The following is a 57594-nucleotide window of genomic DNA, read 5'->3' as shown; positions in this document are numbered from 1 at the left end:
GTGTGGAATGCTGAATGTTCATGGGAAAACCCTCTGTCAACCGAGGCAAAATCACCTCGATCAACAGCAAACTCTCAACTTCACAATCCGCGAAACAAATCCCGACTACGCGCAACCCACGCCACAAGCGCCCATATCGCGAAGCGATTTAGTGCATCAGCTCTTTCATGCCCTCGCCCGCAATGACCCGCCGCGACCGGTTCCGGGTGAACCTCACCAAGGTTGCGGGTCTCTGACAAGGATCAGTTGTCATCACCTTTGAGCGCCGTCCGAGCTGCAACATGGCGAAAAAGATCGCTGCGAGAATGCACGAAATCAACAATGATCACCTGGTCCGGCCGATCCAGAAACACCAGGAAGTGCTCCCCTGCCCTGAGAAATCTCAGCCCTTTGACCACATCCACGAGGATGGCACAGCTGCGGCTTTGCACCTGGCCATTTACGATCGCGTCACAACGGGAAAGAAGTACGGCCTCATAGATGTCCGCCTGATGGGCGCCAAATGTCTCTCCGGTCCAGCGGGCGATCGCGACCAGACTGTCTTCCGCACGGCGCGTCAGCCGGAAAGATCGCTTCATGAAGTTGACCGTGCCCTCGCGAAGGCCCGCCGGACAGCATTTTCACCACCGCCCTCGGCCAGGTCACCTTTATTAGCCTGCTGAAGCCCTTCGAGGAGACCGTCCTGAAGGCTTGCAAACTGCGCCTCTTGCTGTTCGAGCAGCCGCAAACCGGCCCGCATGGCTTCGCTCGCATTTTGGAACCTACCGGACGCGACCAGTCCCTGAATCAGCTGGTCCTGGGCGTCAGTCAGAACAACGTTTCGTGTCACCATGATGCAAATCTCCCTATTGGCAATATATGCCAACGTCCGTCTTCGATCAATACCCCTTACGCAGCCTGTGCGCTCATCCGGCCATAGAAGCTGCGCCCGAGATGCAGCCCCCCTGCCCCGGCCTTCTCGGCCATACCGCGCAGATAGCCGCCCGGAGACGCCACTTCACCCGCAGCGTTTGTCGAACATCAGCACAAGGGCGGCTGTTGCGATCTGGGCCCGAGCCTGTCCTACGCAAAACCCCAGGCGTACTCGGAAATGCCGATCAACGGTCTGAGTTGACCCGCAATCCGGTGCAAATTGCTCCAATCCTTCAGATTGCCACCCATGTTGCGCGCGCGGGATGCGACTTGAGGACAAGCCTGCATAACTGTCGACAAATCGAGCGCTGCTCCGCGTTTCTTGCGTATTTCAGCTACCCAGTGTTCCAACTCCTTGTCCACCTGCTCTTCCGACGCCGCATTTCGCACCACGCTTGCCGTTTGCTTATATTCTGAGCGACTACAGGTTACAGGATCAAGTTGATATGGTGTTATATATGAAGGTCGGGAATGCCCCCAAGGGTTCATTTCCAGACTCTGTTCAGAGACTTGATCACGGATTTCGGGTGGGCTTTCCACAACCTCGATCGCGCGCGTCGCCTTGAGAACGATCGCTTCAACGCGTTCCTGAAGCTCACCAATCCACGTCAAAAAACGTACCAACTTTTCTGAAGCCGCGCCAGGAGTCTTCCAATAGGCTGGTGAACTGGTCCCACGGGCCTCTCAGCGCCCGGCAGAGCGCCTCTTTGATCCGGAGGGGATCATCCGACGTGCCACCGTGATCGGGCGCTTGGGGTCGTCATCGCTCGTGCGAATGAGCGCATCCAACAGCGAAGGGCGTAGAGTGTTGGCTGTAGACAGAACCAATCATCCAAAGCTGCTGCTATTGCGTTTTGGATTGCATAGGGTGGGATATCCGATACGTGAGCGTCTTCGATTTATCGGCCATATACCCGGCGGCCTCGAAGATGTGCATGGAGTTTCGCTCATTCCATGTCAATCGCGTTCGTGTGGGACAGCAAGAGGCGTATCCAGTTGCCCTGCGTATTCAATCGGACATGGGCCTTTGCCGACCTGTGAGATGACAGGTTGACGGCGATCACGACGGGACCGAGTTGAGAGGTTTCGAGCTCGATGGATGTGCCTATTCTATTGGCTCATGTGTGGCTGAGGAGGCCCGTGCGCTGGACCCACGATTGAGACATTTGGCCACCGTCGCCCGTTCGATTCCGCTATGCGTCAATTCAAACTCATCCTGGCCATCGTCGTATTCTTCCATCTCCCGATTCAGCTCGGGCAGTCGTGGTATCCGGTGGGGATAGTTTGGCCGTCACGAAAAAGGTTGAGGCAACTTCGTGGTCGGCCTGGGTGTAATCTTGCAAAGCCTCAAAAGCGTCGAAATGATCGGGCTGGTGGCACTGCATCAGCTTTTCTCCATTGTTGACCACCGAAAGTGCCTTTTCTTGCCTGACATTTCTCTTGGTCTCGTTCGAAGCACTCTCTGTTACTAACGATGTCCACCGCGGTGGACGCTAGACAATTGCGCTGCCGGATCGTGACAATCTCTGAAGCAACGTGGTCGGATCAAAATGTGGCTCTCTTCGTCCGAGTGTGATGCTGTGGAAATATGCTCCAAAGTTCCGGATTTTGCTGCCAAGTTGAAGCATGATAAAGATCGCACACGAAACCTTCTCAGTGCCTACTGCGTTTCTTGCGTTTTCAAACGTACTAGAATGGATGCCCATCATCGGGGCAAGAGTGCGCGCGTGGTTTTCGACGTCATGCCAGCTTTCAAGCGAGTCTGAGGCAAATGAAGTTGCCTGGTTACATACCGAAGTTAGCGTTTGGAGTTCGGGTATTTTAATACTCCGCCTGCTTTCTAGATCTTTTTGTTCTTTTATTGACTTAGAATGATGCCGGACAGTTTGCCCGTCATTGGCGGGCAATTCGATTGATTCCGGCGCGTCCACCGCGGTGGACAATAGCAGATGTTCCGCGTCGGCTTGGGCAAGCAAAACGCGGTATTCTGCAAGGGTCAACTTTCTCCGGAGGGTTCTTCGTACGTCAGATGGAAACGCGCTGTCGGGATCAAACTCTTCCAATTGCGCGAGTCGTGTTAGAATTTGCTTTCGGACGAAGATGCGATCCCGCCGCGTGTTTTCGAGCTCCTGAGCGACAGCGAGGAGTTCACTTGCGCGTTCAAACAACGGCGCGAGCGAAAGTCCATAGCTGATGCAATGGCCTTTGGATGACCGTACACGGTAGCGTTTCCCGTTTGGGCTGTCGTGTCGTCTTAGGAAGCCCGCTCCAACGAAGCGATCGATGTGCCTGCGGAGGGTTCGTTCATCGATTCCTCCGACACGCCGGCAAATCTCGTGATTGGAGGCGAACACAATCTCGCCGTGACCTGGCTTGAGAAAACTGAGCATCGCCTGAAGTGTTTGGACATGGCCGGGGCGTAGTCCAAACAGGGTTCGGGAGTCTCGGAGCGCTCTGAAGACGGCCCAGATGTCGGTTTCAGGGGGTGGTGTCGTACCAGTTGCCAGAGACGTGCCGGTACTCTTGATTGAAAGCTTTGTGAATGCCATGTTTGATGAGCGAAGACCATTTGGCCCACAACTCTCCCGTCTCTTCCCGCGATTTCTCGCGTGAAAAGGCAACAAAAAGACGTCCACCGAATCGATGGCTCTTGACCGCTTTGTCGGAGATTGCTACATCACAGGTGCTAATCACATGATGAGGGCTCTCCAGGGGAAACCTTGGGGGGCTCTTTTCTTTTTTGGCCTTCGCCTTTCTCCTCTGCTCTTGTTTTCGTTGCGGCTGGGTTAGGACCCTGAGCCTCTCTCATCCTGCCATTGATCAAAAAGCCGCCGAAGTGTAGCTTCTGCACGCTGTTCGATCCACTGGCCGAATTCCGGGTTGTCCTTTCGGATTATCTTGATGGCGATTGATTTGCCATCAATGGCAACTGTTGCGACGGGCCTGCCATTTTCAGCTTTGACCACAGTCTTTCGACCGCGTGTAGCTTGCTTTACCGCTCCACGCGCCTTGTTCGTGCCAGCAATGTATACCGCTTGAAATCTCTCGGAACTCGGTGTGTCATCGGGCAGGGAAGCAAGGGCCTCCTTTGCGATGTCCACCAGTTGTACCTTTTGCGCTAGAGCCGCCAAGTCTCCCCACTGTCGCCGGCCGACACCATGTGCGGGCCCGATAAGTAGAACGAGTTCTTCAGGCAGTTGTTCGACGACCACACGATGGTTCGATACGCCTTGCCGCGTCAGGCCCAAAGCGTCCTGGATCACATTCGGTTTGTAGCCTGATTCCTGCATCTCTTTGATAAACATAGATTTTTCTATGAAGGATGGGTCGAGACGCAGGTTGTTTTCCTGACCTTGAGCAATCAACGAGGCATTATCGTCGAGCGTGCGGACAATTGCCTTGACCGTTCCGCCCACCTTTCGGATGGCCGCGAGTCTGCGCCGGCCATAAATGATGCGGTAGCGGTCCGGCTGGTCCGACGGACGGACCATGATCGGTACCTGCTGACCATGTTTTCGTATGCTTTCCGCGAGATCGTCAATGCTGCTGTCTTCGAGCACCAAGCGATCCCGCAAGCCATCCACGTCGATCCGGTCGGTGTCGATGTCGCGGATTGAATTGGCCGTGATCTCGCGTAACGAGTCACGTAATCCACCGACAGAACCGGGCAGCTTTGGAGACTTTGGTGGGGCAGGGGAGGGCGCTGCCGTCTCCATGTCGTCTTTCGGAGGTTGGTTGAATATGTTGCGGGCCATCAGCGACGTCCCCACGCCATCTGGATCGTCTGTTCGAGCTCATCGGAAACGCTGTTCACGCTCGTCAGTGCACGTTCAATGGTTTTTCGAACGAACTGGCTCGGATCGACTTCATAGATCGTCTGCTGGGTCATGCCGGCGTCCGAGATTGCCGTAGACTTCAGCATCGGTTCGGTCATGACCTGGCCCGCGAGAATCGACCGCAAGTATCCAGCCATTTGGGTCTGCGGACCGTCAGATGGCTCATACCGCGTGATGAGAAACTTGACGAAATCCCAGTTTACGCGCCTTCCGATGGCTTCTTCGACAGCCTTGATCGTTTCGGATGCGAGTTTGAGAAACTGGCTCATGGATGCAATGTCGAGCATGCCCGGTACAACGGTGACCAGGAGGCCGGTCGATGCTGCCAGAGCCGTCAAAGTGAGAAAGCCCAACTGCGGAGGACAGTCGATCAACACTATATCGTAGTCGGAATCGACCTCTTCCAGAGCCAGGGTGAGGCGTTCCGCGAATATCGGCTGCACCCGATTTGCGAGTGCGTTTGCTGTTTCGGTCTCGTATTCAGACAGCATCAAGCCTGCCGGAACCATGTCGAGATTGTGAAAGTACGTTTTCTGAATGACATCCGAAAGGGGAACCTGGTTCTCATACCGCAAGCTGTCGTAGATGGTGCCACCATCGGCGAATTCGAGCTCGGGCCGAAAGCCGAAGAATGTGGTTAGACTGGCTTGCGGATCAAGATCAAGCACAAGCACGCGGTATCCGCGCAGGGCATAGCGCTGCGCCAGGTGAATCGTAGTGGTTGTCTTGGAGGAACCACCTTTGAAATTGACGATTGAGATAACCTGGAGGCGGTCGCCATCATGACGTCCGGGCCGATAGGCGTCGGCATTCTTCCCAGTGCGACTCAAAATGTTGCGCAGATCGTCGACTTCTTCAGCCGTATAGAATCTATGCCCACGGGTATCGGTATGAACTTCGGGAAAACTCCCGTCTTTGTGGCGGTTGCGAAGATTGGACGTGCTAACACGAAGTAAGCCGGCAACTTCGGTAGAACTGAAACTTCTGAGGGATTTGCGTTCTTCGGGCTCAAAGGCAATCTTCATCTGCCGATCCAGCGACTCGGCAAGATGGTCCGCAAACGCCCCGATGTCGGATGAGCCTATCCCTTGCGCGAACCCAACGTTTCGATCATCCATGTACTGCCGCCTCTCATGGCCTTTGTTAAGGCTCTTGATCATTCTGACGGTCGAAAGCACGCCTGACGCTTTTCGCCGTCAGAATGGAAATGCCATGAACATCCGAGTCCAGCAAGAAGAATCTAAATGTGGTGGAAAAGTTATCCACAGCAACAATTTTGATTTTTCCAGATGGAGCGGGGTAACCAACTGAAAAACATATATAAAATGAGCATCCTGAACTGTTATTCGTGACGTAAGAAATTTTTGACCTGGCGATGTAAACCCACGCCGCAGTTAGACTTTTTGTCAATTCGGCGGCCGCGTTTCAGTTGATTCTACGCGTTTGCGATCGTGCGAGGCGAGCAGAAATTCCGTCGAAAGAGGCTTGCAAGGGGTCGAATTGCTCCGCCCGTGGGTGGTTTCGCGCTACGCTAGAACCGTTTTGGATTTCGTCACTGCACTCGGCTTTAAGCGACACGACCAATTCGATCTGCGATGGTGTCTTTGGGAAGGGTAGGGGGCCATGATTGCGGTCACAACCGGGTTGTCGTCCAAGGCCGTGCAGGCCGTGACCTTCCCGGATATCGGCCACCGGCCCCGGAACCCATCGTCCGGATGGACCAAAGGCCAGTCATGCACTAACAATCAAACTGGACCATTCGAGTGGGGCTGATCAGCATCGCAGAAGGTCTCCGGCCAAACTCAACGTCGCCGGGCGAAACCCACTCTCTCATGCATGCTGTGCATACACTGCCGGGCTATGAATGGATCGCTGGAAGGCCGTCATCGGGCCCAAGCTGAAAGCGTGTACCTTTGGAAATCAGAAGGCAGAAGCCAAGATTGGTGTAAGGGTTCTCAACCGGATGGCCGGACCTAGCCGCCCAGGTTTTGAACGCACCGCCTGAATTCTGTCTCGGGAAGGATGTGTTCCGAGTTGCAGTCGATCTATGCAACACAACACATGGCAAGCGAATTTATCGGACATGACGCGAGCCTTCCAGGCGCGGCGCTTTAGATGGATTTGGTCGACAGTAAACGCCGTTATGCAATGGGCTGAGAAGACCATACCTACCGGCATTGACCAAGAACGTCACATTGAGACATTGCTTCGAATTGTGGCAGGAGTCACTTTGATTCGTGCGAAAACCCCTGTTAGATTCACGGGCGGAAACCTACCCGGTCTGATTTTTTTCCCACAATACCCGCATATGTTCTCTTGCTTCATCTAGATCGCGAGCAATGCAGTCCACACCCATCAAACCAAGAAGTGGTTCGGCATCTTCAACATCTCGCCCGCTCACCAAGAGCGGAGCATGAGGACAGCAAATGTGCAATGCGACGACAAGCCGTGACAATGCATCGACCGAATGCCGCCCAGCCAATGACAGGCCTAGAATGCTGCTTGGAGTCCGTTCGATGTCGGCGACCAGCTCGTCGTGATCCAGACCGATCTTGAGCGAGATCTCCCAACCGTCCTTGCGAAACAAATCCGCGGCCATGCGGATGCCGAAGGTGTGATCTTCCCCCGGCACAGAGGCAAAGATGGCAGATTTCTCCGGAGCGTCAAAGGCTGGAACGAACAGGTGTTTCATTCCGCGCATGATTGCGAACATGCGACCCGTTCCGACGGTCACCTGTACAAAGTCTGCACGGTCCTCGTTCCACCAGTCCCCCAGCATCCGAGCCGCCGCCGCAAGATACTTCAGGTAGATGGCTTCCGGGGGTGCACCTTCCGCACGTGCGCCGAAAATGATCGCTGCAGCTGCTGTATCGTTGTCAGAAATCAGGGCCGTGCAGAGTTCTTCCAATTCCGCAACGGTCGGCTCGTGCGAAATATGTTCGACTTTGCTGTGGCGCGACGCAAGGCGCCGAATGACCTCCCGAGCCAACCCGGCGACCTGATCCTCAGGAAGGCTCTCTTTGAGGCGTCGGATGTTGGATCGGCTCTCTTCGTATATTCCGAATTCCAGGGGTTCAGCTGACGCAGTTGACGTAAACACTTGTTGTCCTCCCGAACTTCAGCATTGTCTCTGGCTTTTGGCAGCCAAGTGCTGCTTCTGGCCCTTTCATGTGCTTGGAACGTCGACCAAGAATTCGGGCGGATCATTCCAATAGACTGTAGATTTGATCATCGTGGACGCGTCAGAGGGTATCGAAACGGTTTGAAAGGGACGTTCTTGATTGTTTCCCGGAAGAACGACGGAATTCTGTCGATCAGAACATCGGCAAGACGCCATTTGGTGGGCTTTCCGACGTTGTGTTCCTTGAAGTTCACCACCAACAGGCGTTGCGAAAAACTCGCAAGCTAACGTGCCGGTTTCAATGCAGTGTTGGTGGCCTCCATCCCTCATCACTATCAGCCTCTTCGGGCAGCAATTGCTCTTGACTGCTGGCGGGTTGGCAAGTCGAAAACCAATATGCGCCAGCTTCAATCCTCTGGCAGATTAGATCGTCAGAAAGTTAACGAGATAGTTCGGATTTGCCACTACGTAGAACTGCGTACGCAATTTCCGCGATCATCCGACCATACGGATGAGATCGGCAATGCCCCGTGCATGCATTTTTTCGCGAATTCGCGAGCGGTGGACTTCGACGGTTCGCTGACTCACGCCAAGCTCGTTGGCGATTTCTTTGTTTAGCTTTCCTTCCAGCAGATGCCGGAGAACCTCATGTTCGCGATCTGTCAATTTGGACAGGCGATCGGCAACGATCTTTTTCGGAATGTTCGGTGGCGTGCGATTGAAAAGCATGTCACCTGCGGAGCTTATGGCCTCCAGAAGTTGATCTGCTTGTGCTGGTTTTTCAAGGAAGTGGACGGCACCGGCCCGCAGGCTTTGGACGGCGACCGGAACGTCACCGTGGGCGGTGACCACCACAATCGGAAGGCTGACATGGATGTCTTTCAGATGGGTTTGCAGTTGCATGCCGCTCATTCCGGGAAGGCGCAGGTCGAGAACCATGCAGGCCTTACGGCATGGGTCATATACGGACAGAAACTGTTCTGCCGAGTTGCATGCAATAGTCTCGTACCCGTGCGCGTTCAGGAGAGCGCAAAGAGATCTCGAGACAGAATCGTCATCCTCGACCACATAGATCGAGAAAAATTCATCCGGTTTTTTCATCTTGTTCCACCCGAATTGGTAGTTGGAATGCCATTATAGCGCCCTTGGTCGAGGGTTCCGACCAGATACGTCCGGCGTGGGCCTCTATGATGGAGCGGCAGAGCGACAGCCCGATTCCCATGCCCTTTGTGGTCGAGGCATGAAACGGTTCGAAAATGTGCTTTTGCTGTTTCGCGGGAATGCCGCCACCGGTATCCCGAACGATAACCTGAACAAATCCGTCAGTCTTTGCCGCCTCAACCGTCAGGACCTGTTTTTCGGAATCCTGCATCGCTGAAATGCTGTTTCGCGCCAGATTGAGAACGACCTGACCGATCTGAACCGGATCAGCCCAGACTTTGGGAAGATTGTGGTCAAGGATCAGATTGACTTGGAGTCGTGGCAACTGGCTCGCAACCAGCGCGAGGTCGATCCCCTGCCTGATTGTCTTGTTCAGGTCGATGTAGTCGGCATTCAGATCACCGCGGGAAATGAAATCCCGCACGCGGCGCACCAGGTCACCCGCTCTTGTGGTTTCCGAAACGGCTTCGTTGATCAGTTGCTCGGCACGGGCAGGGATCGCGACACCTGCATTCCTGAATTCCTGGCGACACGCGTTGACGTAATTGGCAATCGCCGACAACGGCTGGTTCAATTCATGTGCGATCGCCGATGCGAGCTCGCCAAGGGAGCTTGCCCTTGCCGCATCAAGCAGGGCGTGGCGCAAGCGGACTTCCTCCGCCTCGGAAATCTTTTGCGCTTCAAGGGCGACGCGCTCCCTTTCGAGGCTGTTCAGGGCGAACAGGGCCCGTCGCAGAATACGCAATGCATCCCGATCAATGGCGTCAAATGGTCGGCTCTTGCCACGTCTTTCTTCGCGCCACAGAGCGAATGATCCACGAGGCGAAAGCCGCGCGATACCGTCCTCGGTCCTGCTTTCGATTTTTTCGGGTTTGCCGGCCCAACGGATCGTTTGGTCAAAGTTGCTGCGTAGGAAGACAAGATAATCCTTGCTGTCTTCGGACAAATCCAAAAGCGCGGCGCCGGCGGCCACCTGCATTTGTGCGTCACTCATTTCGATGACGTCCGACAAATGCGATGTCGTTGCCACACCATCGGAAAGCAAGGCGCGCAGATAGGAAAAATCGAGTTTTTTTTCCGGAACGGAACCGACTTCGATAAGATCGCCACCCAGAGAAAGTAGAAGACCTTGCGCGTCCATCAATTGCATCAGGTTGGACGCCTGATTGACAATCAAGTCCCGAAGCGGCGTTCCGGAGCGGGCTTGTTGCTCGAACCGAAAAGCGGTTTTCTCTGCCTTGATGCTCTTGCGAAGCTGATTGGTGTTCTCGATGCTCTGCAGCAAGGCAGAGGTCGTGCCGCCAAGCAGTTCGGCAAACCGCAACCTGCTCGAAGAGATCAGTCGCCTGTCGTAGTGATGGCAGGCAACCAGCCCCCAGAGTTCGTTGTTGGTGACCAGGGATATCGACAGGCTGGCGCCGACGCCCATGTTCCTGAGATATTCGACATGAACGGGCGCGACCGCCCTGAGCTTGGAATAGGTCAGATCCAGTGGATTGTCCGATTCTGCGTCGGCAACGGCGCCTGATCGGCTGACAATCGGCATGCTCTTGCAGTTAATGTCCGGAATTGACCGCATCACGTTCAAGGCAAAATGGCGACGGGCCGGATCAGGTATGTCGGATGCCGGATAGTGCAGGCCCAGGAAACTGTCGGGACGGTTGGTGGCCTCCGCAATCACCTCGCCATGTTTGTCCTCGGCGAACTTGTAGATCATCACACGGTCAAACCCGGTGACTTCGCGGATCATCTTTGCGCTGGCATCTGCAAGTTCCGTAAGCGCGCCGGGCTTGACCAGTTCAGAGATAATGCCCTGCCTCAATAGCTCATCTTCCCAGATCGAAGCCGGCGTCGGCTCTGGCAGCAGAAACTCGAGGATGATGTGGCCATTGTTCCTGTGCGGCAGGCATTCCGTATTGATCAGTTTTCCGTTCTGCCCGGCGAACCTGATAAACCACGGTCTCAGCAGTTCAGGTGTCGATGGATCCAGCGGGGCATTCGGTAGCTGCATCGCGTTGTCTTTGCCAATAAGGTGCCAAAGAGCCTTGCCAAGCAACTCTTCAGGCGCGGAACCCAAAAATGAGCCCGTGTTGATGCTGGCGTACTCAATGATCTGGCTTTCCTCGTTGACAGCAATCAACGCGCCGTGCGGTTGGACCGCGCCAATCAGGTGGATCGGCTCGCGGTCGCACGTTTCCAGGTCAACCTGGCCAGTCGTCACGACCTCTCCCCCTTCTTGGCGGTGAAAGACCGATCAAGCGGGGCCAGCCAGTCTGCGAGCAAACGGAACGTATCACAAGCTCCGCTCGCGAGGGCGTCCATCGTGCGGCGGTCGGAATGAAGATGCTCAAGATACCGATTTGTCATTGACCAGCGCCGCTTGTTTTCCGATCGGCACCACGCCCAAAAACGCCGCCCATCCGGCTGCTCACTGCCAAGAAGCTTCCGTGCGGCGCGGTCGATGCCGGTGCCCCCCAAGGTCGCCCCCTCTATCACATACAATACACCGCCAAGGGACGCAGGGGAGACCAGATCGAATACACTTTCGCAATGTGGGTTTTCGCGTATCGATCTATGACTGAAGTCAAGGTCGCGCAAATCCTGCTCAAGAAGGTCTGATCGCCTGGCATAGCAATAACCTGCCCGGTCGTCCGTCCGCCCGGCCATGACGCGATCAATCGCCAGGTCGAGCGGTGCATAAAATCCGTGAAAGCGCCGGATGAGTTGACGATACTCCTCAAGGCCCAGCGATTCTTTGAACAGCGCTTCAAAACTGGAATGCTGATGCAGGCGGTTGTGTGCGTCGCTTGTCTGATTTCGCAAGACGTCACGAAGCGAGACATCTTGCAAAGCAATCGTTTCTGTCAACAAATTTTACCCCAATTCAGGTCTGCATGCACGGACCGCTCTCGCATATACTAGCGCCTTATCAGGGCTAGGGAAGCGAACACTTGCCGGTGCACACCGTGTAGGTGGCGCATTGCCGATTCCGCCTGCGGCACTCAGCCGTCCCCCGGTGAAAGCGTCGCCGAACTTGAAACGTCTATGATCGAACTGAAACAATCGACACCTATGTGACAGCGGTGTTCTCAGCCCATGACCGGCGGCTGCTCCAGCCAGCGTTGTATTTGCCGGACTAGTTCCTGCGGGCGTTCTTCGTGCGCGAGATGCCCCAGCTTTGGCAGTTCGACAAATTCCGCTTGGGGAATGAGGGCTGCAGCCCTCATTGAAATTTCCGGTTTCACGGCCCGGTCATCCCCGCCAATGATCAACTGGCACCGCGTCTTGATGGTCGCCATACGGTCAAGAAGGCCATCAATGTTCCACTGCGCCATCATTTGCAGCGCTCCTTCGACGTGATTGCGGTCTGAGATCAGCCTGGCATAGTACCCGATCCCTTCCTCCGTGAGCGTTGACCCGGTGCCTTGTATCAGACGCCGCGCCCGCGATTGCGTGTTGCGACCAGCGGAAAATGCAAGGGATGTCAGCGGGTTCAGTGCCAGGAGCTTGGCGAGAAGAGGAAAGAGCCACCCCGCGATACCTTCGAACCGTCCGAGGGCGGCATTGATGCCGATGACCGCAGGGAGTGGACCTTTGTCATCCGTGGAGGTCTGGACCAGGTTAAGGGCAATCGCGGCACCTGCGGAATGGCCGATGATGGCGGACGGCGCCCAGCCTTCGGCGGTGCAGAGCGCGGCGATGTCCTGGGTCATCGCCGTCAAGCTGCTGCGACCTTGTCTTGCGACCTGCGTAAAGCCATGGCCGGGAAGGTCGAGCGCGACGACGTGATGTGTCTCTGCCAAGAGCGGGATGAGATCGCGCCAGCTGTGGGTGGAGGCGCCTGCGCCATGCAGCAACAGCAGCGTGTCACCGGTGCCCGTTTCCTGCACATGCCATTTGTTTATCCCGTGAACAACACGCCGGGACAGGTGATTAAGTGGCCAGGTCGGCAGGTCGCGCTCCCAATCCATGGTGTCAGCGCTCCAACGCTGAATCCACCGCCGCGCTGATCCCGTGGGCATCGGCACGCGGCAAGGCGATGTAATTGGCGTCAAGATCGCCCGCCAGCGCGGCCGCCTGGGCACCCGGGCGCATCGCGGTGTCGATCAGCACGCTGGTGATCCCCTCGTGACAGATCTGTTTGGCCACAGACGAGGCCTCGGCCAGGGCAATGGCGCGGCCAGCGGCCCCGTTCAGCCCCACATTGGCGCGCCCGTCCGTCAGCAATGTTAGCATCGGGCTGAGCCCGCGTCCGCGCGCGGTGAGGGCCAGCGACGCCGCCGCCTGCAACCCCGCCGCGAGAGGCGTGCCGCCACCCCCGGGCAAGGCGGAAAGGCGTCGTTTGCCCTGAACGAGTGAGCGCGTGGGCGGCAACAGCAGGTCTGCGGTCTCACCCCGAAACGCGATCAGCGCGACCTGATCGCGTTTGGCGTAGGCCTGTGCCAGCAGCAATTCGACCGCCCCCTTCGCTTCCGAGAGGCGCGCGACGGCGGCGGAACCCGAGGCGTCCACAAGAAAGATCAGCAGCCGGTCCGAGCGATCCTCAAATCGACGGATGCGAATATCCGACGGGTGGATGATCACCGGCCTCCCGTCGTCGGGCTGCTGGCGCCGCAGCCGTTGCCAGGGTGCGGCGGCCCGCAATGTGGCGATCGGGTCGATCCGGTTCCTGCCGTCCGGCGTGCCCGGTCGCGAGGCGAGCGGCCGACCCCGGCGATTGCCGGTTCGGCGCGCACCCGCGCCACCGCCGGTTCGGCCCCGTGCCGCTTTGCGGTTCCTGAGTTTCTCCAGAAGATCGGGGGGAAGCAGTGCTGCGACGGCCTCGACCAGCATTTCGTCGGGTATGGACGGCGAGGACGTGCTGTCGGTGTCCGAGGCGCCCTTGGTCGGGTCGGGGTTTTCCGGTGCGGCGGGCTCTTCTTCGGTTTCGGGTACGATCAGGGCGCGGCTGGGAAAAACCAGCTCGGACGCTTCGCGAATGTGCGAATCCTCGATGGTGTCGCTGCTGTCAAGGGCGGCAAGGGCGCGTGCTGTTCGCAATGCCAATGTCGGCGCGCGCATGCTGTCGATGCCGAAGCGAGCGGCCAGCAAGGTCAGGGTCATGAGGGTGTCGGGATGCACGGCGACATCTGCCAGCCGATGACGGGCGCTGTCGATATCTGCCGGGGCGGGAAGCCGAAACAGGGCGTCGTGCAGGCTGAGATCGTCCAGATCGATATGAAAGGCCAGCCGGTCGAGCAGTTTTTCGGGCGCGGCTTCGTCGGCACTGGCCCCTTCATCCAGCAGGATCAGGGCATGTCCACGGGCGCGGTCGAGTATTTGCCCCAGACGCGCGGCAAGACCGGGCGCGATACGTTCGGCCATCGGTATGACCAGGGTTGCGCGCTCTGCGTCCAGCCCCGCGTCGATGACCGGCCGGCCTTCGGCAAGGGTGGCTGCAACGTTCAGGCCGCCAAAGAGCTGAGCGTCCGAGACAGAAGGGGAAATCCGCCGCAGAGGGCCGGGCAGTTTCGGCAGCAGGGCCTCGAAAGCGGCGCGGACGGGGCCGACACGGGCGCGCAGGGTCAGGCCCTTCAGCCCGTCCGGATCCACGGCCAGCGCGGCGAGCGCGCGCGCGGCTCGGTCTGCAGAGGGCGCGGCGACGTTCATCCCAAGACTTCTTTCACGACACGCCCGACCCGGGTGCCTGATCCGGCTTCATCCAACGGATCACGCCGCAAGCGATGGCCGAGCGCCATTGGCGCGACCTTGCGCAGATGGTCGCGGCCGGTTTGCGACGCGCCCTTGTAGGCGGCAAACGCCCGCGCGGAGCGCATCAGCGTAAGCTCGCCCCGAAGGCCATCGGTTCCAAGCGCAAGACAGAGGGTCGCGCAATCCCTGAGCGTATCGTCTGATGTCGCGGTGTTCTGGAGTTGCGCGCGCGCGGTCAGGATGTCCTTGCGGATCTTGCCGTCCTTGCGGCGCCAGCGGGTCAAGAACGCCTTTGTATCGGTTTCGAACGCATCACGGCGGCGGATCACTTCGACGCGCTCATCAATATCGGTGGGCGAGGCAACTTCGACAGAAAGGCCAAAGCGATCCAGCAGTTGTGGCCGCAATTCGCCTTCCTCGGGGTTGCCTGATCCGATCAGGACAAATCGCGCCGCGTGCCGGATCGACAGACCTTCGCGTTCGACCGCGTTGACCCCGGACTGGGCGACATCCAGCAGCAAATCGACGATATGATCCTCAAGCAGATTGACCTCGTCGATATAGAGATATCCGCGATTGGCGCGCGCGAGCAGGCCGGGTTGAAATGCCTTCTCTCCCCGGGTCAGCGCGCGTTCGATATCAAGGGCGCCGGTGACGCGGTCTTCGGTCACGCCAAGGGGCAGATCGACGACGGGGGTCGGTTTCTTGACCAGTTTCTCGGACTTGATGTCGGCCCAGTCCGGGCAATCGGCGATATCGGCCGCGTTCACCGGGCAATCCGCGACGGCGGTTATCGGCGGCAACAAGGCGGCCAGCGCCCGTACGGCGGTGGATTTCCCGGTGCCCCGGTCGCCGAACACCAGAACGCCGCCAAGGCTGGGGTCGATCGCGGTCAGGATCAGTGCAAGTTTCATCTGCTCCTGCCCGACGATGGCGGAAAATGGAAAAACGGAACTCATGCTGCGACCTCGGACCGGGTGAGGGGACTTCTGCCCTGCCAGGTGCCGCTGTCACCCAGAACGTGGAAACGGGCATAGAGTTCTTCGCTGAACCAATCGCCCTCCCGCACCGCGCGGATGGCACGCGCATGGGGGCCGTCCCCGCGCGCGAAGTCGGCCATCGCCCTGGTGTCCGGCCAGATGGAAAAGGTGATCTGGTGCATCAGGGGCACCTCGCCGATCCCGATCTTGAAAATGACATTCCCGTCCGCGCCGATGACCGAGCTGATATCGGGAACGCGGCGCCAGAACTTCAGGGCCTTGAGCGGGCGGATCGTGGCGCGTGTGAGGGCGGCAACCGGGCCCTGATCGGTGTGATCCGTGGTTTTGAAGGGGCGCACCCCCGACCATTCACCACGCGCGGATATCGGCGCCAAGAACACCGTCCAGCATTCGCTGGCGCGTTTCAGGTACCGCAGAAAGACGGGGGCCGAGCGCGTTTGCAGGCGCGCGGTTTCCTCGTCCGGCCAGGTGGCGAGGATGGAATAGACGGCAGTATTGGGTATCGGTGTAAACCCTTCGCCGGTGCCCGAACCGCATAATTTCCAGAAACCGACACCGTCCAGTCGCCGCATCTGCGACCGCGCGAGGCCCATCATCGCAAATGCCCAGACTTTGCTAAACCCTGTTGGAAAGCGGAAAAAACTGATCGAAACGGTTTGGATGACAAAGCTCCTTCGCGGTGTGCGTTCGAATAGTCGCACGCTTTTCAAAGACAGGAAAGCGTTGCAGAGAGTGATTGTCAACTAAACTAGACACATGTAGGCTTTGAGAATGTTGACACGCCCCGAATCTTTCCAGGGTGAACGCCTTGTCCCGGCCGGAAGACCGCATGCAATCGTGATCGGTGCCGGGATGGGCGGCCTTGCATCCGCCATGCGTCTGGGTGCGAAAGGGTATCGGGTCACCGTTCTGGATCGTCTGAACAGTCCCGGCGGGCGCGGGTCCTGTGTCTGGCAAAACGGGTATCGCTTTGACCTCGGGCCGACGATTGTCACCGTCCCGCATGTTTTCCGCGACCTTTGGCGCGCCTGTGGCCGGGACTTCGACGCGGATGTCACGCTTGTACCCCTTGATACGTATTACGAAATCCGATGGCCCGATGGCAGCCGCTTCAAGGTTCATGCCGACGACGCCGCGACCCTCGCGGAAGTCGCGCGACTGTCGCCGAATGATGTCGCCGGATACGAGCGGTTTCTTCGAGACAGCGAGAAGCGCTATCATTTCGGGTTCGAGGGCCTGGGTCGGCGGCCCATGAACAGGTTGTGGGATCTGGTCAAGGTGCTGCCGGGATTTGCCATGCTGCGCGCCGACCGCTCGGTCTATGGCCATGCGGCTGCCTGTGTGCGGAATGAAAAGCTGCGCATGGCCTTGTCTTTGCATCCCCTCTTCATCGGCGGCAACCCCACCAAGGTGACGTCGATCTACATCCTTGTCAGTCATCTGGAAAAGGCGTTCGGGGTGCATTATGCCATTGGTGGTGTCGATGCCATTGCCCGCGCGATGCAAGGGGTCGTCGCCGATCAGGGCGGGCTGGTGCGCCAGAACGCGGAAGTCGACGAGATCCTTCTACGGGACGGCCGCGCCACGGGTGTTCGATTGACCGGCGGTGAGGTGCTGACCTCGGATATCGTGGTGTCGAACGCGGATGCCGGACATACCTATGATCATTTGCTGCGCAATGTGAAACGGCGGCGTTGGACCAGGAAACGTCTGAGCCGCGCTAAATGGTCGATGAGCCTTTTCGTCTGGTATTTCGGAACCCGCGGCACGCGCGACAAATGGGCGGATGTCGGTCACCACACGATCCTGAACGGCCCGCGTTACAAGGGCCTGCTGCGCGACATATTCGAGCACGGGAAACTTTCCGACGACATGAGCCTTTACGTGCACCGCCCCACGGTCACCGATCCAAGCGCCGCACCCGCCGGCGACGATACCTTCTATGCGCTCAGTCCGGTTCCGCATCTGCGCCATGACAACCCGGTCGATTGGGGCAAGATGGCCGAGACCTACCGGCAAAAGGTGCAGGCCGTTCTGGAAGATCAATTGCTGCCGGGACTGGACGCACATCTTACGGAATCGCTGGTCTTTACCCCGAACACGTTCCGCGACCGCTACCTGAGCCCGCACGGTGCCGGGTTTTCGCTGGAGCCGCGCATCCTGCAGAGCGCTTGGTTTCGGCCCCACAACGTAAGCGAAGAGGCCAGGGGGCTATACATCGTCGGCGCGGGCACGCATCCCGGCGCGGGCCTGCCCAGCGTGGTCACAAGCGCAGAGGTGCTGGACCAGCTGGTCCCCAATGCAGAAATGGTGAAACAGCTATGATTGAACCCCAGGATATGGCGCATTGTGTCGAGGCGATCCGGCACGGTTCCCGTTCTTTTCACGCGGCCTCGAAACTGTTGCCGCGCAAATTGCGTGATCCGGCTCTGGCGCTTTATGCCTTTTGCCGGCTGGCGGATGACGCGGTTGATCTGCAACCGGCCAAGGCGGATGCGGTGCTACGGCTGCACGAGCGGCTTGACCTCGCCTATGCCGGGCGGCCACGGAACGCACCCGTAGATCGGGCATTTGCCTCGATCATCGAGGATTTCCAGATGCCGAGCGCGCTGCCGGAAGCCCTGTTGGAGGGATTGGCGTGGGACGCGATGGAAAAACGCTATGCCACCCTGTCGGACCTGCGTGCCTATTCCGCGCGTGTTGCGTCCGCCGTGGGGGCGATGATGTGCGTCCTGATGCGGGTCCGTGACCGCGATGCGTTGGCGCGGGCCTGTGATCTGGGCGTGGCGATGCAATTGACGAACATCGCTCGTGACGTGGGCGAAGATGCGCGCGAAGGGCGGTTGTATATTCCGACCGATTGGATGGCGGACGCCGGACTTGATGCCGAAGCCTTTCTGGCCGCGCCGGTGATGTCCGACAATCTGCAAAGCCTGATAGATCGCCTGCTGCGAGAAGCCGGAGCACTGTATGTGAGGGCTGATGCCGGCATTGGCGCGTTGCCCGCCTCCTGTAGACCGGGGATTTTTGCCGCGCGCTACATCTATGCCGGGATCGGTGGCGAGCTCCGACGGCTCAACTGCGATGCGATCAACTACCGGGCGCGGACGGTGGGTCACCAGAAACTGGGTTGGGTGTCGCTTTCTGTCGTTCGGGCGCTCGGTACGATGGTGATGCCCCGCTCGCCGGTAATTCACGCACGACCTCTGGTGGAAACGGAATTTCTGGTCGACGCCGCCGCCGACAAGGCCGCGCCGGATCGCGGCTGGAGCGATGCGCTCTACGGAACGTTGGCAGGCCTGAAGGCGCGTGACGGGGCGCAACGGACGGCGTTGATGTGACCCGGGTGGAGTGCTAGGACGTCCACATGGAATGGGTATATTTCGCCATTTTTCTGACCTCCTGTTTTGTGGCAGGAGCCACCGGCGGCATGTTCCCTCCGGGACAGTGGTATGATGAACTGAACAAGCCATCATGGACGCCGCCCAACGTCGTTTTCCCGCTGGTCTGGACCACGTTGTATATTTTTATGGCGGCAGCGGGCGCACTGGCGGCAATCAGCCCTGACAACTCACTCGCGCTGGCGCTGTGGTCGTTGCAAATCGTGACCAACATGCTGTGGACACCGGTCTTTTTCGGCCTTCGCAAGCTGAAGGCGGGATTGTTTGTGCTGGTGTGTCTGTGGATTTCCGTGGCGGCTGCAATGATCGCGCTGTGGCAGGTTGACTGGCGGGCGGGGCTTCTGTTCTTCCCCTACCTGATCTGGGTGACGATCGCCGGAGCGCTCAATCTTGCTGTTGTTCGCTTGAACCCCGAATACACCTCGTAGTCCACTGGGCCCTAGCTGAAACTCCAGCCCGCCCGGCGCGGAACCCGACAGGCCAGCATCGGTTTGAGAAACCGCGAACGAAACCGCCGAAGGTCAAGCGCTTCGTGCACACCGATACTGGCCTCGCCATTGATGCAGGTCTGAACGGTCGAGCGGCTGTAGAACGGCGTATCGAGCATATTCTGAACCTGCTGCGGCTGGACTCCGTTATCGGCCCGCGTCTCACGCGCGACGGCCCACAGGCTGCGCGGCAGGCGCGCCTTGGGTGGCGGGGCCGTCTCGGATGCTGCTCCGGTCTTGTCGAAATGGGCGCTGATCGAAAGCTGGCTGCCATCGAGCAGGGTTGCGTCATAAAAGCAGGCGCTGCCATCGCGCAGCGGGAAGCGGCCCCATGACCATTGGGAAAAATCCTCTTCAAGGGCGCGGGTTCCGAAATTCGCATCGAAATAGCCGTGGCCGTCCCATTGCCAGCCGGGGGCCTCGAGATCGACGCGGATGTCGCAAGTCGGGGCAAAGGGCCGCCAGATATGGCTTGCGTCGGGCGTCAGGGCCGCTTCGACGGATGTCAGGGCGGACGGCGTCAGGGTGATCGTGCCGCGCACGCGCGACACCAGCGGAGGCGCGCTGATCTCGTCGACGTCGATGACCAGCCGGCCAGCCTGCCAATGCATCGACGATGGGCCGACGGTAAATTTGTCGGCGCATTGCCTGAGGGCCGGGCGCCCGCGATCCGTCATCGTGAAGCGCCCTCCGGGCCCATAGGTGGCGACATTGATGCAAACGTGGTTCTGGGGGTCGCGTCTGCCGGACCATGCATACCAGGGTGAAAAGACCGACCCTATGAATCCGATGATGCTGATGGCCCGCCCGCCACCGTCGCGGATGCCGTCGACATACCACCACGCGTAGCCGTTGGGCGGCACGTCGATGTCGAAGTTCGGCCTTTCAGTATCGCCTCTGCCGCATGCCGTGCGGAAAGCGTTGCCATCGGCAGGCCGGCCCCCGGATGGGTGCCGCCCCCTGTCAGAAACAGCCCCCTTATCGCCGTCCGGGCCTGCGGGCGCTTCAGCGCAGCCGTCAGCCCGTGCGGGCTTTGCCCGTAGAGAGACCCGGTCGAGGCCGGGAACAGCCTGTGGAAATCCTTCGGCGTTGTCAGGCTTTCCGATCCGGGCGTCGGATCGAACCGAAGGCCGAATCGCCCCAGTGTTTGAAAGGTGCGTGTCTGACATCTTGTGAAGTCCTCTTCTTTCGACTCTGCGGACAAGGCGGGCGCATTGGCAATCGTCTCGAACCGTTCGAGAGCGGGCGCAGGCTCGGGCTGGCCGCGATCCATAGCGCAGACATAGATCGTGGGGTCGTCAATCAGCTCTCCGCGGGCCAGCATGTCGAACTCCGGCCTGGGGTCATCCCGAAAAAAGACGTTGTGGTGGCTCAGCGCGGGGCCGGTTGCACGGGCGGCGAAGGCCCAGACCTCGGCGGAGAGGCTGCGAGCGGCCTGCCGGGTCTGCGGCGCGACGATCTCGCAACCGGCACCCAACTCGCCAGTGGCCAGGGCGCGGGGATCGCCATTGAACAGCACCGTCTTTCCGGTAACGATTTGACCGCCGGCAAGCGTAATGCCCGTAACCACGCCTTTTTCCGCGTTGATCCGGTCAACTTTGGAGTTGAAGTGGAATTCGGCGCCGCGACTGGTGGCCAGTCGCGCAATCGACCGGGCCAATTCATGCATGCCACCCCGCACGATCCAGATCCCCCCCGCTTCGGCCTGCCAGATCAGTGACAGAAGGGCGGGCGAAAGGTAGGGGGATCCGCCCACATAGGTGGCATACCGCCCAAAGAGCTGGACGAGGCGGGGATCATCGAATTGACGCCTGAGCAGGCCGTCAAGCGTCGAGAAGGGCGCCAGTCTTGGCAATATCCACGGTCGGGCCGCAACCCGGCCTGCCAGTTTGAGGACGGACGGCGCGGGTGCCCGCATCATGGGGGCATCGAATGCCTGGAACAGGTGCCGGGCTGTCTTGCCGAAACTCTGGAACTGGCGTGCGGACCTGGTGCCCGAAAAGGCCTGGATGGCAGCGATGTTTTCATCTTCGCTGTCGAACAGATCAAGGTGACTGCCGTCTTTCCAGAAATGTCGGGCCAATACCCTCTGGCGTATCAGCGTAACGTGGTCATCCAGCCGTTCGCCGAGATCCGAAAAAAGCGCATCGAACACCGATCGCAGGGTCAGCACCGTCGGACCGGCATCCACCGGCCCCGCCGCAGAGGGCAAACAGCGCATTTTGCCGCCAAGGGTTGCGTGCGTTTCGAACACTCTCACGTTCATTCCGGCATGAGCCAGCCGCGCCGCGGCCGCAAGTCCGGCAATCCCCGCGCCGACGATAAGGACAGGATTGCCTGAATTGGACGAGTGCGCCGCGGTTGCCATGCCTAATTGTTGACTCGGCACATCAAAGTGTCCAGTATGATTTACACTATTACTGTCAATAATGTATGACACATGTCGATTGGGAGGTGGCGATGCCGCTAACAGAACGGATCGAAACCGCCATAGCCAATGCGCTGTCATTGGCGCAGGGCGGTCAGGCCCCGTCGCGCCTGGCCGCGGCAATCGAATATGCAACGCTGCCTGGCGGAGCGCGTATTCGCCCGACAATCCTTTTTTCCGTGGCCGCCGCATGCGGTGATGACAAGCCCGACCTGGCCAACGCCGCCGCCGCCGCGCTTGAACTGATGCATTGTGCCAGTCTGGTGCATGATGACCTTCCCTGTTTCGATGATGCGGATATCCGGCGTGGCAAGGCGTCGGTCCACCGCGCCTTTTCCGAGCCGCTTGCCGTTCTGACGGGTGACAGCCTGATCATTCTGGCGTTCGAGACGCTGGCACGAACGGCCGAGATCGACGAGACGCGTGCCGCGCGGATGATCCTGTCGTTGACGCGCCGCACCGGTATGCCGAATGGCATTTGCGCCGGGCAGGGCTGGGAAAGTGAGCCGCATATCGATCTGGGGGCCTATCACCGATCCAAGACGGCGGCCCTTTTTGTGGCGGCAACCGAATTGGGGGCAATCTCCGCGGGCCATGATCCCGAACCCTGGTATGATCTGGGGGCACTGATCGGCGAGGCCTTTCAGGTGGCGGATGATTTGCGCGATGCCCTGATGGATACCTCGGTCCTCGGGAAACCCGCGGGTCAGGATGATCTGCATGGGCGACCGAATGCCGTGGCGCAGTTGGGCGTGAAGGGTGCGTTCGAGCGGCTGTCTGACATTCTGGCCGGGGCGATCGCATCTATTCCGTCCTGTCCGGGTGAAGCCGCGTTGGCCGAGATTGTCCGTCTCAAGGCGCAATCGATCATGCCGAAAGTTCCCGCCAGAAACAGGGCGTGAACGATGCTGGCGGCAGGCGATCAAACCTCCCGCGTGCAGCTTTCGCCATCCGTCTGGTTTGCCCGCCTTGTGGCGCGCCCGGGCTTTCAGAAATGGGCCAGCCGCCTGCCCATCGGCCGGGCGGTCTCAGAGCGTGACGGAGCCGAAATTTTCGACATTCTACAGGGTTTCGTGAAGTCCCAGGTGTTGCTTGCCCTGGTGGAAATGGACATCCTGCAGCGCCTTCTGGACCAACCCGCCTCGGCGGAACAACTGAGCCTGTCGTCAGGCGTGCCGCATGATCGGATGGAGGGGTTGCTGAAGGCCGGGGTTGCCATGCGATTGCTGAAGAGTCGCCGCGACGGGCGATACATTCTGGCCAGACGCGGCGCGGCGATCCTGGGCGTACCCGGTTTGCCGCAAATGATCAGTCACAACCGCGCGTTTTATGCGGATATGGGCGATCCCGTCTCGCTCTTGCGAGGGGTGAGCGAAACGCATTTGGCCCGTTTCTGGCCCTATGTTCTTGGAAAATCAGATGAAATTCCGCATGATGTCGCTGAAAGGTATTCCAGCCTAATGGCCGAGTCGCAGTCACTTGTGGCCCAGGATACGCTTCGGATGGTGAACTTTGGCGGCATCAATACGCTCTTGGATATCGGGGGTGGCTCGGGCGCATTCCTGAAAGCCGTCCTTCGGAAGTATCCCAAAATGAACGCGATGCTGTTTGACCTGCCCGAAGTCATCCCGGCGGCCCGCGCGAATTTCGGACAATCCGGGCTGGAAAGCCGGGTATCCCTCCGACCCGGCAGCTTCCGCGAGCAGCCTTTGCCAGACGGTGCGGATGCCATCTCGCTGATCCGCGTGCTGTATGACCACGACGACAAGACCGTTTCCGACCTCCTGTCCAAAGCCTTTGCCGCACTGCCAGTGGGGGGACGATTGATCGTGTCCGAGCCGATGTCCGGCGGTTCCCGGCCCGAACCGGCCGGGGATATCTATTTCAGCTTTTACACGATGGCCATGGGGACGGGCCGCGTTCGGTCGGCTCGGCAGATTGCCGACATGTGCGAAGCTGCTGGTTTCGCTGACATAAAACTGCCACGTGCACCGCGCCCCTATGTATCCAGCGCAGTGACCTGCTCAAAGGCGCCATAATCTTCTCGGACTTGGTGTAAAGAAAACTTGACACATATTGCTGTCTCCCTAAACTTACAAGTATGGCAATGCCGCATCTACCGAGTCTTTCGCTCGGTAGCAGGATAGGGAGACCAAAATGGAGACGCGTGCCGTCTTTCTGAACGGTCCAAAGGATCTTCAACTGGATACACTGCCGCTCAAGACGCCGGGCGCTGGTGATCTTGTCGTTGATATCGCCCATTCCGGTATTTCGACGGGAACGGAAAAACTGTTCTGGTCCGGGCAGATGCCTCCTTTTCCGGGCATGGGGTACCCTCTGGTTCCCGGGTACGAGGCGGCGGGTGAAGTGGTTGAAGCTGCTTCCGGCACCGGCTTCAAGGCCGGTGATCATGTTTTCATCCCGGGTGCAGATTGCTTTGACGGGGCATTTGGCCTCTTCGGCGGGGCCGCATCCCGGCTGGTGACGTCAGCAGAGCGTGTGACGCGCATTGACCCGGCCATCGGTGCTCAGGGGGCGCTTTTGGCGCTGGCGGCAACTGCGCGACACGCCATTGCCGGGTTGGACAAGGCCGTACCTGATCTGATCATAGGGCACGGCGTTCTGGGGCGGCTTCTGGCACGACTGACCGCTGCCGCCGGCGCGCCTGCTCCGACGGTTTGGGAGATTGACCCGGATCGACGCAAGGGCGCCGACGGCTATCATGTGACCACATCGGAGGATGATCCGCGTCGTGACTACACCGCGATTTACGATGCCTCTGGCAACGGTGCGATCCTGAACGATCTGATCGGCCGCATTCGCAGGGGCGGTGAAATCGTTCTGGCAGGCTTTTACGCCGAGCCTCTGAGTTTTGCCTTTCCGCCCGCCTTCATGAAGGAGGCGCGTTTTCGCGTCGCCGCCGAATGGGCCCGCGAAGATTTGATTGCCGTGCGCGACCTGGTCGATTCCGGTGCGCTGTCGCTCGGCGGTCTGATCACGCATCAGGCATCCGGCGATGATGTTCCGGGTGCGTATCGCACGGCATTCGAGGACCCGGCCTGTCTGAAAATGATTCTCAATTGGAAGGACGCAGCGTGAAAGACGATGTACCAAATCTGAAGGACTTCGATCAGCGCCTGCGCGACGAGGCCAGTGAAGACCTTGCCGATCTTATCACCGAAGAACCCACCAAGAAAACCCAGATCATTGCGATCTACGGCAAGGGCGGCATTGGCAAATCCTTCACCCTTGCCAACCTGAGCCACATGATGGCCGAACAGGGCAAACGGGTTCTGTTGATCGGCTGCGATCCTAAGTCCGACACCACAAGTCTGCTGTTCGGCGGCAAGGCCTGCCCAACGATCATCGAGACGTCGACCAAGAAGAACCTTGCCGGTGAGCAGGTGAAAATCGGCGACGTCTGCTTCAAGCGGGGCGGTGTCTTTGCGATGGAGCTCGGCGGCCCGGAAGTCGGGCGTGGCTGTGGCGGTCGCGGGATCATCCACGGCTTCGAGCTGCTGGAAAAGCTGGGCTTTCACGACTGGGATTTCGATTACGTCCTTCTGGATTTCCTGGGCGACGTGGTTTGCGGCGGGTTCGGACTGCCGATTGCGCGGGACATGGCACAGAAAGTGATCCTGGTGGCGTCGAACGACCTGCAGTCACTCTATGTCGCCAACAATGTTTGTTCGGCGGTCGAATACTTCCGCAAGCTGGGTGGCAATGTCGGCGTCGCGGGTCTGGTCATCAACAAGGATGACGGATCCGGCGAGGCGCAGGCCTTTGCCAAGGCGGTGGACATTCCGGTTCTGGCGTCGATCCCGCAGGATGACGATCTACGCAAGAAATCAGCGAATTATCATATCGTCGGCACCGCCGAAAGCCAATGGGGACAGCTGTTCGCCGATCTGGGTGACAACGTCGCGGTGGCCCCGCCGGTACGGCCTGCGCCATTGAATCAAGATCAGTTGCTTGACCTCTTCGACGGTTCGGAAACCGGTGCCGGCCAGGTGCTGGAGCCCGCAACGGATCAGGACATGCGCGGCAAGAATGCAGCGCCCAAAGCCAGCCTGGAGGTGATCTATGACGAAGCGTGATCCTCGCAATGCGAATGAGGCATCCGGCGTCCATGAGGTGCCAGAAGTCAATGATCTGATCGAAAAGGCAAGCCCTCAGCAACTTGAACGCCTGCTTTCTGACATTCGCGCAAGCGCGCCTTGGTACGAACAAAATCCGATGGGGCACGCATGACCGAAGAGGTCAAATATGATGGCGCTGCCGAGGCCAAGGTCATTCGCGGCCCCTCGGACGAAGCGCCCGGCGCGGTTTTGGACCAAGGGCAGGGCTGTCACTCCGGGTCAGAGATGGAGAAGGCCGCGAGAATGGCAGGCCAGTCCGATCTCCTAGACCAATATGCTCGGGATTATCCGCAAGGTCCGCACGACAAACCACAAAGCATGTGCCCGGCGTTCGGGAGCCTGAGGGTGGGTCTGCGGATGAAGCGGGTGGCGACGGTGCTGAGTGGGTCGGCCTGTTGCGTCTATGGCCTGACCTTCGTAAGCCACTTTTACGGCGCAAGACGCTCGGTCGGCTATGTGCCGTTCAACTCCGAGTCGCTGGTGACCGGCAAGCTGTTCGAGGATATCCGCGACGCGGTGCACGAATTGGCCGATCCTGACCGGTTCGATGCGGTGGTTGTGACCAACCTCTGCGTGCCCACTGCCAGTGGTGTGCCTTTGCGGCTCTTGCCAGATGAAATCAACGGTGTGCGTATCGTCGGTATTGATGTTCCGGGTTTCGGTATCCCGACCCACGCCGAAGCCAAGGACGTCTTGGCGGGGGCGATGTTGAACTATGCCCGCAAAGAGATCGAGGCGGGGCCGGTCGCAGCGCCCGAAGGGGGCAAGTCTGATCGCCCCACCGTGTCGCTTCTGGGTGAAATGTTTCCGGCCGATCCAATGATGATCGGCGCGATGCTCGCACCCATGGGCCTGGCAGCGGGACCGGTCGTGCCGTGTCGCGAGTGGCGGGAGCTCTATGCCGCGCTGGATTGCGGTGCCGTGGCAGCGATCCATCCTTTTTACACCGCCGCAATCCGGGAATTTGAAACCGCAGGTCGGCCCGTCGTCGGTAGCGCACCCGTTGGACATGACGGGACAGCCGCCTGGCTGGCCGGAATCGGTGATGCCTTTGGCTTGGCCGCTGACAAGGTTGCGGCGTCGCAGAATGCGTTCTTGCCCGCGATCAAGGCCGCACTTGGCGCGGCTTCGATCAAGGGAACCATTACGCTAAGCGGCTATGAAGGCAGTGAACTGCTGGTGGCGCGCCTGTTGATAGAAAGCGGGGCGGATGTGCCGTATGTGGGCACGGCCTGCCCCAAAACGCCGTGGTCGGAAGCGGATGCCGAGTGGCTGCGCGCCAAGGGCGTAAAGGTGAAATTCCGCGCTTCGCTGGAAGATGATTGCGCCGCGATGGACGGGGTCAAGCCCGATCTGGCGATTGGTACGACGCCCGTCGTGCAAAAGGCAAAAGAGTCGGGTATTCCGGCGCTTTACTTTACCAATCTGATCAGCGCACGACCTCTGATGGGACCTGCGGGTGCCGGAAGCCTGGCGGAAGTCGTGAATGCGGCCATCGCCAATAAGGCGCGCATGGATCATATGCGCGAGTTCTTTGAAGGCGTCGGGACCGGCGACACAGCAGGCGTTTGGGAAGGCAGCCCCAATCTACGCCCCGAGTTCCGCGCGCTGAACCAGAAAAAGATCGAGAAAAAAGCCCGGGCCGCCAAAGCGCAGGAGATGATCTGATGCGCTGGTCTGGCCCAAGATTTCACATCGGTATCGCACCGGTATCACGTTGGCACTTCGTCGGTGCAAAGGTCGGCGCGCCATGCTGATACAGGATCACGACAGGGCTGGCGGATACTGGGGCGCGGTCTACGCATTCTGCGCGGTCAAGGGATTGCAGGTTGTGATCGATGGTCCGGTGGGCTGCGAAAACCTGCCGGTGACCTCAGTCCTACATTACACAGATGCCTTGCCACCGCATGAATTGCCGATCGTCGTGACAGGCCTGGGCGAAGAAGAGTTGGGTCGTGAAGGCACCGAAGGCGCGATGAAACGGGCCTGGCGCACCCTTGATCCGGCGCTGCCCGCCGTGGTCGTCACCGGATCCATCGCCGAGATGATCGGCGGGGGCGTGACGCCGCAGGGCACCAATATTCAACGTTTTCTGCCACGCACCATCGACGAGGATCAGTGGGAAGCCGCCGACCGGGCGATGACATGGCTCTTTACCGAGTTTGGAATGACCAAGGGCCGGATGCCGCGCGAGATGAAGCGCGAAGAGGGCGCCGCGCCGCGGGTGAATATCCTGGGTCCGATGTATGGCACGTTCAACATGCCCAGCGACCTGCACGAAATCCGGCGGCTGGTCGAAGGCATCGGGGCCGAGGTCAACATGGTGCTGCCATTGGGTGCGCATCTGGCTGAAATGCGTGATCTGGTGAATGCGGATGTGAACATCTGCATGTATCGCGAGTTCGGCCGGGGCCTGAGCGAGGTTCTTGAAAAGCCGTATCTGCAGGCACCGATCGGCGTGGACAGCACCACGCTCTTCCTGCGCAAGCTGGGTGAGATGCTGGGGCTGGATCCCGAACCGTTCATTACCCGGGAGAAGCACTCGACCATCAAGCCGGTCTGGGATCTCTGGCGCAGCGTGACACAGGATTTCTTTGCCACCGCCAGTTTCGGCATCGTCGCGAATGAGACCTATGCGCGCGGTATTCGCAATTTCCTTGAAAACGACATGGGATTGCCTTGCGCCTTTGCCGTGGCGCGGTGTGCCGGAGCCAAGACCAACAACGAAGAAGTCCGTGCGTTGATTGGACAGCATCGCCCGCTGATCCTGATGGGGTCAATCAACGAAAAGATGTATCTTGCCGAGCTGCAAGGCGGGCATGGTCCAAAACCGGCCTTCATCCCGGCAAGCTTTCCCGGTGCCGCCATCCGGCGGGCCACGGGCACGCCGATGATGGGCTATGCGGGGGCAACCTATCTGGTGCAGGAGGTCTGCAACGGCCTCTTTGATGCGCTGTTTCACATTTTGCCGCTGGCCTCCGACATGGACGCCACTGCGGCCACACCGACACCGCTGCGGCGCGATTTCCCCTGGGATGAAGATGCCCAAAAGGAACTGGACCGGATTGTATCGAGCCATCCGATCCTGACCCGAATTTCCGCCGCAAAGTCACTGCGCGACGCCGCTGAAGAATCTGCCCTCAGACAGGGTGCGGAGCGTGTCGTTTTCGAATTCGTCCGGGCGCTTTCACCTGAAAGCCCCGAAACGCCGCTAGAGGAGTAACTCCGATGACCGACATGACATCCAACCCGCCGCCGAGTGTCCGAAAGGGCCGTCGTGGAATGGAGTTCTGGGTCTATTTTGTGGCGATTTTCATGTTTTCTCTGCCATCCGCCCACTTTCGCTGGGCCCGCGAGGTTCTGCGCCAAAATTCGCTGAATGTGCGCGGACCAATGGCACGTGCGTGGTCGGAAGCCGACAGGCTGACGCCCATCATATTCTCGGTCTGAGCCGGTTGGCCAGTGATCCGAGTACAAACTGTCCGCCCGCCAGGGTGCACAGACACCTGAGGGGCCACGAAGGCCCCGACGGACCCGGCCGCGGGGTACGCGGCGTCAGCGTAACGTTCCGGAGGAAAGTTTATGGCTGATAACACCGACCTGTCCTTTACAGGTCTCACCGACGAGCAAGCCCAGGAGCTGCATTCGGTCTATATGAGCGGCCTTTGGCTGTTCACAGCCGTCGCAGTGGTTGCACATCTTGCAACCTATATCTGGGCACCTTGGTTCTGAGGAAGGATTGATAAATGTCAAAGTTCTACAAGATCTGGCTCATTTTTGATCCACGCCGCGTGTTTGTTGCGCAGGGCGTTTTCCTGTTCCTTTTGGCCGTGATGATCCACCTCGTGGTTTTGTCAAATGGCGTCAACTGGTTCGAGAATGCTGCTGCATCACGTGCTGTTGCTTCCGAGTGATCCAAGGGCGCAAGTCCTGAGCAAGACCGTTGCGGGCGGCGCCACGTCGCCCGCAACGAACCGAACAAGAATTATGGACGGCCTGAGCACTTAATCAGACCGGTCGCCAGATACGGAGAGACAAGATGGCTTTGCTCAGTTTTGAAAGAAAGTATCGCGTCCGCGGAGGGACGCTTGTTGGCGGCGATCTGTTCGACTTTTGGGTTGGCCCTTTCTACGTGGGCTTTTTCGGGGTCACGACAGCGTTTTTCGCGCTTTTGGGAACCATTCTGATTTTCTGGGGCGCGGCGCATCAGGGGACATGGAACCCCTGGCTGATCAATATCGCTCCCCCTGACCTGAGCTATGGCCTCGGCGTGGCACCCCTGATGGAAGGCGGCTTATGGCAGATCATCACGATCTGCGCCGTTGGCTCATTCGTCAGCTGGGCGCTGCGCGAGGTTGAGATATGCCGCAAGCTGGGGATCGGGTATCATGTGCCCTTTGCGTTCAGCTTTGCCATTCTGGCCTATATGACGCTGGTGATCTTTCGCCCGCTTCTGATGGGGGCCTGGGGCCATGCCTTTCCTTACGGGATCTTCAGCCACCTCGATTGGGTCAGCAACACGGGCTACGCCTATCTGCATTTTCATTACAACCCGGCGCATATGCTGGCTGTGTCGCTGTTCTTTGCCACCTGTTTCGCCCTGGCGTTGCATGGCGGCCTGATCCTGAGTGCCGCCAACCCTGAAAAGGGCGAAGAGATGAAGACGCCGGATCACGAAGACACGTTCTTCCGCGATTTCATCGGCTATTCCATCGGCACGCTGGGCATTCACCGGCTGGGCTTTCTGCTGGCGATCAACGCGGTGTTCTTTTCCGCCGTCTGCATCATCATAAGCGGCCCGGTCTGGACCAAAGGCTGGCCCGAATGGTGGAACTGGTGGCTTGAGCTGCCGATCTGGCCCGGACAGGGAGGGATGTGATCATGGCCGAATATCAGAACATTTTCACCCAGGTTCAGGTTCAGGGCCCCCCCGAACTGGGCATGGACAACGAAAACAACATGGCGGCTGAACGGTTTATCAAACCCTTCTACAGCAAGCTTGTCGGATGGATCGGCAACGCCCAGATCGGGCCGATCTATCTGGGCTGGACCGGGATGGTTAGCGCCGCCACGTTCATCTTGTGTATGAACATCATCGGCATCAACATGCTGGCGCAGGTCAACTGGTCGATCCCGGAGTTCCTGCGGCAGGGCTTCTGGCTGGCGCTGGAGCCACCCAGCCCCGAATACGGGCTGAAGATACCGCCACTTCAGGACGGAGGCTGGTACATCATCGCCTCGTTCCTGTTGCTGGTTAGTGTCTGCACCTGGTGGCTCAGGACCTATTTGCTGGCTGAGCAACACAAGATGGGCAAGCATGTTGCCTGGGCGTTTGCCAGCGCGATTTGGCTGTTTCTGGTGCTGGGTCTGTTCCGCCCGATCCTGATGGGATCGTGGTCCGAGGCCGTGCCTTATGGCATCTTCCCGCACCTTGATTGGACAACCGCGTTTTCGATCCGATACGGCAACCTCTACTACAACCCGTTCCACTGTCTTTCGATCGTGTTCCTCTATGGCTCGGTTCTGCTTTTTGCAATGCACGGGGCCACCATTCTGGCGGTCACACGCTTTGGCGGGGATCGCGAACTTGAACAGATCGTCGACCGCGGCACTGCCAGCGAACGCGCCGCCCTCTTCTGGCGCTGGACCATGGGGTTCAACGCCACGATGGAGGGTATCCACCGCTGGGCGTGGTGGTTCGCGGTCCTGACACCCATCACCGGTGGTATCGGCATTCTGCTGACGGGAACGGTTGTCGACAACTGGTTCATCTGGGCGCAGGAACACAACTTTGCGCCGATGTATGATGGCGCCTACGGCTATGAAAACTACGGCTCATACGAAGCCTTTATCGGGCGGGAGGAGTAGATCATGTTACCTGACTGGTTCAGCAAGTGGAATCGCGAGAATCCGACGGATGTCGAACGGCCTGCAATCATCGTCGGTGCGGTGGGGGTGGCGGTGATCGCCGTGGTCGCCCTGATGTTCTGGGGGCAACCCTTCGCCACTGACAGCCTGCAATCGGGGCCGCGCGGATCGGGAATGGAACGGGTCGAGTTCAAATCCGACCTGGCCAGGCCCGACCCGACGATCGAGGCCTTCCTCAGTTCCACCTCGACTCCTGTGCCGCCCCAAGGCGGCGATGAGACGGCAGGTGCGGCGCGTGAAAACGTACCACCCGGACTGGAGAATTTGACGGTCGAGAACTACGATCGCCTGCTTGCGGCGATGCGCGACTGGACCGGTATCCCGGATCTCTTCGATGACGCGGATTCCTACCAGACGGCTGTGGGTCACGTGATGATATCGATGACCCGGAATATCAATGAGAACTGGGATGGTCATGTCAGCGCCAACAAGGAAGTCGGCGTCACCTGTTACACGTGCCACCGCGGGCAAGAGGTGCCCAGCGATGTCTGGTTCAAGGCGACACCTGTCAATAAGGCCAGCCAAGGCTGGTCCTCGGTGCAGAACCGCGTGACGCCGCTCAGCAGTTTTACCTCGCTGCCGTCGGACGCGCTGGAGGCCTATCTGCTGGATAGCGAGACAATCGGTGTCCATGATCTTGAATCGCGCGTCGCAGGCATCCCGGGCAAGGATGATTTCCCGGGGATCCAGCACGCCGAACGGACCTTTGCGCTGATGAACTACGTGGCGAACTCGCTCGGTGTGAACTGCACGTTCTGTCACAATACGCGGGCATTTTACGACGGTTCACAGGTCACCCCGCAATGGGGCACCGAGAGCCTTGGCATCCAGATGGTGCAAGAGCTCAACAACGATTACCTCGTGCCGCTGGCGGGCCTGTTGCCGCCCGAGCGTCTGGGCCCTGTGCATGGCGATGCACCCAAGGCGGCCTGCAAGACCTGCCACAAGGGGTATCAGCAGCCACTGCAAGGCACGAACGTTATCGGCGACTGGCCTGAACTGGCCACCTCTGACGCGCCGGACTACGGCAATTGACCAAGGGACGGCAGCCCTGACCGGGGCTGTTGTCCGACCCATCGCGCCGCTCGTGTCGCGACCCATTTCGCGGGTGACGCCAGCCAACCACCGCCAAGGGGGCAAGCGATGACACATCAACGATCAACAACACCTTTACTGGACCGCGTGGCCGGCCCCGCCGATCTGCGAGAGCTGTCGGATAGCGAACTTGGCAGTCTGGCGGATGAGCTGCGGGCCGAGGTGATCGACGCGGTATCCGAAACCGGTGGCCATCTGGGCTCGGGCCTGGGTGTGGTGGAACTGAGCGTCGCGATCCATGCCGTTTTCAACACGCCGATGGATAAGCTGATCTGGGATGTGGGCCACCAATGCTATCCTCACAAGATACTGACGGGCCGGCGCGACCGGATCCGGACCCTGCGCCAGAAGGGCGGGCTGAGCGGGTTCACCAAGCGGTCGGAATCCCGGTTCGATCCCTTCGGTGCGGCCCACAGTTCGACCTCGATCAGTGCCGCCCTGGGTTTCACCGTGGGGCGCGACATGGGGCAGGCGACCGGCGATGCCATTGCTGTCATCGGCGATGGGTCGATCAGCGCGGGCATGGCCTATGAGGCGTTGAACAATGCCGGTGCCGAGGGGCGCCGGTTGTTCGTCATCCTGAATGACAACGAGATGAGCATTGCCCCGCCGGTCGGCGCCATGTCGAGCTACCTTTCAGGACTATATGCCAACGAGCCACTGGCGAAGATGAAATCGCTGGCCGAAGGGTTTGAAGCCGCTCTGCCAGCCTCGATCCGCGCGGGCGCGAAACGCGCCCGGCAACTTGCCTCGGGGCTGTCGGCATCGGGCACGCTGTTCGAGGAATTGGGATTCGAATATGTGGGCCCGATCAACGGGCACGACATGGAACAGTTGCTGCCGGTGCTGCGCGCCGCCCGGGTACGGGCCACGGGGCCGGTTCTGATCCATTGCTGCACGGTCAAGGGCAAGGGCTATGCTCCGGCCGAGACCAGTGAGGACAAGTATCACGGCGTCTCGAAATTCAACGTCGAAACCGGTGCCATGGCCAAGAAAGGTGCCGGCGCGCCGTCCTATACCTCGGTCTATGGCAAGGCGCTGACCGAAGAGGCCGCGCATGATCCGGATATCGTGGCCGTCACCGCCGCGATGCCTTCGGGCACCGGCGTGAACATCATGGCCGAGCGGTTTCCGGCGCGGGTCTTTGACGTCGGCATTGCCGAACAGCACGGCGTGACATTCTGCGCGGGGATGGCGGCCAGCGGGCTGAAGCCATTCTGCACGATCTATTCGACCTTCCTGCAACGTGGATTTGATCAGGTCGTCCATGACGTGGCCCTGCAACGCCTGCCGGTGCGGTTTGCCATTGACCGCGCGGGTCTGGTCGGGGCCGATGGGGCCACCCATGCGGGCGCGTTCGATATCGGGTACCTGGGCAACCTGCCGGGCTTTACCGTGATGGCGGCATCGGATGAGGCCGAGCTGGTGCATATGGTGTCCACGGCGGCCGCGTATGACGAGGGGCCGATCGCCTTTCGCTATCCGCGCGGTGCGGGAGTCGGTGTCGATCTGCCCGTGCGCGGCGAGGTGCTGGAGATCGGCAAGGGGCGGCTCGTGCAAGAGGGCGACGACGTGGCGATCCTGTCATTCGGGGCGCATCTGTCGGAATGTCGTGTTGCCGCGGAACTGCTGGCCGAGGACGGCCTGGGCGTGACACTGGCGGATGCGCGTTTTGCAAAACCCCTCGATGTTGATCTTGTCATGCAACTGGCCCGCAACCACCGGGCCCTTATCACGGTCGAGCAGGGGGCCGAGGGAGGGTTCGGCTCCATCGTGCTGCATGCGCTGGCGCGGCAGGGCGCGTTCGACAAGGGCCTCGTGATCCGTAACATCCACCTGCCGGATCGTTTCATCGACCAGGCCAGCCCGGCAGAGATGTATGCCGACGCAGGCATGGCCGCAGCGGACATTGCCGCAACGGTACGCGCTGCAATGGGGGTCTCCAGCAAGGTTGTGTCATTGACGTTGGCGCGCTGACGCCGTCGCCGCAATGCAAAACGGCCGCGCGGTCCATCTCCGCAGCGGCCGTTATCATGTTTCGTCCAGAAATGATTACTCGGGGGCTGGCCCCACGGATACCAGATAAGCCCAGACATTCTTGGCCTGCTCCGCATCCTTCAGTTTGAACGCCATTTTTCCCTTGGCTTTGTCGTCATCGAGATAGCCTTTCAGGAAGGCCGTCGGATCAGCGACATAGGTCACAAAGTCCTCTTCGTTCCATTCCAGCCCGGCCTCACCGGCAGCGGTCATGGATATTGAGTATTTGAAGCCATCAACAGATCCCGCAGGACGTGTGTAAACGCCGAAGAGGTTCGGCCCTACCTTGCCACCTTTCACGATATCCGTGCCATCGGCACGCTGAATCATGTGGCAGGCCTTGCATTTCTTGAACTCTTTTTCGCCCGCTTCGGCATCACCGCTCGCGTGGCCGTCTGCAAAGGCTGGCAGCGCAAAAGCTGTGACGGCAAACGCCGTCAGGATGGTCGATTTCATTGTTTACTCCCTGTTTTTACTCGAAAGACTCAGCGCATCGCATACATATTCAACGGCACAGGGTTTGAAAGGTTCCGTCAGGCCACCGCGTGCGCGATCGCGCATTGTTTCCAGAGCACGTTCAGGGCTTCGACCAAATGGTCGATATCCGCGTCCGAGTGCAAGGGTCCGGGCGTGAACCGCAGCCGTTCCGTGCCTTTGGGGACGGTCGGGTAATTGATCGGCTGCACGTAGATCCCATAGTCGCGCATGAGAATGTCCGCCAGCATGCGGCATTTGACCGGATCCTTGATCAGGACGGGGATGATATGGCTGGGATTGTCCATGTGCGGAATGCCATACCTGTCAAGCCTGTCTCGCAGACGTGCCACCTGACGACGTTGCTGCATGCGTTCGATCTGCGACCGCTTGAGATGCGCGATCGAGGTTTTTGCCGCCGCCGCCACGGCCGGGGGCAGGGCCGTGGTAAAGATGAAACCCGACGCAAAAGAGCGGATGAAGTCGCAGAGCGCGGCTGAGCCCGAGACATAGCCGCCCATGCAGCCATAGGCCTTGCCAAGTGTGCCCTCGATCAGGGTGATGCGATCTGCAAGCCCTTCGCGTTCACTGATGCCGCCGCCGCGTTCGCCGTAGAGGCCAACGGCATGTACTTCGTCGAGATATGTCATCGCGCCGTGTTTCTCGGCGACCTCGACAATCTCTTTCATCGGGCAAATGTCGCCATCCATCGAATAGACCGATTCAAAGGCGACGATCTTGGGCGTATTGGCGGGCAGGGCGGCCAGCTTGCGATCCAGATCTTCGGGGTCGTTATGGTTCCAGAGCACCTTGCGGGCGCGCGAATGGCGGATGCCTTCGATCATCGACGCATGGTTCAGCGAGTCCGACAGGATCACCGCATCGGGCAGTTTGCTGCCCAGCGTCGAGAGCGCGGCCCAGTTCGAGACGTAGCCCGAGGTAAACAGCAGCGCATCCTCCTTGCCGTGCAGATCGGCAAGTTCGGCTTCGAGCTCTACATGGTGATGGTTCGTGCCCGAGATGTTGCGCGTGCCGCCGGCGCCGGTGCCGCAACTGTCGATGACGTCCTTCATCCGTTCACGGACAACCGGGTTCTGGCCCATGCCCAGGTAATCGTTCGAACACCAGACGGTCACTTCGTCCGGGGCGTCATCATCATGGCTCTTGGCCTTGGGGAAATCTCCGCATCGCCGCTCAAGCTCGGCGAAAATCCGATAGTTTCCTTCGTCTTTCAGCGCATCCAGCTGCGCATTGAACATCTTATCAAAATCCATGATGTCCTACCTCCGATTGTGTTGTCTTGCGGGTTTGCTTGGGCGCGGGCAGCATCCAGCGCCAGAGTTTCGCGTCGGGCAATGGCAGCACCATCAGCCAGTGTTCCAGGAGCGCCAGCGCGGTGATGGCGGTGAGCAGGGCAAAGCCTGCGGTCTCTCCGGCAGTTTGCGCCGCATAAAGCCGTAACAGCCAGCACGCGGTTGCAAAGCTGAGCGCGGTGATCGAAACCGGAAAGACCCAGTTGACGCGCGAAATTCGAAAATGACTGGGCAGGTGGCGCAGCGCATCGGGAATGAACTCGGTATTGATCCTTGGCACGCCGTAGAACAGGTTCAGCTTGGCCGAAATGCGCGCGAAATAGAGGATCGTATATGTCCAGAGACCGAAGGCATTGATCGCGCCGTTGCCAAAGAGCCAGATCAGAACCAGTACCGATACCAGCAACATCTCGTGATAGGCGATGGTGCCCCATGCGCGAATGAAACGCTCCCATTCGGGGGTATCGTCGGGACAATCATATGCGTTGGGGCCGGTGATTGCACCGGTCAGGAAGGCCAATTCAATCCATCCCCAGATGGCCAGAGCCGCGAGAAACGACAGGTACGCGGCCTGCAGGCCGGGATCGTGCAGCGTCGCCGCAAACCCCCAGAACCCGATCCCCAGAACCGGCAGGCCCGCCAGCGTGCAGATCAGGCGCGCCTGCGGTCCACGTCGATCCGCATGGCGGACCGCCCACAGGATAGCCCCGGTGGAAAACCACCAGGCAAAAAGCGCGAAAAGCGCGGCTATCCAGGGCGATGTCATCAGTACGCGGGCTCCAACCGGGTTGATGTGGGTACGTTGTGCCTTTTGGCGGGTATCAGGAAAAGTCCGACAAAGGCTGCTGCGGCACGGGTGCTGGCCGACGCGCGCCGGACCAGCCCGACGGGACCGCCTGTCTCTTTCGCCGCAGCCAGATCGGCGTTGGCCTTTTGCAGGCGCTCAAGACCTCGCTGCCAGCGCGGATTTTCGATATCCAGCGTGATCGGGTAGATCTGCTTGGTCATTTCCGAGGTCTTGGTGAACACCTCATGCGCGTACCAGTCGGGATCGACGCCAAGTGCCTTGTGAAAGGCGGGGCGCTGATGGTCGCGCACATACATGGTGCCATAGACCGCCGTTAGGAAGAACTTGATCCACCAGACATTCTTGCCTTGCGTCAGCTTGGGGTCGGTCTTCATCAGCAGGGCAAAGGCCTCGCCGTGGCTGAACTCGTCATTACACCATTCTTCGAACCACTTGAAGATCGGATGAAAGCGATGTTCGGGGTGCTCCTCGAGATGGCGGAAGATCGTGATATAGCGGGCATAGCCGATCTTTTCGCTGAGATAGGTGGCGTAATAGATGAACTTTGGCCGGAAGTAGGTGTATTTCTTCTTCTGCGTCAGAAAGCCCAGATTGACCCGCAGCCCGGCTTCGCGCAGGGCGTCGTTGATGAACCCGGCGTGGCGGGCCTCGTCGCGCGCCATCAGCTGGAACAGTTGCGTGATGTCCTTGTTGTTGCCGCGACGCTTCATCTCCTTGTAGAGAACGCAGCCTGAGAATTCGGCGGTGCAGGACGAAATCAGGAAGTCGATGAATTCCTTCTTGAGTTGCGGCTCCATCCCGTCCCAATCGACGTGGTCCCAGTCTTCGTTTTTCTTGAAGTGGCCCTTGTTCGGGTCGCTGACCATGCGGGCGATCAGCTTGTCCCATTCCTCGCGCACCGGGGTGACGTCGATGCTGTCCAACTCGTCAAAATCGGTCGTGTAAAAGCGGGGGGTCAGCAGCGTGTTCGCCATGGCCGTTTCGGTGGCCATCTCGTCGTTGTATTCCTTGTCCTGCGCCTCGGCGATGGCAAGGCCTTCTTCGACGGTGGTGGCGTCGGCGGTGTGTTTTCCAGCATGAGCATTCATAGCGTGACCTCCTCGGAGAACGAGAACTCGCAAAGCTCCATCACCTCGAAATCACCTGTCAGGCGGGTCCAGAGCTGTTCCAGCTTCGAAGCGCGGAAAATCGTGGCATCGCGGTCTTCCGAGACGACCTCACCGAAAGGTGCCATGATCTCGGGGCCGTTGACCTTGACCTCATCGCCGGGGTGAATGACCGTTCCATCGTTGAAGCGGACATGTGCGTGCAGACTTTCGAACTTGTGACTGATTTCCACAGTACACGGCGCGTGTTCGATATCCTTGGTAAGCCATCCCATTATTGGCCTCCTCTCTTCATTGTGCCAAAAGCCGTGCAAAGGCCATGGCGTTCCCTGTGCCGAATCCCATTAAGTCGGCACTCCAGCCTGTGCTGGGGTCTTGAATTGAAATGCGTCCCGTATCCTGCCAGATCAGCGTGACCGGGCCTTCAAGCGGCAGGCGGTTTTTCAACCGTTCGCGTTCGATGACACGCCCGACACCGGAGATAAAGCCGCCCTCTTCAGGGCTGAGATCCGCGATCAGGGTGCCGTCGGCATCATGGACCGTTGCCGCGCCGCTGGTGTCAACGGTCAGCAGGACAACCCGGCTGGCGACGATCTTGCCCTCGGGCGGTGTGGCGATCAGCGGATAGCCGGTGATCCGGGCGACGGTGACGATGGTGAAACAGATCAACACCAGCGCCAGCATCGCGCGCAGCAGGTTGCGCGGGATCATGTCCCTTTCAGAGACGTGCGGCGGGGCGTGAGTGTCGATCTGAACCATGTCGATTTCCTTTTATTCGGCCGCAACGGCCATATGCGGCGTGCGGCGCTGAATCTGAGGGGTGTTGACCCGGGCTTCGGCGGCTTCGGAAAAGAGGCGTGCAACCTGCTCGGCATCCGGAATACAGCGCAACGCCGGCTGCGTACGGCGCAGAACCCACGGACGGGCATGTGGCCAGCAGACCAGATAAGACAAGCGTGTCGTGCCCAACAGATCCAGAGCGATCGTACCAGTGCCATTCCTGTGCGTTTTCAGAGTTGCGTCGCCGATCTGTGTGAAGGGCAGGTTCAGCGTGACAGTCAGCGCCGCGCCCGTGCGCATGGCGATGCGGCGATTGGTGATCGTATAAACCGTGGCGCGGGCCTGTGCGTACCCGACGATCGACAGCATGGCGCAAACGATGAGACCCATGATCAGAAAGGGCCATGAGGCGGCAAAAGCACTGGCAAAACCAACCTGATCCACCAGCGTGGCAAAACGCCAGACGGCAAGCAGCACAAAGTATCCGGCGACCCAAAAGAGGTTCAGGGCATCACAGGTCAGCGCCCACCAATTGGGGCGTCCCTGCCAAAGGATATGCTCGCCTTCGGGTGGGCGTTCGGGCAGGCCTTCGACGGGCTCAACGGCGAAATCATCATGGTTCATAGCTGCGTCCCCCTCATCAACCCAGTTGCGGTTCTTGCCGGGCTGCGCTGGCATAAAGCGTGCCGCCCGCGTAGTAGCCGCAGATCTTGTCTTCTTCGAGCAGCGTGACCTGATGCGCAGCGGCATGAAGTGGCACGCCGGCAAAATGCTTGCCAAAGATCGAACGGACTTTGACGCGGTCGGATTTGATGCGGGCCATGGTCAGAGGCAGCAGGCGCTTACCGGTGCCGAATTCGGGGTCCAGTTCAAGCTCGAGGTAGCGCACCATCTGCTCCGGCTCATCCAGCCACATGTCGACGATCTTGCCCACGACCGCACCATCCCCGGCCTCGACCGGTAGACCCCGCGGATCGCGCCCGGCGGCCACATGAAACTGTTCCTTAGACGCCATCGGCACGATCTTGGGATGACCCGCACCATCCAGTTCGGGAATGTCGCGGCGCGGTGCCCAGGAGGCGGGGCCAACACCGTCAACCATCGGATCACCCGTGGGAGCGAAGGGAAACCCGTTGCCAGCGGCGGTCTTTTCAAGCGGCAGATCGGCGCGTTCCGGCGTCTGCCCCGACGGCACGGTCAGGTCGCCGCGACCATGCGGCAGTTTGAAGGTCTTGTCGTCGGGAACTGGGAACAACCCCTGATTGGCTGACGGTTTTCCGTCGTCATCTTCCAGCGGATAGCCCTCGCGCATGTTTTCCCGCTGGATGTAGAAGATCAGCAAGGCGAAGAATATCCAGAACAGCCAGAGTGTCAGACTGGCAAGGTCAAAATTTCCAAAGAATGGTTCAGTCATCTGATTATCCTTTCAGCGAACGGCGTATCATGTCGGAAAATCGGCCAGGCCGACCGGGGCCGATTTGTCTTGTTGCGATTGAAGCGGGCGGCGCGCGTTGCGCACCAGCGGTCCAAGAAGGGCCAGGGTGACAAAAAGCAGCCCGATCTCGATGTGGTAGACGAACGAATATCCGGTGGCGGGTGTGTTCAGCGCTTCGCCCCATGCGCCTGAGGTCGCCATGGCATTGATCCAGTCGCGCAGGCCACCACCAAGGGCGATTGCCAGCCCTGCCGCCGTGGCCTGTGCAGCCCCCCAGGCACCGAGCGCAAGGCCGTGACCGGCAATACCGCTGGCCTTCATGTTCATTGCGGCGATCAGGGTGGAGACGGCAAAGAGGCCGCCACCAAAGCCGATGAGGGCTGCGCCCGCGAAGAAGATCGTGGCCGAATTCATCGGGGCCGCAAAGATCACGGCAGAGAAAGCGAAAACGCCGACAACCAGCCCCATACCGGCGATACGATAGGTATCACTGCCCCGCGCCAGCATCCGTCCGGCCAGCGCAAAGCCTGCGAGCGCGCCAGCGGCCCAAACGGCGGTCAGCAGCGTGGTTGCCGAAACGGAAAGTCCGAGAATTTCGCCGCCATAGGGTTCCAGCAGAATGTCCTGCATATTCAGCGCCATCGTGCCAAAGAACACCACCGCCAGCAGGCGTCCGGCCTGTCCGCCATCGATGAGATCGTCCCATGCGTCGCGAAAGCGGGGGCGGGGGGCGGCGCGCTCTTCGCGCGTCATAGGGCGGACCTGTTCCTGCTTCCAGAGGGCGATGAGGTTGAGGATGATGCCGACGGATGCAGCGCCCTGCACCACGCGTACCAGCGTCAGACTGTCGAAATCCCGCAGGAGCCAGCCGATGATCACGGCGGACACGCCCATGCCCAGAAGGAACATCACGTAAAGAAGGGCCACGACACGAGGCCGGGCCTCGGGGTCGGCGCGATCAGTTGCGAGGGCCAGCCCGGCGGTCTGGGTCATGTGCAGGCCAAGACCGGTCATCAGGAACGCCAAAGCCGCCAGCACTTCTCCGGCCCAGTCCGGGCCGACGCTTTGTTCGCCGGACAGGACCAGCAAAGCGAAGGGCATGACGGCAAGTCCGCCCATCTGCCAGAGCGATCCGAACCAGAGATAGGGGATCCGTTTCCAGCCGATGGCGCTGCGGTGGGTGTCGGACCGGAACCCCAGCAGCGTCCGGAAGGGTGCGATCAGGACTGGCAGCGCGATCATGAAGGCCACGATCGTGGCGGGCACCGAAAGCTCGACGATCATTACCCGGTTCAGCGTTCCCAGCAGCATCACCGTGGCCATGCCAACCGAGACCTGGAACAGCGAGAGGCGGAGCAATTGCCCCATCGGCAACCCTTCGCTGGCCGCATCCGCGAAGGGCAGATACTTTGCCGAAAGCTGCAAGAGGGCGGCGGGGGGGCGACGGATCATGGTGTGAACTCCATCGCCTGACTGATGTAGAAACCGGATGTAATGCGTTTCAGCGCGGTCAACGACCCCGATGTACTGGTTTCGTTTAGCGCGTGGTTCAGCGTATCCGGCGCATGTGGTACCATCGTGGGTGATCTGTCCGAGCGTGGGAAAAGCTGGCCGGCGCGCCACATCATCATCAAGAGCGGGGTCCGGGGCGCCACGGTAAAGTTGACATGGCTGCCGGTTCGTTTGCCCAACGTGCCAAGGGCCTGCGCAATGTCGGTGCCGCCGTAGTAGATCAGGCTGTCCATCGCGATCACGTAGTCGAACGTGCCCAGTGTTGGAGCCAGCATGTCGCCTGCGTGGAACGTGACGCGGCCGTGCAGATCGATCGGCAGGCGTTTGCGCGCGATATCGACCAGCGACGGCGATATATCGACCGCCATGACGTCGCCACCACGTGCCGCCAGTTCGGCCGTCATCTGACCGGTCCCACAGCCGGCATCCAGGATGCGGGCACCGCCCAGATTCTCGGGCAGACGCGACAGCAACAACGCGCGCATGTCATCGCGGCCACGCCGGACGGTTTCGCGTATTCTTGAGACCGGCGCATCACTTGTCAGCCGTTCCCAGGTGCGGGTGGCCGTCTTGTCGAAATAGGTTTCGACACGTGTGAGCGTGCGGTCGTAAGACATCAGTCAAATCCCAGAAGTTCGAAAATGTCGCGGTCCTCCATAGCGGCCGGGGCCAGCGGATCGGTTCCGTTCCAGAGCGTCTCGGCCAGGCGCACATACTCGGCGCGGCATTGCACGATGTCTTCTTCGTCATCCATCTCGAACAACGTCTTTTTCTTCAGGCGTGACCGGCGGATGGCGTCAATGTCGGGCATATGAGCGATGCGGTTGAAACCGACTTTCTCGCAATATCGGTCAACCTCGTTGGTGTCTTTCGACCGGTTGGCGACACAGCCCGCAAGGCGCACTTTGTAATTGACCGATTTCGCCTGAACGGCGGCGATAATGCGGTTCATTGCATAGATGCTGTCGAAATCGTTGGCCGTGATGATCAACGCCCGGTCCGCATGTTGCAGGGGGGCCGCAAACCCGCCGCAGACCACGTCGCCCAACACGTCAAAGATCACCACATCGGTGTCTTCCAGCATGTGGTGCTGTTTCAGCAGCTTCACGGTTTGGCCGACAACATAACCGCCACAGCCGGTGCCCGCAGGCGGCCCTCCGGCCTCGACGCATTTCACACCGCCCCAGCCCACGGCTACGAAATCTTCGGGGCGCAGTTCTTCGGGGTGGAAATCGACTTCCTTGAGGATGTCGATCACGGTGGGCTGCAAGCGACCGGTCAGGGTGAATGTGCTGTCATGCTTGGGATCACAGCCGATCTGCAGAACGCGCTTGCCCATGGCAGCGAACGCGGCCGACAGGTTCGAACTGGTCGTCGATTTGCCGATGCCGCCCTTGCCGTAGACGGAAAAGACCTTGGCGCCTTCGATCTTGGCTTCGGGATCCTGATGCACCTGTACAGAGCCGTCGCCGTCCTGGCCGTTGAGAAGCGGAATTTCGTCGCGGGGGCTCATTTTGTTGACCCTTTCTGAAAATTTGTGAATGTCGGGCGCGATGTCATTCTGCGGCGATCCCCTCTAGGCGATCTTCCATTGCATCGGCGGCGTTGCGCAGCGCGTCCAACGTTGCAGCATCCGGCTGCCAATAGTCGCGGTCGTGGGCTTCAAGCAGGCGGTTGGCCATACGCGAAGAGGCGACCGGGTTCAGATCGGTAAGGCGCTGACGCATGTCGTCGTCCAGCACAAAGGTTTCCGAGATGCGCTGATAAATCCACGGCTCGACTTGTCCGGTGGTGGCCGACCATCCCACGGTATTGGTGATATGGCTTTCAATCTGGCGCACACCTTCGGCACCGTGCTTTAGCAGGGCCTCGTGAAACCTGGGGTTCAGTGAACGCGAGCGCGTCTCAAGTGCGACCTGCTCGGCGAGCGTGCGCACCTTGCCATTGCCGCGCGTTGTGTCGCTGATGTAGATTGCGGCCTCTTGTCCGCCGCGCGCCCTGCGCACAGCGCGGGAAATGCCGCCCAGCGTATCGAAATAGTGATCGACCGACGTGACGCCCAATTCTGTCGATTCAAGGTTCTGATAGGCCAGATCAACGTCGGACAGAACCTTTTGAAGCAGTTTCGCATTCTGTTTGGCCTTGCCGTTGACGCCGTAGGCAAAGCTTTTGCGGGCTTCGTAGGCATCGGCCAGCTCATCTTCGTCGCCAAAGGCGGATCCATCGACCAGCATGTTCACATTCGACCCATACGCGCCTTCAGCGTTCGAGAAGACCCGCAAGGCTGCGGTTTCGATGTCGCAACCGATCTGCTCGGCATAGGCCAGCGCGTGGGCGCGGATAAAGTTCCGGTCCAGCGGTTCGTCTGCTGTGGCGGCTTTCAACGCGGCTTCTGCCATCAGTTTTGTCTGAAGCGGCAGCAGATCGCGGAAGATGCCCGACAGGGTCATGATCACATCGATGCGTGGGCGCCCCAGGTCTTCCAGCGGGATCAGGTCCGCGCCGCACAGTCTTCCGAAATTGTCAAAGCGAGGTTTCGCGCCGATCAGGGCCAGTGCTTGTGCAATCGGCGCGCCGTCGGATTTGATATTGTCCGACCCCCACAAGACCAGGGCCACGGTGCGCGGCAGTGCGTTATGGGTCTCGAGCAGCAATTGCGCCTGCTTTGCCCCATCGCGGCAGGCAAATTCGGTGGGCATACGGAACGGATCGAACGCGTGGATATTGCGGCCCGTTGGCAGGATGTCCGGCGATCGCATCAGATCCCCGCCATGCACGGGCGGGATGTAGCGGCCGTCAAGGGCGTTCAGCAGGGCAGGAATCTCACTGTCATGTTTTAACAATGTGTCGACGCGGCTGCGGGTCTCGTCATCCGTATCAGCCAGTAGCGCGACGTAGTCGGCCCGTGCCTCGGCGCTCATGGGTTCACCCAGCACATGCAGGCCCTCGGGGATCAGCGCGTCCTCGGTCTCGAGCAACTTCAGCCAGAGTGTATGCGGGACACTGCCATCCATGTCGACGGCAGCTGCCTGTTCGGCGATCAGCACCTCAATCTCCGGCCGCTCGGGCGCGGTCGGGGCGGTCTTGCGCCAGCGGGTCAAGCTGTCCTTGAGTTCCGCCAGACCCTTGTAGAGACCTGCGCTGGCCAGCGGCGGAGTAAGATGCGTTACGGTCACAGCCCCCGCGCGCCGTTTCGCCAAGGTTGCCTCGGACGGGTTGTTGGAGGCGTAAAGATAAACATTGGGCATGTCGCCGATCAGCCGGTCGGGCCAGTCCGCCCCGCCCGGGCCGGCCTGTTTTCCGGGCATGAATTCCAGCGCGCCGTGCATGCCGAAATGCAAAAGCACGTCTGCCTGGAAACTGTTCTTGAGCCACAGATAAAACTGCGCGAACGCATGCGTTGGTGCGAAACCACGTTCAAACAAAAGGCGCATCGGGTCGCCCTCGTAACCGAAGGCCGGCTGCAGGCCAACAAAAACATTGCCGAATTGCGCGCCCAGCACAAAGACACCGCGCCCGTCGGATTGTACCTTGCCCGGGGCCGGGCCCCATTGCGCCTCGATCTCGTCCAGCCAGGGGGTGTTGGTGACAATCGCATCGGCCCCGATATGGGCGGCGACATTCGCCTCTTGCCCATATTGCTGCGCGCTGCCTTCCAGCAGGAGGGCACGGGTTTCCTCGACAGTGGCGGGCGGGGTCAGGTCATAGCCGCGTGCCGCCATCGCATGCAGCGTATTGTGCAACGAGCGGAACACATCCAGATAGGCCGCCGTTCCGGCCGCACCGGCATTGGGCGGGAAGCCGAAGAGGACAATGCCAACGCGGCGCCGGGCCACGTCGGACCGGTGCAGAAGCGCCAGATTTTTGACCCGCTGGCTCAGATGTTCGATGCGTTCAGGGCAGGGGGCCATCGCCTTGACCGTGGAGTGCGCCTGACAGGCGTGGGTGCATCCGGAACAACCATCAGCCCCGTGCCGACCTGCAAACACGGTCGGATTTGTTGCTCCGTCCAGCTCGGGCAGGGCCACCAGCATAGTCGTCTCTATCGGGCCCAATCCCTGAGGTGACGCGGCCCACTGTCCCAGAGTCTGGAACTCCAGCGGATGTGCGGCAATGTAGGGTGTATCGAGCGATTTCAGAACTTTGACCGCCGCGTCGTTGTCGTTATAGGCCGGGCCTCCAACGAGGGAAAAACCGGTCAACGACAAAAGTGCGTCGATGCGGGTCGTGCCATCAACCTGGAAGAAGGTCTCGATGGCCGGACGTCCATCAAGCCCGCCCGCGAAGGCAGGCAGAACCCGCAAGCCAACCGCCTCGAGAGAACGAATGACCGCATCGTAATGGTCTGTATCGCCCGACAGGACATAGCTGCGCATCATCAACAGTCCAACGGTCGCCAAAGGCTTCGCCGGGGCAGGAAGATCGTTGATATCGGTGGTGATGCGGCCTGGCAGATCGGGATGGTAGAGGCCCGTATCGGGGTAGGCCAGTGGTTCGGCCGCCTTGATCCCGCGCCACGTTTCGATCCCACAATAGCGGGATATCAGAAAGCGCACCATCGCTTCAATGTTGTCGTCTGACGCCCCCAGCCAGTACTGCATTGACAGGAACCACGCGCGCAGATCCTGTGCCTTGCCCGGAATCAGCCGCAGAATGCGTGGCAGGCGCCGCAGCATGCGCATCTTGCGTGCCCCGCTTTCGACCGACGGCTTGCCGGCACCGCGCAACTTTTTCAGCAATTTGCGCACACCGGATTCCGGGGCGGACATGTCAAGCGTGCCCATGCGCGTCAGTTTCACGATCACGGAGTCGGCGATGATGCCGATCATCGCATCGCAATGTTCCCGCCGCGCCATCAGGTCTGGCAGGATTGCGTTGATATGCTCTTCCAGGAAGATCAGGTTGATGATGATGATGTCGCCGGTGGCCACGGCCTCTTTCGCGGATGCCAGCGCGTCGGGGCATTCCCCCCACTCCGCGGCGGCGTGCACGCTGAGGTTCAGGCCGGGGAAATCTTCTGCAAGGTTGTCCTTGGCGCGGGCGCAGGGACCAGCCGCATGCGAATCCAGTGTCAGGATGACGACGTTATAGGGGCGTGGCGCCCGGTTTATGATGATCTCATCGCGCATAATGGGCTTTTGCCTCGTATAGCGTGCTGATGCTGATTTCCTGAACGCCCTGGTCGGCTGCAAAGAGTTCGGTGTTGCGGCGGGCCTTGCCGCGCACGAAAAAGGGGATCTTCTTCAGTTCCTTTTCCGCATCGGCCAGCCAGATCACCTCGGCAGAGGGGCGTGCAGATGCGGGACCTTCGGATCTTGCGTCGCCAATCGGATTTGGCGCATGTCCGCCATGATGGCTGGGTCCGGCGTCATCGTGGAATTCAAAGTCGTCGCGGAACATGTGCAGAAGATGTTCTTCCAGCCCCATGACCAGCGGATGCACCCATGTGTCAAAGATCACGTTGGCACCTTCGACACCCATTTGCGGGGCGTAGCGGGCCGGGAAGTCCTGAACGTGGACAGGGGCCGAGATGACCGCGCAGGGAATTCCAAGCCGCTTGCCGATGTGACGTTCCATCTGGGTGCCAAGGATCATTTCGGGGGCCAGATCCTCGATGGCGCGCTCGACCTCCAGATAGTCGTCCGTGATCAGAGCCTCGACGCCGTAGTCGCGGGCCAGAGCACGGATGGGGCGCGCCATTTCGCGGTTGTAGCAGCCGAGGCCGACCACTTCGAAGCCCATTTCATCGCGGGCGATGCGGGCCGCGGCGGCCACATGGGTGCCGTCCCCGAAAAGAAACACGCGCTTGCCGGTCAGGTAGGTGGAATCGACACTGGTTGCGTACCAGGGCAGGCGCAGGCGCGAGGTGTCCATCTGCGGCTTGATCCCGGAAATCGCGGCCACTTCGGTGACGAAATCGCGGGTTGCACCGACGCCGATAGGGACGACCTTGGTGAAGGGCTGATCCAGTTCGCGCTCCATCCAGCGGCATGCGCTTTCACCGGTTTCAGGATACATCAGGGCGTTGAAATGCGCCGCCCCCAGTCTGGTGATATCCAGTGGCGTGGCCCCGTAAGGTGCCACCACGTTGACTGATATTCCCATGTCTTCGAGCAGGGCCGTCACCTCGGTGATGTCATCGCGGTGACGAAATCCCAGGGCCGTGGGGCCAATCAGGTTGCAACTGATATGGGCCGTCTTTTCGGTTGGCCTCGCCAGATGGCGGACAATCTGAAAGAACGTCTCGTCCGCGCCGAAATTCTCTTTGCGCTGATAGCTGGGCAGGTCCAGAGGGATTACGGGGATGGGCAGACCCATGGTTTCGGCCATTCCGCCAGGGTCATCCTGGATCAGTTCGGCCGTGCAGGACGCGCCCACGATCATGGCTTGTGGCTGGAACCGGTCATAGGCGTTCTGGCAGGCGGTCTTGAAGAGATTGGCGGTATCCGCCCCCAAATCACGCGCCTGGAAGGTGGTGTAGGTGACCGGCGGGCGATGATCGCGACGTTCGATCATCGTGAAGAGAAGATCGGCATAGGTGTCGCCCTGTGGCGCGTGCAGAACGTAGTGCAAGCCCTTCATCGCGGTGGCCACGCGCAGGGCGCCAACATGTGGCGGACCCTCATATGTCCAGACGCTGAGCTTCATTCAGCCGCCTCCAGCTTGAGCATGTCGCGCCGGCGTAGCGGACGCGAGAAAAGCCCCGCCAGATCGCCCGCCTGTTCGTAGAAATGTACCGGCGAGAAAACCAACTCGATCGCCCATTTGGTGGCCAGACCTTCTGCCTCAAGCGGGTTGGCCAGTCCGAGCCCGCAAACCGTCAGGTCGGGGCGTGACGCGCGGCAACGCTCCAGCTGCAAATCGACGTCCTGTCCTTCGGCGATGGTCGGGCCCTCGGCCAGCAGGTCCAGATCCGGGCCAACGATGCCCTTGTGGATAAAGGGAGCGGAAACCTCGATCGCGTGCATGCCGCATTCGCGTGTCAGGAACCGGGCCAGTGGAATTTCCAATTGGCTGTCTGGGAAGAAAAAGATCGATTTTCCGCTCAGCGTGCTCGCCGCCTTGGCCACGGCATGTCTGGCGCGGGCGCGGGGCGCATCGGTCACGGCGTCGAAACACGCCTGCTCAACGCCGAATTCCCGTGCAACGGCCCAAAGCCACGCAGTGGTGCCTTCTTCGCCGAACGGAAATGGCGCGGGAATGTGACGCGCCCCGCGCCGTTCCAGGGCGGCATGGGTGCCCCCCAGAAACGGTTGGGTCAAGGCGAAGACGGTATTCGGGCCAACGGCAATGCCACTGTCCAGCGTCCGCGCGGGTAAAACCGATACGTTCTCGATCCCAAGCTTCGCAAGAAGGTCCAGCGCCTGATCTTCCACCACGTCCGGCAGGGCTCCGACCAACATCAGTTGTCGTTGATCGGTGTTCGGCAAAACCGGAACCATGGCAGCCAGGCAGGCGTCTTCGCCTTCGGTAAATGTCGTCTCGATGCCTGAACCCGAGTAATTGAGCACCCTGACTTTGGGCGCGTGCCGGGCCGACAGTTTTTCGGCTGCGCGCCCCAGATCCAGCTTGATCACCTCGGAGGGGCAACTGCCGACGAGGAAAAGCTGACGGATATCCGAACGGCGGGCCAAAAGGTCTGTCACCACGCGTTCCAGCTCGTCCTGGGCATCTTTCAACCCGGCAAGATCGGTTTCTTCCAGAATGGCTGTCCCAAAGCGGGGTTCGGCGAAAATCATGACGCCTGCCGCAGATTGCAGCAGATGGGCGCAGGTGCGGGACCCAACGACCAAAAAGAACGCATCCTGCATCTTGCGGTGCAGCCAGATGATGCCGGTCAGCCCGCAAAATACCTCGTGCTGGCCGCGTTGTTTGAGAATCGGGGTGTCCCGGCAACCGGTCTCCGGCATGGGAAGGTCACCGCCAGCGGGCGCTGGTTCTGGTATTTCGTGGCGGGTCATGCGGCCTCTCCGGCCTGCAGACGCGCGGCCCTGAGTTTGAGCAGAAACTGACCTGCATTGATAACGTAGGTCGCATAGGCGACAAGCGCCAGAACCATCAGGCCGGCAGGAGGCAGGGCGTTCGTCAAGAGCGCCCAGACATAGCCGGTGTGAAGCGCGATGACAGCAAAGCTGAAGACGTCTTCCCAAAAGAATGCAGGGGCGAAAAGATATTGATCGAAAACGACTTTTTCCCAGATGGCGCCAGTAATCATGATGAGGTAGAGAAAGCCGGTTTTGACGAGAATGGACAGTGTTGCTGCCTCATAGCCTAGCCCCGTCAACAGGAAGCGTAGTACCAGCGCTAAGGAAACGAGGAAGACAAGAAATTGGGCGGGGGCGAGAATGCCCTGAACAGTTGTCCAGGCGGTCGCATCCCGGCGCATGCGTTGCGCATCCGTGTAGAGTTTCACGTATTTGGATTTATGCGGCGCGTATGTCTTCATGATCCCCTCGCCGACCCTGTGGTTTGTCCCGATGCTATGTGCTGGGTGGCAAATGTGTCAATAAATATTTACACATGGGGAAATCTGAGATGTAAATCCATCTTGCCGAAAGAGACTCTGTAAGCGAATCCGCCCTTTACTGCTGGTCTTGTGCAGATAATCCAGCAGTTTTCTCACCAATTTTTTGCCAGTGCTACCGTGCTTGCTCCAAATCGAAATTGAAAAGTGTCAGTATAAATTGACATATCGTTGCAATCCACTCACACTTGGATCAACCAGATCGGGCAAATCGCCGCAAATCGGCAGCGTCATTTTGGATGCGTCCACGGGAGGGGCACATGAAGGACATTGCAAGGAGAGGCGCTACCAATCGCCAAAGAGGTCATTTTCCGTCAGCACAAAGGCCCGCGATACGTTTCCTTGTAGAATCCGCTCTCAAGTCTCTTGTGACTGAAGGCGCGGACGCTTTGCCTCGCAGCAAAGCCGAATGGATCGCGCGATTGTCCGATGCCCTCATGTCCGACTCAGAGGCCGACCATCAGAGAGTGCTGTCATCATTGGTTGCCTATGGGGCAACGAGGGAAGAGTTGGTTCAGTACTATATCCCCGAGGCATCAAGGCAACTCGGCGAAAAATGGGTCAGCGACGAAGCCAGTTTTGTCGATGTGACAACGGGTGCAGCGCGGTTGCAGGCGCTGTTTCGAGAGTTCGACGACGCATCCGATAATGGGCAGGTCATCGATCGCAGTATCCCGCTTGGCGAATCCGTCCTCATGGTGATCCCCCAGTTCGAGCAGCATTCAATAGGGGCGTTCGTGGCGTCACAAGGGCTGCGTCGGCATGGCCTTTGGGTCCGGATGGCGATTGGTCTGACAGAGCCGGAATTGGCTGACCTGATCTCCAAGAACCGCTTTTCGTTGGTTGGCATGTCGCTGTCGACGTGGAAATCAGTTGAAAAGGCAGCCGGATTAGTCGATTACTTGCGCGCAAATGTCGAATGTCTGCCGCCGGTTGTCGCCGGAGGTCGCATAATTGAAGACAAAAAGAAAGTTGAGCAGCGCACAGGGGTGGATTTTGCGGTCACGTCGATCCGCGAAGCGATTGAACGCTGTGGTCTGAGGACCGTTGCCGATTTGACAACCGTTGCCGGGGCCCTTTAGGCGGCGGCGCATTCGATATGGGGAAAGTATGTGACGAGGCAAAGCTCCAGATTTGACACTTTGCGCGCTGGCGAGTTGCCGGTCACGACAAGTGTCGACAGGCTGGTCGAGCAATCATCGGACATCGCGATCATGGTGACTCATAGCGGCAGTGTCGAAGGTATCTCGGTCAATCCCGAGTGCGCGGGTTTGGGGTGTCTGGATCACTGGGTCGGGCGCGAATTTCACGACTTCCTCACCATAGAAAGCCGCGAAAAATACGCTGAACGCAGCAAGGCAGTACTTAATGATCCGGATATGGTGCCGCGTTCGATGCAGTTGAACCATGTGGACAATGCGGTCTGGGAATTCCCGATCCGGTATACGTTACATCGTGTGAACGGTCGTGACTCGCTGTTGTTGCTCGGGCGGGACATGCAGCCGATTGCGGAAATCCAGCAACGCCTGGTGGCCGAGCAAACGGCCCGAGAGCGTGATCTGCAGAAAATCCGCAGCAGCGAAACGTTCTTCAGGGTCACGCTCGAGGCATCGGAAACGCCTCTTCTGCTGGTCGAGCCGGAGTCCGGCAGAATTCGGGACCTGAATAGTGCTGCGGCGACGTTGCTGGGATCGAAGGTGGATACTCTGAGCGGTGGCTCGTTTGCCCAGGCATTTGAAGGGCGGAGCAAGAGCGATCTGATGGAGTCGCTGCGAGCAGCGGCCAGTGCAGAAGAGATGAAAGTGCTGGAACTGGTCGCGCGTCGCAGCGGTCGGCAATTGACCGCATTTGCGCAGTATTTCCGCGCCGCTGGAGAGCTTCACCTGTTGTGCCGGCTCGCATTGGTTGACGAAACGGATCCGGCCAGCCCCGAAGTCACGCAGTCGCTTGCGGCGCTCTTTGCCGAAGCGAGCGACGCGATTGTCTTTGTGGATTCCAAGGGTTTGATCCGCGATGCAAACGAGGCGTTCCTGATTTTGACGGATGCGGCACAGATTCGGGATGTCAAGGCGAAGTCAATTGGCGAGTTCCTGGCGCGTGGATCAGTCGATCTGAAGCTGATTGTTGACACGGCAATGAAAAAGGGCAGGTTGCGCAACTATGCAACCCAGATCCAGAGCGCTGTCGGCACCCGCGCGAATGTGGACGTCTCCGCAGTCAGGCTGCGTCGCAGGGGTGGTGATCTTGGGTTCGGTCTGATCATTCGCGACGTCACGCCACGGGAAGTGGTCGAAACCGAAGCGGCGTCATCGGTCATGAGCGAAGAGGCCATGCGGAACGTCATGGACCTGGTCGGAACCGCGTCGCTCAAGACATTGGTATCGGCGACCTCTGACGTTGTTGAAAAAATGTGCATCGAAACGGCGGTCAAGCTGACCGGTAACAACCGGGTGGCGGCATCTGAAATGCTGGGCCTGTCGCGCCAAAGCCTCTACGTAAAACTGCGCAAGCATGGTTTGCTGAGCAGCGAACCCGAGGCCGATTGACCGTTCACGATTGGCAACAATCTGAAAAAAACACTTTCCGTAACACCAATTGTATAGTTTAGTTGACACTATGAGTGTCAATCTAGATTTACACATCGTACGACGCTATCCAAATCCACGCGCCGTTCTGACGTTGATCAAACCGATCACCTGGTTTCCGCCAATCTGGGCGTACCTGTGCGGGGTCGTTTCGTCAGGCGTACCGATTTCGTCGTCTCCGTGGTTGTTGATGGCCGGCATGGTACTTGCAGGGCCCGTCGTCTGCGGAATGAGCCAGGCCGCCAATGACTGGTGCGACCGGCATGTCGATGCCATCAACGAACCGGACCGACCGATCCCGTCAGGCGCAATCCCGGGTCGGTGGGGTCTTTGGATCTCTATCGCGATGACCGGCTTGGCTCTGTTTCTGGGGTCCTATCTGGGCCCCTGGGGATTTGGCGCGACCATTTTCGGTGTGCTGGCTGCATGGGCCTACTCTGCCGAGCCGGTGCGGCTGAAGCGCTCCGGTATCTGGGGGCCCGGCCTTGTGGGGCTGTGTTACGAGGGACTCCCGTGGTTTACCGGGGCCGCAGTGATGGCCGCAGGCGCGCCTGCGCTGCCGGTGGTGATCGTGGCGCTATTCTATGCGCTTGGTGCACATGGCATCATGACGCTGAATGATTTCAAGGCCCTGGAAGGCGACAAGCAGATGGGCGTGAACTCATTGCCCGTCACACTCGGCCCGGAACGTGCAGCGCGTGTGGCCTGCTGGGTCATGGCTGTGCCTCAAGTTGCGGTAATCACGGCTTTGCTGTTCTGGGATCGTCCTCTGCACGCGTTCGCCATCGTGGTGTTGTTGCTCGCGCAATTCTGGGCCATGCGGGTGCTGCTGTCGGATCCGAAGGGCAGGGCGCCCTGGTACAACGCGACCGGTGTCACGTTTTATGTCAGCGGCATGATGATCGCGGCCTTTGCCCTGCGCGGCATAGGAGGGTTCTAATGACACTCAGTTGGCTGGCAATCACGCGGTTGGGCCTGGTGCAGATGGCTCTCGGATCCATCGTCGTTCTGACCACCTCGACACTGAACCGGCTGATGGTCGTGGAACTGGCATTGCCTGCTGTTCTGCCGGGTCTGTTGATCGCGTTGCACTACGGTATCCAATTGACCCGTCCCAATTGGGGGTTTCTTTCGGATACCGGTGGCCACCGAACGCGTTGGATCATTGGCGGGATGCTGGCGCTTGCCCTTGGCGCTATCGGCGCCACAATCGGCGTGCTGCTTTACGAGACAAGCTTTGCGGCCGCGACGACGGTGTCGATCGTTGCCTATGCCCTGATCGGCATTGGTGTCGGGGCGTCGGGCACATCGCTTCTGGCCCTCTTGGCCAGTGCCACCGCGCCGCACCGCCGCGCTGCTGCGGCGACAATCACCTGGCTCATGATGATTGCGGGTATTGCCGTGACTGCCGGTATGGTCGGGGTGTATCTCGATCCCTACTCGCCGGCGTTGCTGCTCCGCATCGTCTTTATCGTTACCGGCGCCGCCGTCTTGCTGACGGTTCTGGCCGTATGGGGCATCGAAAAGACAGTCGAAGTTCAGCGGCAGCGACCAGAGAAAATCCGCTTTGCCGAAGGATTGCGTGAGATCTGGGCAGAGACTGCGGCGCGGAATTTCACCATTTTCGTGTTTTTGTCCATGACTGCATATTTCATGCAGGAGCTGATTCTGGAGCCCTATGCGGGGCTTGTTTTCGACTTCACGCCGGGCCAGTCGACCTCGCTCAGCGGGGCGCAGAATGGCGGTGTCTTTCTGGGGATGCTGACCGTGGGTATCGCCGCGACCGGCCTGGGCAAAGGCAGCCTTCGCAGCTGGGTGGTCGCAGGTTGTATGGGGTCGGCAGGCAGCCTCGCGCTGATCAGCCTGTTGGGCGGGTTTTCCGAGCCATCGCATTTGATGCCCGCAGTCGTATCTCTGGGGTTCTTCAACGGCATGTTCGCCGTCGCCGCGATCGGGTCGATGATGAAACTGGCCGCACAGGGCCGTGCGGGGCGCGAGGGCACCCGCATGGGACTTTGGGGCGCGGCCCAGGCCGTTGCCGCCGGTTTCGGCGGGCTTTCAGGGGCCGCTGCTGTCGATCTGATGCGCCTGCTCACGCATGGTGACTCGGCGGCATTTGGCGCGGTTTTCCTGTTTGAAGCAGTTCTTTTTGTCATTGCCGCGCTGATGGCGCTGCGCGTTATCGAACACAGCCATGGCCGACATGCGGCCATCGTTCCCGGAGAATGATCATGTATGATGTTGTCGTTATCGGTGGAGGCCCTTCTGGTGCCACAGCTTCCGAAGATCTGGCCCGGTCCGGTCAAAAAGTCGCGATGATTGACCGCGCAGGTCGGATCAAGCCATGCGGAGGCGCAATCCCTCCACGTTTGATTGCCGATTTTGATATCCCCGATGATCAGTTGCGGGCGCGTGTGACGACCGCGCGGATGATCTCGCCAACGGGGCGCAAGGTCGACATTCCGATCGAGAACGGCTTTGTCGGTATGGTGGATCGCAAGGATTTTGACGAATTTCTGCGTGTTCGCGCAACGGCGGCAGGGGCGGATCGCCGGTCGGGCACGTTCCTGCGCATCGAACGCGATACCGGCTGTACGCAGGTGATCTACCGTGACAAGGCCAGCGGCGAGGAACGGGCCCTGCAAACCAGGCTGATCATTGGCGCCGATGGCGCTCGGTCGAAGGTGGCGCGCTCCGAAGTACCCGGCGGTGATCGCATTCCCTATGTCATCGCCTATCACGAAATCATAGAAGCCCCCGAGGCCATTGGTAACTACGATCCCAAGCGCTGTGACGTGATCTATGATGGCCGGATTTCCCCTGATTTCTACGGCTGGGTGTTCCCTCACGGACAGACCGCCAGCGTCGGGATGGGGTCGATGGTGCGCGGGGTTGATTTGAAGCAGGCAACTGCGGACCTGCGCGCGGCGAATGGTCTGAGCGCGTGCAAGACAATCCGCCGCGAAGGTGCGCCCATTCCGCTCAAACCCATGGATTGCTGGGACAATGGTCGCGACGTCGTTCTTGCTGGTGATGCGGCCGGCGTTGTCGCGCCAAGTTCGGGCGAGGGGATCTATTATGCAATGGTCGGTGGACGGGTTGCTGCCACGGCGGCATCCGCCTGTCTGGCATCAGGTCGTGTGCGCGATCTGAAACTTGCCCGGCAGCTCTTTATGCATGACCACAAGATGGTGTTCCGTGTCCTGGCGTCGATGCAGAATGCCTACTACAAATCTGACGACCGACGTGAACGGTTCGTGTCGCTCTGTCACGATGTTGACGTGCAACGCCTGACATTCGAGGCCTACATGAACAAGAAACTGGTGCGCGCCCGTCCGATGGCGCATCTGAGGATCGGGTTGAAGAACCTGGCGCACCTGACACGGCTGGTTCCGGCCGCCTACACCTGAATGAAATGAGAATTGGCAATGACATGGTCGTTGTCGAGTATCCGGATGTGCCCGCGCCCGGCCGACGGCGCAAGTCGGCCCTCGTGCTGTCGCAGCGGAGGCAGGCCCGATCTGTGGCAATGCGGCAAATGATGAGTGGTTTGGCACTCGGGGCAGGCTGAAACCTGACGCATCGGCAATCAGAGAGCATGCGACAGGATCGGTCAGAAATGAGTCCGGAAAACTGCAAATCAGGCTTGGTGCCTTTGACGCGGGCCGGGGCGCAAGACGGGATGTCGCCAGAATTGATCCCGCCCGACGGGATCGGGCGGGACCGGGGTTGGCGGGCGTATCGGGGGGGTACGCCCGCGCCTGGGAGTTTAGTGGTCTGCTGCCGCAGCCCCTGCGCCGCGTGGCACGCGGACACTTT

The 57594-nt window shown here is 59.8% G+C and carries 54 protein-coding genes; 22 read left to right on the top strand and 32 right to left on the bottom strand.

All coding sequences use genetic code 11. The features are described 5' to 3' along the window. Window positions 1-242 precede the first annotated feature (242 nt). From QO231_RS22845 to crtA, 15 genes are all read right to left on the bottom strand, one after another. A complete protein-coding gene (locus QO231_RS22845; RefSeq protein WP_316781948.1) occupies window positions 243-578 on the bottom strand; it encodes a type II toxin-antitoxin system RelE/ParE family toxin in 336 nt (111 codons plus the stop codon). Then, window positions 575-832, bottom strand: coding sequence for a type II toxin-antitoxin system ParD family antitoxin (locus QO231_RS22840; protein WP_316781945.1), 258 nt, complete (start codon window positions 830-832; stop codon window positions 575-577). Before QO231_RS22840 ends, QO231_RS22845 begins: the two co-directional genes overlap by 4 nt. A gap of 56 nt (window positions 833-888) precedes the next feature. Next, window positions 889-996, bottom strand: a complete 108-nt coding sequence (locus tag QO231_RS22835; RefSeq protein WP_316781943.1) for a hypothetical protein — start codon at window positions 994-996, stop codon at window positions 889-891. A gap of 66 nt (window positions 997-1062) precedes the next feature. After that, window positions 1063-1536, bottom strand: coding sequence for a hypothetical protein (locus QO231_RS22830; RefSeq protein WP_316781941.1), 474 nt, complete (start codon window positions 1534-1536; stop codon window positions 1063-1065). 869 nt (window positions 1537-2405) lie between these two features. Then, the gene (gene repC / locus QO231_RS22825) at window positions 2406-3461 is read right to left on the bottom strand and encodes a plasmid replication protein RepC (RefSeq protein WP_316781939.1); all 1056 of its coding nucleotides are present in this window, start codon (window positions 3459-3461) and stop codon (window positions 2406-2408) included. 237 nt (window positions 3462-3698) lie between these two features. Beyond that, window positions 3699-4667, bottom strand: coding sequence for a plasmid partitioning protein RepB (gene repB / locus QO231_RS22820; protein WP_316781937.1), 969 nt, complete (start codon window positions 4665-4667; stop codon window positions 3699-3701). After that, window positions 4667-5866 carry a plasmid partitioning protein RepA gene (gene repA / locus QO231_RS22815; protein ID WP_316781935.1) on the bottom strand — a complete coding sequence of 400 codons (1200 nt, stop codon included), beginning with the start codon at window positions 5864-5866 and terminating at the stop codon, window positions 4667-4669. The genes repB and repA overlap by 1 nt, the downstream gene beginning before the upstream one ends. A gap of 1154 nt (window positions 5867-7020) precedes the next feature. Continuing rightward, window positions 7021-7848: a cobalamin B12-binding domain-containing protein gene (locus QO231_RS22810; protein WP_316781933.1), complete on the bottom strand. Its 828-nt coding sequence runs from the start codon at window positions 7846-7848 to the stop codon at window positions 7021-7023. A 516-nt stretch (window positions 7849-8364) separates the two neighbouring features. After that, complete coding sequence (locus QO231_RS22805; protein ID WP_316781930.1) at window positions 8365-8970, bottom strand: response regulator transcription factor; 606 nt, start codon at window positions 8968-8970, stop codon at window positions 8365-8367. Then, window positions 8954-11251 carry an ATP-binding protein gene (locus tag QO231_RS22800; RefSeq protein ID WP_316781928.1) on the bottom strand — a complete coding sequence of 766 codons (2298 nt, stop codon included), beginning with the start codon at window positions 11249-11251 and terminating at the stop codon, window positions 8954-8956. The genes QO231_RS22805 and QO231_RS22800 overlap by 17 nt, the downstream gene beginning before the upstream one ends. Next, window positions 11248-11898 (bottom strand): biliverdin-producing heme oxygenase, encoded by a 651-nt coding sequence (locus QO231_RS22795; protein WP_316781926.1) that lies wholly within the window; start codon window positions 11896-11898, stop codon window positions 11248-11250. The genes QO231_RS22800 and QO231_RS22795 overlap by 4 nt, the downstream gene beginning before the upstream one ends. Before the next feature lie 221 nt (window positions 11899-12119). Continuing rightward, a complete protein-coding gene (gene bchO / locus QO231_RS22790; protein WP_316781924.1) occupies window positions 12120-13001 on the bottom strand; it encodes an alpha/beta fold hydrolase BchO in 882 nt (293 codons plus the stop codon). 4 nt (window positions 13002-13005) lie between these two features. Further along, complete coding sequence (locus tag QO231_RS22785) at window positions 13006-14679, bottom strand: magnesium chelatase subunit D (RefSeq protein ID WP_316781923.1); 1674 nt, start codon at window positions 14677-14679, stop codon at window positions 13006-13008. Next, window positions 14676-15680, bottom strand: coding sequence for a magnesium chelatase ATPase subunit I (bchI, locus tag QO231_RS22780; RefSeq protein ID WP_316781921.1), 1005 nt, complete (start codon window positions 15678-15680; stop codon window positions 14676-14678). Before bchI ends, QO231_RS22785 begins: the two co-directional genes overlap by 4 nt. Continuing rightward, complete coding sequence (gene crtA / locus QO231_RS22775; protein WP_394356683.1) at window positions 15677-16384, bottom strand: spheroidene monooxygenase; 708 nt, start codon at window positions 16382-16384, stop codon at window positions 15677-15679. Before crtA ends, bchI begins: the two co-directional genes overlap by 4 nt. A 109-nt stretch (window positions 16385-16493) precedes the next feature. On the opposite strand from crtA, the gene QO231_RS22770 reads away from it, so the two are divergent. The 3 genes from QO231_RS22770 to tspO are packed head-to-tail and all read left to right on the top strand — an operon-like array spanning window position 16494 to window position 19551. Beyond that, the gene (locus tag QO231_RS22770) at window positions 16494-18047 is read left to right on the top strand and encodes a phytoene desaturase (protein WP_316781917.1); all 1554 of its coding nucleotides are present in this window, start codon (window positions 16494-16496) and stop codon (window positions 18045-18047) included. Further along, on the top strand, window positions 18044-19063 hold the full coding sequence (gene crtB, locus QO231_RS22765; protein WP_316781915.1) for a 15-cis-phytoene synthase: 1020 nt from the start codon (window positions 18044-18046) through the stop codon (window positions 19061-19063). The genes QO231_RS22770 and crtB overlap by 4 nt, the downstream gene beginning before the upstream one ends. Window positions 19064-19089: 26 nt before the next feature. Beyond that, window positions 19090-19551 (top strand): tryptophan-rich sensory protein TspO, encoded by a 462-nt coding sequence (gene tspO, locus QO231_RS22760; RefSeq protein ID WP_316781913.1) that lies wholly within the window; start codon window positions 19090-19092, stop codon window positions 19549-19551. 11 nt (window positions 19552-19562) lie between these two features. On the opposite strand, the gene crtC is transcribed toward tspO, so the two are convergent. Both crtC and crtD read right to left on the bottom strand, forming a co-directional pair. Next, window positions 19563-20435, bottom strand: coding sequence for a carotenoid 1,2-hydratase (gene crtC, locus QO231_RS22755; RefSeq protein ID WP_316781952.1), 873 nt, complete (start codon window positions 20433-20435; stop codon window positions 19563-19565). After that, window positions 20390-21979 carry a 1-hydroxycarotenoid 3,4-desaturase CrtD gene (crtD, locus tag QO231_RS22750; protein ID WP_316781911.1) on the bottom strand — a complete coding sequence of 530 codons (1590 nt, stop codon included), beginning with the start codon at window positions 21977-21979 and terminating at the stop codon, window positions 20390-20392. Before crtD ends, crtC begins: the two co-directional genes overlap by 46 nt. A gap of 92 nt (window positions 21980-22071) precedes the next feature. On the opposite strand from crtD, the gene QO231_RS22745 reads away from it, so the two are divergent. From QO231_RS22745 to dxs, 14 genes are all read left to right on the top strand, one after another. Next, entirely contained in the window at window positions 22072-22941 is an 870-nt protein-coding gene (locus QO231_RS22745) for a polyprenyl synthetase family protein (RefSeq protein WP_316781909.1), read from the top strand. Window positions 22942-22944: 3 nt separating this feature from the next. Continuing rightward, window positions 22945-24078 (top strand): methyltransferase, encoded by a 1134-nt coding sequence (locus tag QO231_RS22740; RefSeq protein WP_316781908.1) that lies wholly within the window; start codon window positions 22945-22947, stop codon window positions 24076-24078. Between the two features lie 118 nt (window positions 24079-24196). Further along, window positions 24197-25138 carry a chlorophyll synthesis pathway protein BchC gene (bchC, locus tag QO231_RS22735; RefSeq protein WP_316781906.1) on the top strand — a complete coding sequence of 314 codons (942 nt, stop codon included), beginning with the start codon at window positions 24197-24199 and terminating at the stop codon, window positions 25136-25138. Then, on the top strand, window positions 25135-26136 hold the full coding sequence (locus QO231_RS22730) for a chlorophyllide a reductase iron protein subunit X (protein ID WP_316781904.1): 1002 nt from the start codon (window positions 25135-25137) through the stop codon (window positions 26134-26136). Before bchC ends, QO231_RS22730 begins: the two co-directional genes overlap by 4 nt. Continuing rightward, complete coding sequence (locus QO231_RS22725) at window positions 26123-26290, top strand: hypothetical protein (RefSeq protein WP_316781902.1); 168 nt, start codon at window positions 26123-26125, stop codon at window positions 26288-26290. Before QO231_RS22730 ends, QO231_RS22725 begins: the two co-directional genes overlap by 14 nt. Next, window positions 26287-27846, top strand: a complete 1560-nt coding sequence (gene bchY, locus QO231_RS22720) for a chlorophyllide a reductase subunit Y (protein WP_316781900.1) — start codon at window positions 26287-26289, stop codon at window positions 27844-27846. The genes QO231_RS22725 and bchY overlap by 4 nt, the downstream gene beginning before the upstream one ends. A gap of 82 nt (window positions 27847-27928) precedes the next feature. After that, window positions 27929-29401 (top strand): chlorophyllide a reductase subunit Z, encoded by a 1473-nt coding sequence (gene bchZ, locus QO231_RS22715; protein WP_316781898.1) that lies wholly within the window; start codon window positions 27929-27931, stop codon window positions 29399-29401. A 5-nt stretch (window positions 29402-29406) separates the two neighbouring features. Beyond that, a complete protein-coding gene (pufQ, locus tag QO231_RS22710) occupies window positions 29407-29628 on the top strand; it encodes a cytochrome PufQ (protein WP_316781896.1) in 222 nt (73 codons plus the stop codon). Between the two features lie 132 nt (window positions 29629-29760). Further along, the gene (gene pufB / locus QO231_RS22705; protein WP_024808877.1) at window positions 29761-29910 is read left to right on the top strand and encodes a light-harvesting antenna LH1, beta subunit; all 150 of its coding nucleotides are present in this window, start codon (window positions 29761-29763) and stop codon (window positions 29908-29910) included. Window positions 29911-29924: 14 nt separating this feature from the next. Next, the gene (gene pufA / locus QO231_RS22700; protein WP_316781891.1) at window positions 29925-30092 is read left to right on the top strand and encodes a light-harvesting antenna LH1, alpha subunit; all 168 of its coding nucleotides are present in this window, start codon (window positions 29925-29927) and stop codon (window positions 30090-30092) included. A gap of 125 nt (window positions 30093-30217) precedes the next feature. Further along, the gene (gene pufL / locus QO231_RS22695) at window positions 30218-31057 is read left to right on the top strand and encodes a photosynthetic reaction center subunit L (RefSeq protein ID WP_316781889.1); all 840 of its coding nucleotides are present in this window, start codon (window positions 30218-30220) and stop codon (window positions 31055-31057) included. A gap of 2 nt (window positions 31058-31059) precedes the next feature. After that, a complete protein-coding gene (pufM, locus tag QO231_RS22690; protein ID WP_316781888.1) occupies window positions 31060-32046 on the top strand; it encodes a photosynthetic reaction center subunit M in 987 nt (328 codons plus the stop codon). A gap of 3 nt (window positions 32047-32049) precedes the next feature. Beyond that, window positions 32050-33141, top strand: a complete 1092-nt coding sequence (pufC, locus tag QO231_RS22685; protein WP_316781885.1) for a photosynthetic reaction center cytochrome PufC — start codon at window positions 32050-32052, stop codon at window positions 33139-33141. Window positions 33142-33249: 108 nt separating this feature from the next. After that, window positions 33250-35178: a 1-deoxy-D-xylulose-5-phosphate synthase gene (dxs, locus tag QO231_RS22680; protein WP_316781884.1), complete on the top strand. Its 1929-nt coding sequence runs from the start codon at window positions 33250-33252 to the stop codon at window positions 35176-35178. 75 nt (window positions 35179-35253) lie between these two features. Here the strand turns inward: dxs and QO231_RS22675 are convergent, their stop codons facing one another. The 15 genes from QO231_RS22675 to bchF all read right to left on the bottom strand — a co-directional run bounded on the left by QO231_RS22675 (window position 35254) and on the right by bchF (window position 51112). Then, window positions 35254-35694 carry a c-type cytochrome gene (locus QO231_RS22675; protein WP_316781882.1) on the bottom strand — a complete coding sequence of 147 codons (441 nt, stop codon included), beginning with the start codon at window positions 35692-35694 and terminating at the stop codon, window positions 35254-35256. Window positions 35695-35771: 77 nt separating this feature from the next. Beyond that, on the bottom strand, window positions 35772-36986 hold the full coding sequence (gene hemA, locus QO231_RS22670; protein ID WP_316781881.1) for a 5-aminolevulinate synthase: 1215 nt from the start codon (window positions 36984-36986) through the stop codon (window positions 35772-35774). Continuing rightward, complete coding sequence (gene puhE / locus QO231_RS22665; protein ID WP_316781879.1) at window positions 36976-37791, bottom strand: putative photosynthetic complex assembly protein PuhE; 816 nt, start codon at window positions 37789-37791, stop codon at window positions 36976-36978. The genes hemA and puhE overlap by 11 nt, the downstream gene beginning before the upstream one ends. Beyond that, complete coding sequence (gene acsF, locus QO231_RS22660; protein ID WP_316781877.1) at window positions 37791-38921, bottom strand: magnesium-protoporphyrin IX monomethyl ester (oxidative) cyclase; 1131 nt, start codon at window positions 38919-38921, stop codon at window positions 37791-37793. Before acsF ends, puhE begins: the two co-directional genes overlap by 1 nt. Beyond that, window positions 38918-39214: a hypothetical protein gene (locus QO231_RS22655; RefSeq protein ID WP_316781875.1), complete on the bottom strand. Its 297-nt coding sequence runs from the start codon at window positions 39212-39214 to the stop codon at window positions 38918-38920. Before QO231_RS22655 ends, acsF begins: the two co-directional genes overlap by 4 nt. 16 nt (window positions 39215-39230) lie before the next feature. After that, window positions 39231-39698 carry a photosynthetic complex assembly protein PuhC gene (gene puhC / locus QO231_RS22650; RefSeq protein ID WP_316781872.1) on the bottom strand — a complete coding sequence of 156 codons (468 nt, stop codon included), beginning with the start codon at window positions 39696-39698 and terminating at the stop codon, window positions 39231-39233. 12 nt (window positions 39699-39710) lie between these two features. Further along, window positions 39711-40343 carry a photosynthetic complex putative assembly protein PuhB gene (gene puhB, locus QO231_RS22645; protein ID WP_316781870.1) on the bottom strand — a complete coding sequence of 211 codons (633 nt, stop codon included), beginning with the start codon at window positions 40341-40343 and terminating at the stop codon, window positions 39711-39713. 16 nt (window positions 40344-40359) lie between these two features. Further along, a complete protein-coding gene (gene puhA, locus QO231_RS22640) occupies window positions 40360-41133 on the bottom strand; it encodes a photosynthetic reaction center subunit H (protein ID WP_316781868.1) in 774 nt (257 codons plus the stop codon). Window positions 41134-41160: 27 nt separating this feature from the next. Then, a complete protein-coding gene (locus QO231_RS22635; protein WP_316781866.1) occupies window positions 41161-42606 on the bottom strand; it encodes a PucC family protein in 1446 nt (481 codons plus the stop codon). Continuing rightward, entirely contained in the window at window positions 42603-43283 is a 681-nt protein-coding gene (gene bchM, locus QO231_RS22630) for a magnesium protoporphyrin IX methyltransferase (RefSeq protein WP_316781865.1), read from the bottom strand. Before bchM ends, QO231_RS22635 begins: the two co-directional genes overlap by 4 nt. Then, the gene (bchL, locus tag QO231_RS22625) at window positions 43283-44179 is read right to left on the bottom strand and encodes a ferredoxin:protochlorophyllide reductase (ATP-dependent) iron-sulfur ATP-binding protein (protein ID WP_316781862.1); all 897 of its coding nucleotides are present in this window, start codon (window positions 44177-44179) and stop codon (window positions 43283-43285) included. The genes bchM and bchL overlap by 1 nt, the downstream gene beginning before the upstream one ends. Before the next feature lie 43 nt (window positions 44180-44222). Continuing rightward, window positions 44223-47795, bottom strand: a complete 3573-nt coding sequence (locus QO231_RS22620; RefSeq protein WP_316781861.1) for a magnesium chelatase subunit H — start codon at window positions 47793-47795, stop codon at window positions 44223-44225. Then, entirely contained in the window at window positions 47785-49314 is a 1530-nt protein-coding gene (bchB, locus tag QO231_RS22615) for a ferredoxin:protochlorophyllide reductase (ATP-dependent) subunit B (RefSeq protein WP_316781860.1), read from the bottom strand. Before bchB ends, QO231_RS22620 begins: the two co-directional genes overlap by 11 nt. Continuing rightward, window positions 49311-50576: a ferredoxin:protochlorophyllide reductase (ATP-dependent) subunit N gene (locus QO231_RS22610; RefSeq protein ID WP_316781950.1), complete on the bottom strand. Its 1266-nt coding sequence runs from the start codon at window positions 50574-50576 to the stop codon at window positions 49311-49313. The genes bchB and QO231_RS22610 overlap by 4 nt, the downstream gene beginning before the upstream one ends. 47 nt (window positions 50577-50623) lie before the next feature. Beyond that, the gene (gene bchF, locus QO231_RS22605) at window positions 50624-51112 is read right to left on the bottom strand and encodes a 2-vinyl bacteriochlorophyllide hydratase (protein ID WP_316781858.1); all 489 of its coding nucleotides are present in this window, start codon (window positions 51110-51112) and stop codon (window positions 50624-50626) included. A gap of 467 nt (window positions 51113-51579) precedes the next feature. Between bchF and QO231_RS22600 the strand changes: the two genes are divergently transcribed. The 5 genes from QO231_RS22600 to QO231_RS22580 all read left to right on the top strand — a co-directional run bounded on the left by QO231_RS22600 (window position 51580) and on the right by QO231_RS22580 (window position 57185). Further along, window positions 51580-52272, top strand: coding sequence for a hypothetical protein (locus QO231_RS22600; RefSeq protein WP_316781856.1), 693 nt, complete (start codon window positions 51580-51582; stop codon window positions 52270-52272). Between the two features lie 30 nt (window positions 52273-52302). Then, window positions 52303-53736, top strand: coding sequence for a transcriptional regulator PpsR (gene ppsR / locus QO231_RS22595; protein ID WP_316781854.1), 1434 nt, complete (start codon window positions 52303-52305; stop codon window positions 53734-53736). A 70-nt stretch (window positions 53737-53806) separates the two neighbouring features. Beyond that, window positions 53807-54715: a chlorophyll synthase ChlG gene (chlG, locus tag QO231_RS22590; protein ID WP_316781852.1), complete on the top strand. Its 909-nt coding sequence runs from the start codon at window positions 53807-53809 to the stop codon at window positions 54713-54715. Next, complete coding sequence (locus tag QO231_RS22585) at window positions 54715-56004, top strand: BCD family MFS transporter (protein WP_316781850.1); 1290 nt, start codon at window positions 54715-54717, stop codon at window positions 56002-56004. Before chlG ends, QO231_RS22585 begins: the two co-directional genes overlap by 1 nt. A 2-nt stretch (window positions 56005-56006) precedes the next feature. Next, window positions 56007-57185: a geranylgeranyl diphosphate reductase gene (locus QO231_RS22580; protein ID WP_316781848.1), complete on the top strand. Its 1179-nt coding sequence runs from the start codon at window positions 56007-56009 to the stop codon at window positions 57183-57185. Window positions 57186-57594: the final 409 nt, after the last annotated feature.

The sequence above is a fragment of the Sedimentitalea todarodis genome (assembly GCF_032595355.1).
GTDB classification, from domain to species: domain Bacteria; phylum Pseudomonadota; class Alphaproteobacteria; order Rhodobacterales; family Rhodobacteraceae; genus Sedimentitalea; species Sedimentitalea todarodis.
This window is presented reverse-complemented; position numbering and strand designations above follow the sequence as displayed.

Bases quoted from the DNA above. Each gene is read 5' to 3' on its own strand.
- QO231_RS22845 (WP_316781948.1), bottom strand. From the start codon at position 578: ATGAAGCGATCTTTCCGGCTGACGCGCCGTGCGGAAGACAGTCTGGTC.
- QO231_RS22840 (WP_316781945.1), bottom strand. From the start codon at position 832: ATGGTGACACGAAACGTTGTTCTGACTGACGCCCAGGACCAGCTGATT.
- repC (WP_316781939.1), bottom strand. From the start codon at position 3,461: ATGGCATTCACAAAGCTTTCAATCAAGAGTACCGGCACGTCTCTGGCA.
- repB (WP_316781937.1), bottom strand. From the start codon at position 4,667: ATGGCCCGCAACATATTCAACCAACCTCCGAAAGACGACATGGAGACG.
- repA (WP_316781935.1), bottom strand. From the start codon at position 5,866: ATGGATGATCGAAACGTTGGGTTCGCGCAAGGGATAGGCTCATCCGAC.
- QO231_RS22805 (WP_316781930.1), bottom strand. From the start codon at position 8,970: ATGAAAAAACCGGATGAATTTTTCTCGATCTATGTGGTCGAGGATGAC.
- bchO (WP_316781924.1), bottom strand. From the start codon at position 13,001: ATGGATTGGGAGCGCGACCTGCCGACCTGGCCACTTAATCACCTGTCC.
- QO231_RS22785 (WP_316781923.1), bottom strand. From the start codon at position 14,679: ATGAACGTCGCCGCGCCCTCTGCAGACCGAGCCGCGCGCGCGCTCGCC.
- bchI (WP_316781921.1), bottom strand. From the start codon at position 15,680: ATGAGTTCCGTTTTTCCATTTTCCGCCATCGTCGGGCAGGAGCAGATG.
- QO231_RS22770 (WP_316781917.1), top strand. From the start codon at position 16,494: ATGTTGACACGCCCCGAATCTTTCCAGGGTGAACGCCTTGTCCCGGCC.
- crtB (WP_316781915.1), top strand. From the start codon at position 18,044: ATGATTGAACCCCAGGATATGGCGCATTGTGTCGAGGCGATCCGGCAC.
- tspO (WP_316781913.1), top strand. From the start codon at position 19,090: ATGGAATGGGTATATTTCGCCATTTTTCTGACCTCCTGTTTTGTGGCA.
- crtD (WP_316781911.1), bottom strand. From the start codon at position 21,979: ATGGCAACCGCGGCGCACTCGTCCAATTCAGGCAATCCTGTCCTTATC.
- QO231_RS22745 (WP_316781909.1), top strand. From the start codon at position 22,072: ATGCCGCTAACAGAACGGATCGAAACCGCCATAGCCAATGCGCTGTCA.
- QO231_RS22740 (WP_316781908.1), top strand. From the start codon at position 22,945: ATGCTGGCGGCAGGCGATCAAACCTCCCGCGTGCAGCTTTCGCCATCC.
- bchC (WP_316781906.1), top strand. From the start codon at position 24,197: ATGGAGACGCGTGCCGTCTTTCTGAACGGTCCAAAGGATCTTCAACTG.
- QO231_RS22725 (WP_316781902.1), top strand. From the start codon at position 26,123: ATGACGAAGCGTGATCCTCGCAATGCGAATGAGGCATCCGGCGTCCAT.
- bchY (WP_316781900.1), top strand. From the start codon at position 26,287: ATGACCGAAGAGGTCAAATATGATGGCGCTGCCGAGGCCAAGGTCATT.
- bchZ (WP_316781898.1), top strand. From the start codon at position 27,929: ATGCTGATACAGGATCACGACAGGGCTGGCGGATACTGGGGCGCGGTC.
- pufQ (WP_316781896.1), top strand. From the start codon at position 29,407: ATGACCGACATGACATCCAACCCGCCGCCGAGTGTCCGAAAGGGCCGT.
- pufB (WP_024808877.1), top strand. From the start codon at position 29,761: ATGGCTGATAACACCGACCTGTCCTTTACAGGTCTCACCGACGAGCAA.
- pufA (WP_316781891.1), top strand. From the start codon at position 29,925: ATGTCAAAGTTCTACAAGATCTGGCTCATTTTTGATCCACGCCGCGTG.
- pufL (WP_316781889.1), top strand. From the start codon at position 30,218: ATGGCTTTGCTCAGTTTTGAAAGAAAGTATCGCGTCCGCGGAGGGACG.
- pufM (WP_316781888.1), top strand. From the start codon at position 31,060: ATGGCCGAATATCAGAACATTTTCACCCAGGTTCAGGTTCAGGGCCCC.
- pufC (WP_316781885.1), top strand. From the start codon at position 32,050: ATGTTACCTGACTGGTTCAGCAAGTGGAATCGCGAGAATCCGACGGAT.
- dxs (WP_316781884.1), top strand. From the start codon at position 33,250: ATGACACATCAACGATCAACAACACCTTTACTGGACCGCGTGGCCGGC.
- QO231_RS22675 (WP_316781882.1), bottom strand. From the start codon at position 35,694: ATGAAATCGACCATCCTGACGGCGTTTGCCGTCACAGCTTTTGCGCTG.
- hemA (WP_316781881.1), bottom strand. From the start codon at position 36,986: ATGGATTTTGATAAGATGTTCAATGCGCAGCTGGATGCGCTGAAAGAC.
- puhE (WP_316781879.1), bottom strand. From the start codon at position 37,791: ATGACATCGCCCTGGATAGCCGCGCTTTTCGCGCTTTTTGCCTGGTGG.
- acsF (WP_316781877.1), bottom strand. From the start codon at position 38,921: ATGAATGCTCATGCTGGAAAACACACCGCCGACGCCACCACCGTCGAA.
- QO231_RS22655 (WP_316781875.1), bottom strand. From the start codon at position 39,214: ATGGGATGGCTTACCAAGGATATCGAACACGCGCCGTGTACTGTGGAA.
- puhC (WP_316781872.1), bottom strand. From the start codon at position 39,698: ATGGTTCAGATCGACACTCACGCCCCGCCGCACGTCTCTGAAAGGGAC.
- puhB (WP_316781870.1), bottom strand. From the start codon at position 40,343: ATGAACCATGATGATTTCGCCGTTGAGCCCGTCGAAGGCCTGCCCGAA.
- puhA (WP_316781868.1), bottom strand. From the start codon at position 41,133: ATGACTGAACCATTCTTTGGAAATTTTGACCTTGCCAGTCTGACACTC.
- QO231_RS22635 (WP_316781866.1), bottom strand. From the start codon at position 42,606: ATGATCCGTCGCCCCCCCGCCGCCCTCTTGCAGCTTTCGGCAAAGTAT.
- bchM (WP_316781865.1), bottom strand. From the start codon at position 43,283: ATGTCTTACGACCGCACGCTCACACGTGTCGAAACCTATTTCGACAAG.
- bchL (WP_316781862.1), bottom strand. From the start codon at position 44,179: ATGAGCCCCCGCGACGAAATTCCGCTTCTCAACGGCCAGGACGGCGAC.
- QO231_RS22620 (WP_316781861.1), bottom strand. From the start codon at position 47,795: ATGCGCGATGAGATCATCATAAACCGGGCGCCACGCCCCTATAACGTC.
- bchB (WP_316781860.1), bottom strand. From the start codon at position 49,314: ATGAAGCTCAGCGTCTGGACATATGAGGGTCCGCCACATGTTGGCGCC.
- QO231_RS22610 (WP_316781950.1), bottom strand. From the start codon at position 50,576: ATGCCGGAGACCGGTTGCCGGGACACCCCGATTCTCAAACAACGCGGC.
- bchF (WP_316781858.1), bottom strand. From the start codon at position 51,112: ATGAAGACATACGCGCCGCATAAATCCAAATACGTGAAACTCTACACG.
- chlG (WP_316781852.1), top strand. From the start codon at position 53,807: ATGAGTGTCAATCTAGATTTACACATCGTACGACGCTATCCAAATCCA.
- QO231_RS22585 (WP_316781850.1), top strand. From the start codon at position 54,715: ATGACACTCAGTTGGCTGGCAATCACGCGGTTGGGCCTGGTGCAGATG.
- QO231_RS22580 (WP_316781848.1), top strand. From the start codon at position 56,007: ATGTATGATGTTGTCGTTATCGGTGGAGGCCCTTCTGGTGCCACAGCT.